Below are 57,671 nucleotides of genomic sequence, written 5' to 3'. Positions count from 1 at the left end.
GGATGTGCTTCGCGAGCCCGTATTTGCCGACGACCCGCTTGAGGTACGCGTGGATGTCCGGCTGCAGCGAGTACCGCTTGGGCCAGTCCGGGTTCGGCTCGTACGAGAACGAGTACAACGGCGACGGGATGTCGCAGCCGGCGCCGGGGTAGGTGTTCTCGCGCCAGACGCCCCCGACCTCGGCCGCCTGCTCGAGGATCGTGAAGTCCGTGAAACCGGCGCGCCGCAGCTCGATCGCGGTGCCGATACCGCCGAAGCCGGACCCGACGATCAGGATCGATGGAGAAGCCATCCCCCGAAGCTACCCATCGGTCGCCCTCGCCGGAAGTGCCCCCGAGGCCACCGAATCGAGATTTCCGGCCACCGGCAGGCGCGGGGGTCGTGAGTGTTTTGGCCGGTTAGAACCGGCCGTGCCACTCACGACCCTGGGTCGGTGATGACTTGGACGGTGTGGGTTTCGGCTTGGGGCTCGGCCCAGCGGATGAGGCGGTCGGCGGCGCTTTCGAGGGCGGCCAGGTCGCGCTTGGGGAGCTTTTCGAAGGGGGTGAGGATGATCGTGGACTTCTTGGTCTCCCACCAGCCTTTGACTTGGCCGTTGGCGAGGAGCGCGCCTTTGACGAGGCCGTTCTGGGTGATCATGCGCTTGCGGTAGGGATCGCTGATGACCCTGGTGCGGTCGGCGTAGGAGAGCAGGGTCTGGTCGAACGGGCCGAGCAGGCGCGGGGGCGCCGGGGTGTCGGGATCGGGGACCGTGGCGTGCGGGAGGTCGAGCAGTTCGCGGCCGTCTTCGTCGCGGTACTTGCGCAGTTCGAGGGTTTCGGCGATCTCGCCGAGGCGGGTGATGCCTGCCCAGGTTTGGACGTCCATCACGGTCGCGGGGCCGAAGGCGGCCAGGTAGCGCAAGATCAGCTGGGCCGGCTTCGCCTGGGCATCGAGGGGGCGGCCCAGCCAGTCTTCGGCGGTGACGTACGTGGTCTGGCCGGATTTGCCCCAGATGCCGCGGGGAGGGATCTGGATCAGGGGGAGCAGGCCGCGGGAGCCATGCGTCAGCGAAGCCGGGACGCGGTCCGGCCAGTGGGTGGCCAGCGCGGCGCCCAGCTCGGTCGTGGAGTGGGGGCGCTCGGTGAGCAGGTCGCGGGCCGTCTTGGCCAGCTGGTCGTGGTCGATGTCCTTCAACTGCGACGCGTGCTGGGTATTGCGTTCGAGGTCGCGGTCGTAGATGCCTTGGAGCAGCGGGCGCCACGCCAGCGCGTCGGCCGCGGTGACCAGGTGGACCGTGCCACGCATCAACGCGATCCTGACGACCTCGCGGTCCAGCAGCAGCCGCGCGAGTTCCTCCTGCTTGAAGCCCTGGAGCCGGGTCCACAACGCGTAGTAGGGCGGGAAGGGTGCCTGGGCTTGCAGGCCGCCGAGGTGTTCGATGGCTTCGAGCGCGCTCATCTTGGCGCGGCGCAGCAGCAGTTGCCGCTCCAGCGTCGCCCGGTTGAGCGCGCGGCGGCTGAGTCGCTCAGTCACCCTTTCCTCCCTCAGGTCAGCTGGCTGAAGAACTTACGCATGTCTTCGACGAGCACGGCGGGCTGTTCCATCGCCGCGAAGTGACCGCCGCGCTCGAACTCCGACCAGTGGACGATGTTGTCGGTCTGCTCGGCCATGCGCCGGACCGGGTGCGCGATGTCGTGCTCGAAGGCGGCGACGCCGACCGGCACCTTCACGTGGATCGGCTGCCCGTAGGTCGGCACGGCCTCCTTGTAGATGCGCGAGGAGGACGCGGCGGTGTTGGTCAGCCAGTAGAGCATCACATTGGTGAGCATGCGATCGCGGTCGACGGCGTCCTCCGGGCGGTCCTGGGAGTCCGTCCAGTCCTTGAACCGCTCGACGATCCACGCGAGCTGCCCGACCGGCGAATCCGCCAGCCCGAAGCCATGCGTCTGCGGGCGCGTGGACTGCAGCTGCATGTACCCGGCGAGCTCGCGCGTGTAGCGCTCGTTCTTCGCCAGCGCCGCCTTTTCCTCTTCGGACTCGGGTTTCCCGAAGCTGAAGAGCATGTTGACGTGCACGCCGATGACGTTCTCCGGCGCCAGCGCGCCGAGCGCGCGGGAGATGCCGGAACCCCAGTCGCCGCCCTGCGCCGCGTACCGCTCGTAGCCGAGGCGGCGCATCAGCTCCGCCCACGCCCGCGCGATGCGGGGGACGCCCCAGCCGGTTTCGGTGGTCGGCCCGGAGAAGCCGAAGCCGGGGATCGACGGGATCACCAGGTGGAACGCCTGCCCGGACTCCGGCTCGGTCAGCGGCTCGATGATGTCGAGGAACTCGACGATCGAGCCGGGCCAGCCGTGCGTGAGGATCAGCGGCATGGCGTTCTCGTCCGGCGACCTGACGTGCAGGAAGTGCACGTTCTGCCCGTCGATCGTGGTGGTGAACTGGGGAAAGCGGTTGAGCAGCTCTTCGGCTGCGCGCCAGTCGTAGGACGTGCGCCAGTACTCGGCGAGCTCCTTGACATAGCTCACCGGGATGCCATAGCTCCAGCCGACACCGGGCAGCTCGTCCGGCCAGCGGGTCTTGGCCAGTCGATCGTTCAGGTCGTCGAGCTCGGACTGCGGGATGTCGATGCGGAACGGGCGGATGGCTTCGCTCATGGTCCCCACGGTACGGAGGGGGACCGACAGTTTTGGCGAGTTCGGGCGGCGCGATCCATAATTCAGCCATGGCTGAAATCGCCGTGCCCGCGGTCCGTGACTGGGACTTTCCCCGGAGCGCGGCGAGCATTCTGCTGATCAGCCAGTTCGCGGCCGAGCGGGGCATGGGGCCCGACGAGGTGCTGCGGGGTACCGCGCTCACGCCGGCGCAGCTGCTCGATCCGGCGGTGCAGGTCGACGCGCGGCAGGAGCTGGCCGTCATCCGGAACGTGGCGGGGCGGCTCGGCGACGAGGACACGGTCGCGCTCGCGCTCGGGCGGCGGTATCACGTGACGACGTTCGGGATCTTCGGGTTCGCGTGCATCAGCAGCCCGACCTTGCGGGACGCGATGGCGTTCGCGTTGCGGTACCTCGACCTCAGTTTCACCTTCTGTATCCCGCATGTCGCCGTCGACGGCGAGACGATCTCGTTGACGCTCAACGACGAACGCGTGCCGGGCGATGTCGCGCGGTTCCTCGCGCTGAGGGATCTTTCGGCCATCTACACCGTCATGCGGGACCTGCTGCCCAGCGTGAAGCTGCGAACTCTCAGCTGGCGGCACGGTGCACCCGGGACCGTGGAGTCCTATGTGGACGTATTCGGGGTCGGGCCGCGGTTCGGGGCCGACGCGAACATGGCCACTTTGGACCTGGCGTATCTCGATCATCCGCTGCCGCAGGCCAATGAGCACACGGTCGCGATCTGCGAGGCGCAGTGCCGCGAACTCGTCGCGCGCAAGCGGGAGCGGACCGGTGTCTCCCAGGACGTGCGGGAACGGCTGATCAGGGTCGGGGGAGCGGACGCGGGCATGGACACCGTCGCGCGCGAGCTCAACCTGAGCGCGCGGACGTTACGGCGCAGGCTGACCGAGGCCGGGACCAGCTATCGGGCGCTGGTCGACGAGGTGCGCCAAACGCTCGCCGAGGAGATGCTCGGCACCGGCGCGCTCAGCGTCGAAGATGTCGCCATCCGGCTCGGGTACGCGGAAGCGTCGAGCTTCATTTACGCGTTCAAGCGCTGGAAGGGCGTCACTCCGGCCGCGTACGTGCGGCGGTTCGCTGGTCGAGGACGGCAGGGTAGGTGACCTTCAGCAGGTGCAGGAGCGAGCTGAGCAGGAAGGTACGAAGCGCGTCGCGGTCCAGGGTGCCGCGGATAAGCCACTCGCGTGACGCCGCGCGGAGCATGCTGCCGAAGGAACGGATCATCGCGCGCAGCTGCTCGCGGCACTCGGTGATCTCGTGCATCAGCGCGGCTTCGAGCACGTGGTCGGCGGCGATCTCGTCCGCCTCCAGCATGATCCGCTCGATGTCGGGGTCATGCCCGATCGCCTCGGGGCCGATCGCGGTCAGCCAGGTGCGCTTGTTGCGCTCGACCACGTCGAGCCAGCGGTCGACGCTGATCTCCAGCCGGTGTTCCATGGTGGTCTTCGGCAGGCTCTCGGTGACCGGCGCGGGCACCACCATGATCTGCCGGAGCACCTCCAGGTACAGCTCGCGCTTGCCGCCGAAGTAGTGGTTGATCAGCGGCCGCGCCACGCCCGCCGCCTTCGCGATGTCCGAAGTGGACACCGACGCGTAGGTGCCGGCGTCGAACAGCTTGCGGGCGGCGGCGAGTATCTCGGCCCGCCGTGCTTCCGGCTCCAGCCTGCGCCGCCTCGTCACCGTGGTCATGGTTCCAGCGTCGTGATCCGTCGGCGGTCTGTCAACAAGCTATTGACGGAATGTCAAAAGCAGTGATAGAAAAGTGCTCTCTTTCTCTCACGGGAGGCACGGCATGGACGTCGGAATCACCCGTAAACCACTCGGTCCCGGTTCGGTCGCCTGGCGGATCGGCGGCGAGCGCCGCGCGCTGCTTGCCGGGGGCTACGGACTGCTGCTGCAGGTGGGACACCCCGTCGTCGGCGCCGGAGTGCTCGAGCACTCGAACTTCAAAGCCGAGCCGTGGGAGCGTCTCGACCGCACCATGACCTCGCTGCTCACCACCATCTACGGCGGGCAGGCCGCGCTCGACGAGGCTGCCAGGCTGCGAGAACTCCACAAGTCGATCAAGGGTGTGGACAACCGGGGCAGGCGCTATCACGCGCTCTCGCAGGAGGCGTACTGGTGGGTCCACGCCACCCTGTTCCAGGGTTTCGTCGACCTGGAACGCCACTTCGGCGTCCCGCTCGGCGACGCCGACCAGCGCACGCTCTACCGCGAATGGCGTCAGCTCGGGGAAGTGCTGGGCATCAAGGCCGACCGCATGCCCGAGACGGTCGAAGGCTTCCGCGAGTACTTCGACGACGTGGTCGAGAACCGCTTGGAGGACAACCAAAGCGTGCGCGATGTCCTGCACGCGCTGTCCATGGCCGACGTCGGGCCGCCGCACCGGTTGGTCCCTTCGCCGGTGTGGAACCTGGTCAAGCCACTCGGCGGCTCGGTCCAGCGCACCGCCACGGTCGGCCTGCTGCCGGTGGCGCTCCGGGAACGGTGGGGCCTGAGCTGGACGGTCACGGACCAGAACCGGTTCGACCGCCTGGCGAAGGCCGTGCGCGTGGTCGGGCCACGGGTGCCTGGCCGGATCGGGTTGTACCGCATCGCCTACGACGCCAAACGCCGTGCGAGGCTGGCCGGGTGACCTTGCTCCAGCGGATCCTGCGCGCGGTACCGGACGACGCCGACCACGGCCGGATCCTCGACGGCGCGCTGGCCGCGTTCCTGGACTTCGGCATCCGGCGTACCAGCATGAACGAGGTCGCCAAGCGGTCGAGCCTGAGCCCGGCCACGCTGTATCGCCGCTTCGCGCAGAAGAGCCAGCTCGTCGAGGCGGTCGCCATCCGTGAGGCGCGGCGGTTCGTCGAGGCCGTCGACCGCAGTGTCGACCACGACGCGAGCGCGGTCGAGCAGGTCGTCGAGGGCTTCGTCGCGTTCGCGGACGGATTGACGCGTAACCGGCTGCTGGCTCGGCTGCTCGCCACCGAGCCCGAGGTGACGCTGCCGCTCCTGACGACCCAGGCAGGCCCGTTTCTGGCGCTCGGGCGCGACTATCTGGCCGAAACGATCACCAGGCTCCAGCGGCAGGGGAAGGTGGCGGCGTTCGACCCCGAGCCGCCCGCCGAAATCCTCGCGCGGCTCGCGTTGTCGCTGGCACTGACGCCACAGGGGATCATCCCCGTGAACGAACCGGCCGCGGCACGGGATTTCGCCCGTGAGTTCATAACTCCGCTGCTCAGGCTGGATCCAGGGGCGTTATAGAACCGGTACAACTCGTGAGTAACCTCCAGACTCCTCCGCGCGACGACACGTTCGAGCCGTCTTGGCGCGCCTTGGGGTAGGAACAGATGAATGATTCCGGTGACGAGGCCGGGCAGCGGCGCGAGCGCTGGGTGTCGGTCACCTTGCAGCATCGCAAGGTATGCCTCGACGCGACCGGCGACGAGCTGACTTACGCCGGTGTCCTCATCACGAACTACGACCATGGCGTGAAGGTCTGCGAAACCTGGCTGCCGCTGGGCGTCGACCCGTCCGAGGCCGACGACGAGGAACTCATCCTCCGGCTCCGCGAAGCCTTGCTGTGGCAGGCGCGGCAGCCGCCTCAGGCCGACGCGGGCTGAGTGGGCAACCACTAAGACGGCAGGCGCAGGCCGTCGAAGGCGATCTTGCTGACCGCGTCGGCGAGTTCGGCCGGCGAGGAGCCACGGCGCGGCCGGTACCACTCGGTGAGCGAGTTGACCATGCCGAACAGCAGCCTGCTGGTCACCGCGGGGTCGATGTCCGGGCGCACGTCGCCCTCGGTCTCGGCCTGCTTGACCAGCTCGGTGACGATCCGGTCGAACTCGCGCCGCCTGGCCAGCGCGGCGCGCTCGACCTTGGTGTTGCCGCGCACGCGCAGCAGCAGCGTCACGAACGGCAGTTGCTCGACGAGCACCAGCACGCTGCCGCGGACCAGATGTTCCAGCCGGTCGATCGCCCTGCCCTCGATGTTCTCGGTCTCCTGCGCGACCGCGAACAGGCCCCCGAGCGCGCGGTCCACGGCGAGCCGCAGCAGCTCCTGCTTGCTCGGAACATGGTGGTAGATCGCGGATTTCGTGATACCGAGCTTGCGGGAGAGGTCCTCCATGCTGGTGCCGTCGTACCCGCGCTCGTTGAACAGCCTGACGGCCACCTGGAGCAGTGATTCGAGGTCGTAACCCGGCCTGCCGCGCCGGGCCGGTGAACCTGGTGTGGTCGTCATCTGCCTTCCCGCTGGTCCAGCACACGGCGCATCTTGCCGAGCGAGCGTTCGAGCGTCTCGGGATCGAAGACCTCGACCTCGACGGTGACGCCGACACCGTCCTTTACGCCCGCGATCAGTTCCGCCGCCGCCGCGGCGCGCCGGTCGGCCGAGGTGTCCGAGCGGGCCTCGACGTGGACGGTCAGGTGGTCCATCCGGCCGCGCGTGGTGCGGACCAGCTGGAAATGCGGGGCCAGTCCTTCGGTGCGCAGCACGATCTCCTCGATCTGTGTGGGGAAGACGTTGACACCGCGCAGGATGATCATGTCGTCGGTGCGGCCGGTGACCTTTTCCATCCGGCGGAACGACGGCCGCGCCGTGCCCGGCAGCAGCCGCGTCAGGTCGCGGGTGCGGTAGCGGATGATCGGCAGCGCCTCCTTGGTCAGCGAGGTGAACAGCAGCTCGCCGCTCTCCCCACTGGCCTGGACCTGCTCGGTGAACGGGTCGATCACCTCGGGGTAGAAGTGGTCCTCCCAGATGTGCAGCCCGTCCTTGGTCTCGACGCATTCCTGCGCGACACCGGGGCCCATCACCTCGGACAGCCCGTAGATGTCGACGGCGTCGATGCCGGCGCGTTCCTCGATCTCGGCGCGCATCTGCTCGGTCCACGGCTCCGCGCCGAAGATGCCGACCTTGAGCGAGCTCGCGCGCGGGTCGATGCCCTGGCGCTCGAACTCGTCGAGCAGTGTCAGCATGTACGTCGGGGTGACCATGATGATCTCCGGCGCGAAGTCCGTGATGATCTGCACCTGGCGGCTGGTCATCCCGCCGGACGCGGGGATCACCGTGCAGCCGAGCTTTTCCGCGCCGTAGTGCGCGCCGAGCCCGCCGGTGAACAGGCCGTACCCGTACGCGACGTGCACCTTGTGCCCCGGTCGCCCGCCCGCCGCGCGGATCGACCTGGCGACGACCGTCGCCCAGGTGTCGATGTCCTGCTCGGTGTAGCCGACGACGGTCGGCTTGCCGGTCGTGCCGCTGGAGGCGTGGATGCGGCGGACCTGGTCCTGGGGCACGGCGAACATGCCGAACGGGTAATTGTCACGCAGGTCGTGCTTCGTGGTGAACGGGAACTTCGCCAGGTCTTCGAGCGCGCGGCAGTCCTCGGGACGCACGCCCGCTTCGTCGAACTTCTTGGTGTAGAAGGGAACGTTCGCGTACGCGTGCCGCAGCGTCCACTGTAGACGCGTGAGCTGCAGCGCGCGGAGCTCGTCCGGATTCAGCTTCTCGGCGGTGTCGGTCATTTTTCGTCCTCTTGACGGCCGATGGCGCGGCTGCGGCCGCGGAATTCCGCGATCACGGTGTCCCCGCGGCGCACCGTGACGTCGTAGATGCCGTTGCGGCCGAAGCGGGTGCGCTCCTCGGCCGTCGCGATCAGCTCGTCGCCTGCCTTGGCCGCGGCGATGAAGGAGATCTCGGCGCCTGCCGCGACGGTGACCGGGCCCCGGCTGTTGCACGCGTAGGCGAACGCGGTGTCGGCCAGCAGGAAGACATAGCCGCCGTGCGCGATGGCGTGTCCGTTGACCATCGGGTCGGTCACGCGCATCCTGGCGACGGCGTGGCCGTCGCCGAATTCGAGGAGTTCGATGCCGAGCGATCGGGTCGCGGCGTCGTCGCCGAACATCGTTTCGGCGGCGTTGCTGGACATGGGCGCTCCACTGCGTTCGCGCTTGAACTGACTGACCGAATGGACGGTTGATAAAGGTGTCGCTCAGTAAAGGCAGTGACCAGGCCGGTGTCAAGACGGTCGACGTCTTCGATCCACGGGTGTTTTCCCGAGGCGTGCCGCACGAGGCGTTCCGGCTGCTGCGCGACCGGGCGCCGGTGGCCTGGCAGGACGAGCACGAGGTGGACGACTGGCCTGCCGGACCCGGATTCTGGGCGGTCACCAGGCATGCCGACGTGAAGCACGTGCTGCGCAGTCCCGAGCTGTTCTCGTCCTCGCTCGGCGCGACCCAGATCCGCGATCCCGAGCCGGACGACCTCGCGTTCATCCGCCGGATGATTCTCAACATGGATCCGCCGGAACACAACCGTTTGCGCAAGCTGGTCTCGGCGGTGTTCACCCGGCGCAGGCTGGAACGCTCGGCCAGGCAGATCGCCGAGCGGGCCCGCGCGCTCATCGGCGCCGTCGCGGACCGCGGCGCGTGCGACCTCCCCGCCGAGGTGACCGACGACTTCCCGCTGCTGAATCTGGCCGATTTGCTGGGCGTTCCCATCGAGGATCGCGCGTTGCTGCTGAAGTGGACCAACCGGGTCATCGGCTACCAGGACCCCGAGCACGCCGAGACTCTCCGTGACGCCGACGGCAAGCCGGTCAACCCGCGCTCGCCCGCCGCGTTGCGGGACATGTTCGCCTATGCCCAGGAACTCGCTGCGGCCAAACGGGTGAAGCCCGCGGATGACCTGATGACCGCGCTCGTCCAGGCGTCGGTCGACGGGCGTGCGCTCGACGACGCCGAGCTGGAGATGTTCTTCTTCCTGGTCGTGATCGCGGGCAATGACACCGTGCGTAGCGCTCTGCCCGGCGGCGTGCTCGCGCTGGTCGAAAATCCTGGCGAATACCGGCGGTTACGCGAGGATCCTTCTTTGCTGGATACGGCTGTGGAGGAGATGTTGCGGTGGCATCCGCCGGTGCTGAGCTTCCGGCGTACGGCGACGAGGGACGTCGAGCTGGCCGGGCAGCGGATCGCGGCGGGGGACAAGGTGGTCGTCTATCACGTGTCCGCGCATTTCGACGAGCGCGTGTTCGAGGATCCGTTCCGGTTCGACGTGGGCAGGTCGCCGAACGAGCATCTGGCGTTCGGGCAGGGGCCGCATCTGTGCCTCGGCGCCCATTTCGGGCGGCTGCAGCTGCGGATCTTCTTCCGCGAGTTCCTGCGGATGCTGCCACAGGCCGAGCTGGACGGGACCCCGCGACGGCTGACGTCCAACTTCATCAACGGCGTCACGCACCTGCCCCTGCGCTGGAGGTCGTGAGTGGTACGGCCGGTTAGAACCGGCCGTACCACTCACGAGTCCTTATCGACATGAGCGCAGCGCGAAGCTAAGATGCGAATTACTGAACGAACGGTTGGTTAATCCAGGAGAGGGCGAACCCCGATGGCCTTGCTGCGCAGTTACGTGTCCGGCGAGTGGCACACCTCGGCCGAAGAGGGTGTCCCGCTGCACGACGCCACCACGGGCGAAGAGGTCGCCCGTGTCTCGTCGGCGGGTGTGGACATGGCCGCGGCGCTGGACTACGGGCGCCGCGTCGGCGGGCCCGCGCTGCGTGAGCTGACCTTCCACCAGCGTGCCGCGTTGCTGAAGGCGCTCGCCTCGTACCTGCGTGAGCACCGCGACGAGCTGTACGCGCTCTCGGCCAAGACCGGCGCGACGCTGGGCGACTCGAAGTTCGACGTCGACGGCGGCATCGGCGTGCTTTTCACCTATGGCAGCAAGGGGAGGCGCGAGCTGCCGAACTCGACGGTCTACGTCGACGGCGCGGTCGAGCCGCTGAGCAAGGGCGGCACCTTCGTCGCGCAGCACATCGCGACTCCGCTGCGGGGCGTCGCGATCCAGATCAACGCGTTCAACTTCCCCGTCTGGGGTCCGCTGGAGAAGTTCGCGCCCGCGTTCCTCGCCGGGGTGCCGAGCCTCGTCAAGCCGGCCAGCCAGACCGCGTACCTGACCGCGCGGCTGGTCGAGCTGATCATCGAATCCGGGATACTCCCCGAGGGCTCGCTGCAGTTCATCGCGGGCAGCGTCGGCGACCTGCTCGACCACGTCACCGCGCAGGACCTGGTGAGCTTCACCGGCTCCGCGTCGACCGCGCAGAAGCTGCGCGCGCACCCGGCGATCATCCGCAACGCGGTCCGGTTCAACGCCGAGGCCGACTCGCTGAACCTCTCGATCCTCGGCCCCGACGCCAAGCCGGGCACCGTCGAGTTCGACCTGTTCGTCAAGCAGCTGACCAGCGAGATGACCGTCAAGGCCGGTCAGAAGTGCACCGCGATCCGGCGCGCGTTCGTGCCTGCCGAGCTGCTCGACGCGGTCGCCGAGGCCGCCAGCGCGCGGCTCGCCAAGGTCACCGTCGGCAACCCGGCCGCCGAGGGCGTCCGGATGGGCGCGCTCGCCAGCCTGGAGCAGCGCGAAGAGGTCCGCCGCTCGCTCAAGGCGCTGCTCGACGCGGGCAGTATCGTCTTCGGGGACCCCGACAACGTCGAGGTCGTCGGCGCCGACGCCGAGCGTGGCGCGTTCATCTCGCCGGTGCTGCTCAAAGCTGACCCCGAGCGCGCCGAGCCGCATGAGGTCGAGGCGTTCGGCCCGGTGTCGACGCTGCTGCCGTACACCTCGACCGAGCAGCTCATCGACTACGCCGCGCGCGGCGAGGGCAGCCTGGCGGGCTCGATCGTCACCGCCGACACCGAGTTCGCCCGCGAGATCGTGCTCGGCGTCGCGCCGTGGCACGGCCGCCTGCTGGTGCTCGACGCCGACGACGCGAAGGAGTCGACCGGGCACGGCTCGCCGATGCCGCAGCTCGTGCACGGTGGCCCCGGCCGCGCCGGTGGCGGCGAGGAGATGGGCGGCATCCGCGGCGTCATGCATCACCTGCAGCGCACGGCCGTCCAGGGCACGCCGAAGCTGCTCAGCGCGGTCACCGGCCAGTGGGTCACCGGCGCGCCGCGCACGATCTCGGACGAGCACCCGTTCCGGAAGTCCTTGGCGGAGCTGAAGATCGGCGACGCCGTCGTCGCCGGGCCGCGTCAGGTCACCCAGGCCGACATCGACCACTTCACCGAGTTCACCGGTGACAGTTTCTACGCGCACACCGACCCCGAGGCGGCCGCCGCGAACCCGCTGTTCGGCGGCATCGTCGCGCACGGCTACCTGGTCGTCTCCTTCGCGGCGGGCCTGTTCGTCTCGCCGGAGCCGGGCCCGGTGCTCGCGAACTACGGCCTGGAGAACCTGCGCTTCCTGACCCCGGTCAAGGTGGACGACACGCTCACCGTCACCCTGACCGCCAAGCAGATCACCCCGCGCGTCGACCAGGAGTACGGCGAGGTCCGCTGGGACGCCGACGTGACCAACCAGAACGACGAGTCGGTCGCGAAGTACGACGTGCTCACCCTGGTGGCAAAGGAAAAGGCATGACAGCCGAACTCGAAGCTCAGTTCGAGCAGACGATCGCGCGCGACCAGCGCATCGAGCCACGCGACTGGGTGCCGGACGGGTACCGCAAGACGATGATCCGGCAGATCGCGCAGCACGCGCACTCCGAGATCATCGGCATGCAGCCGGAGGGCAACTGGATCACCCGCGCGCCTTCGTTGCGGCGTAAGGCGATCCTGCTCGCGAAGGTCCAGGACGAGGCCGGGCACGGGCTCTACCTGTACTCGGCGGCGGCCACGCTCGGCGCCGACCGGGCCGACCTGACCGACAAGCTGATCACCGGCAGGCAGAAGTACTCGTCGATCTTCAACTACCCGACGCTGACCTTCGCCGACGTCGGCGTGATCGGCTGGCTGGTCGACGGCGCCGCGATCTGCAACCAGGTCCCGCTGTGCCGCAGCTCGTACGGGCCGTACGCGCGGGCGATGATCCGGATCTGCAAGGAGGAGTCGTTCCATCAGCGGCAGGGTTTCGAGCTGCTGATGACGATGATGCGGGGCACCGAAGGCCAGCGCGAGATGGTGCAGGAGGCCGTCGACCGCTGGTGGTGGCCGTCGCTGATGATGTTCGGCCCGCCGGACGCCGACTCGCCGAACACCGCGCAGTCGATGGCGTGGAAGGTCAAGCGGCACACCAACGACGAGCTGCGCCAGCGGTTCGTCGACATGTCGGTGCCGCAGGCCGCGGCGCTCGGCGTCACCCTGCCGGACCCGGACCTGAAGTGGAACGCCGAGCGCGGGCACCACGACTTCGGGGCCGTCGACTGGGACGAGTTCAAGAACATCCTCAAGGGCAACGGCCCGTGCAACGCCCAGCGCATCGCGCACCGGCGCCGCGCGCAGGACGAGGGCGCGTGGGTGCGCGAAGCCGCCGTCGCCCACGCGGAGAAGAAGAAAGCCGAGGCAGCAGCGTGAAGCATGATTGGCCGCTCTATGAGGTCTTCGTCCGTGGCAAGCGCGGGCTGAACCATGTCCACGTCGGCTCGCTGCACGCGGCGGACGACGAGATGGCGCTGCATCACGCGCGCGACCTGTACACCCGCCGCAACGAGGGGGTGTCCATCTGGGTCGTCAAGGCCGAGGACATCACCGCGTCGAGCCCTGACGAGAAGGACCCGTTCTTCGCGCCCAGCGGCGACAAGGTGTACCGGCACCCGACCTTCTACGACATTCCCGAGAATGTGCCGCACATATGAGTTTCGACAACGCTTACGAAGCGATCACCGAGGAGAACGACGCGCGATGGGCGTTCGGCACCGGCTTCGACGACCCGCTGTCCGGGGTCGACACCTCGGTGCCGTCCGGTGTGGACGGTCAGGCGCTCGCCGCGTACTGCCTGATGCTCGGTGACGACGCGCTGGTCTTCTCGCACCGGCTGCAGGAGTGGTGCACCAACGCGCCCGAGCTCGAGGACGAGGTCGCCATCGCGAACATCGGCCTCGACCTGCTCGGCCAGGCGCGGCTGCTGCTCGCCAGGGTCGGCAAGGCCGACGGCACCGGGCGCGGCGAGGACGAGCTGGCGTTCTTCCGGTCGGACCGGGAGTTCCGCAACGTCCGGCTCGCCGAACTCGGCGGCGGGCACTTCGGGCATCTGATCGCGCGGCTGTTCGTGTTCTCGACCTGGCGGCTCGCGTTGCTCCAGCGGCTGGTGTCCTCGGCCGACCCTGTCCTCGCGGCGATCGCGGCCAAGGGCGTCAAAGAGCTTGCCTACCACCGCGACTACGCCGCGCAGTGGATGGTCCGGCTCGGCGATGGCACCGAACTCTCGCACGAGCGGATGCAGGAGGGACTTGACGCGGTCTGGCCGTATGTCGGGGAGCTTTTCCTGACGCACCCGACCGAACTGGTCGACGCCGCGTCGCTGCGCGAGGAGTTCGACGACGTGCTCGCGCAGGTTCTCGCGGCTTCGACGCTGACGAAGCCCGAAGTGGGTGCGTTGGCAGGCGTGTCCGGCAAGACCGGACGCGACGGGGTGCACACGGAGCAGCTGGGCTTCCTGCTGGCGGAGATGCAAAGCGTGGCGCGAGCGCATCCGGACGCGACGTGGTGAGCGCGGCGGCCGTCGCGGCCACGGTCACCGACCCCGAGCTGCCGATGCTCACGCTGGCGGATCTCGGCGTGCTGCGCGAGGTCGACGAGACCGACGGCCGCGTGGTCGTGTCGATCACGCCGACGTACACCGGCTGCCCTGCCATGGACACCATGCGCGACGACCTGGAGCACGCGCTGCTCGGCGCCGGTTTCGCCCAGGTCGAGGTGCGTACCGTGCTGCAGCCGGCGTGGTCGACCGACTGGATCAGCGAGAACGGCAAGCGCAAGCTCGCCGAGGCGGGTATCGCGCCGCCGGGGCAGGCGCCGCGGCGATCCGGGCCGATCCCGCTCATGCTGAGCGCGCCGGTGTCCCGAGTCCGGTGCCCGCGGTGCGACTCCGCGGACACCGAAGAGCTTTCCCGGTTCAGCGCGACCGCGTGCAAGGCCTTGCGCCGCTGCCGTAGTTGCCTCGAGCCTTTCGAACACGTCAAGGAGATCTGAGTGGCCGCGTTCCGCACTCTCACCGTGGCAGGCGTCGAGCGGCTGTGCGACGACGCCGTCGCCGTGACCTTCGACGTGCCGCCGGACTTCGACGCCGAGTACCGCTTCCTGCCGGGGCAGTCGCTGACGCTGCGGCGGGTCGTCGACGGCCGTGACGAACGGCGGTCGTACTCGATCTGCGCGCCCGCGGGCGCGCGACCCCGTGTCGGCGTGCGCGAGGTGCCGGGCGGGTTGTTCTCGTCGTGGCTGGTCAACGAGGTCAAGCCGGGCGACGAGATCGAGGTGGCCGCGCCGACGGGCAAGTTCACCCCCGACCTGGCCACGGCCGCGCACCACGTGCTGATCGCGGCGGGCTCGGGTATCACGCCCGTGCTGTCGATCGCGTCCTCGCTGCTCGCGAACCCGGACATCACCGTCACCGTGCTGTACGGCAACCGCCGGACCGACACGGTCATGTTCGCCGACGAACTCGCGGACCTGAAGGATCGCTATCCGTCAAGGCTGGAACTCGTGCATGTGCTTTCGCGCGAACCACGTGAGGCGGAATTGTTCACCGGCAGGCTCGATGTCGATAAATTACGAAAATTGTTCGACGTTTTGGTGCCGGTCGAAGAGGTCGCGCACTGGTGGCTGTGCGGCCCGTTCGAAATGGTGACCGGTGCGCAAGGCCTGCTCACGGAGCTGGGCGTGCCCGAGGAACGGGTGCACCAGGAGCTGTTCTATGTGGACGATCTGCCGCCGGAGCCCGTCCATCACGCGGATCCCACGGTCACCGGCGCGTCCAGTGAAGTGACGCTCGTGCTCGACGGCCGGGCGACCACGATGACATTGTCTCGTGACACTTCGGTGCTGGACGGGGCGCAGCGGTTCCGCCCCGATCTGCCGTTCGCGTGCAAAGGCGGGGTATGCGGCACGTGCCGCGCGAAGGTGACCGCCGGAAAAGTGGACATGCGACGCAATTTCGCGTTGGAAAAGGCCGAAGTCGAAGCGGGCTTCGTCCTCACATGTCAATCTCTGCCCGTTTCGGACACCCTGACGGTCGACTTCGATTCTTAGGTTTAAGCTGTCCCCCTTTCCTTGTCTAGGGGGACAGCTGAATGAGAACGTGCGCTGCCGGGCTGGCCGCCGCGCCCGATTACCTCGAACTCAGCGCCAGGCCACTGCAGCCGCCCGCGACCGCGACCCGGCTGGACGCGGTGAGCGGCGCGTTGGTCGGCCCGCATTTCAGCCTGGGGTTCAGCGCGATCGAGGTCCGCTCCGACCTGCCGCCGGAACTCGGCGGCAAGCACGCGGCCGACGGCTACGAATTCCTCATCGCCTACGGCACCAGGGAACCGGCGTTCGAGCCGGTCCCCGTGCCGGGGCCGTCGATGACGGCCATGCCCGCGGTCCGCGTCGGTGAGCTGCGCAGACTGCTGCCACGCCAGGCGAACAGCGGCGACTCGGTGCTCGTGAGTGTCCGAAAAGGACAGTCGGCGCTGCTGGAGGTGCTCGACGCGGGCCGGTCGCTGACCTACAACCTGCGCACCGGAATCCGCGGTCCCGAGAACCCGGCGGGGTTCTACCGCCCGCGCGTCGTCGAAATGGGCGACGCGCGCACTGCCGGCAAAGGCACGGTCGCCTCCGGAGATGTGGAAGTCGGCATCGACTTCGGAAAACGGAGCTGCTACCTGCAACCCTGGACGGCCGCGACCGGCTGGGCGGCCGACCACCGGATCTTCCTGGAGTGCACGGATCTTCGCGTGACCGTCGACGGGCCTGGGAGGCCTGGCACGGTCAGCCAGCCGGAGACGTTCTCGCTCGAACTGCCCGGCGGAGTCAAGGTTCCGGCCAGGACGGGCGCGGCGCACGTGGTGCTCTTCGAGCTTCCCGACGACTTCGCGGGAGCCGAGCTGACCGTGGACCCGGCGGGCGTGCGGCTCGGCGACGACGCGGGTGCGTGGATCACCCCGCCGCCACCGAAGAAGGTCGCACTGTTCATTCGGGCCTGATCCGCGCAATGCGTCAGATGACGCATACTCCATGTCGCATCGCTGCCAGCATCGCGGAGTGTCCGAGATCAGAACGCCACTCGCCGTGCACCGGACCATTCTCGCCGTCGACGTGCGGGGATTCGGGGATCGCCGCAGGACCACGCCGCACCAGGTGGCCGTCCGCGACGGGATGTACCGCGCGGTCAAGCGGGCGTTCCGGGTGGCGGGCCTGTCGTGGGGAGACTGCCACCGCGAGGACCGTGGTGACGGCTTGGTCGTGCTCGCGCCAGCGGAGACGCCGAAAGGGCCGTTCGCCGAGACGTTGCCGCTCGCGGTGGTCGCGGAATTGCGTGAGCACAACGCGACACATCCGCCCGAGGAGCAGATCCGGCTGCTGGACGCGCCCGCGTTGAAGAAGGCGCTGGCCTCCTCGCCCGGTGTGCTGTCGCTGATCGCCTCGGGATGGTTCTTCGACGAGGTCGTCCGCAACAGCCCGGTGCTCGACGCGGCGACGTTCCGGCCGGTGCGGGTCGCGGTCAAGGAGACCAGCACCGTCGCGTGGATCTCCCTGCCCGATCATCCCTACCCGGCGGCGGCCGAGGCTGTGCCGGAGGAAGAAGCGGCGCGGGGCCCGGCGATCACGATGACCGCGACCAGCTCGGACAACGGCCGGGTCTATCAGGCCGCGCGGGACCAGCACATCACCGAGCGGTGAAGCGATGGATCCCAGCGACCCGCCCACGACTCCGTTACCCCGGATCCACCTGGAGGCACACGCTTCCGGTGACAGCCGTATCCAGCTGGCAGGCCGGGATCAGCACATCTACTACCGCGACGGCGTCCGGATGCGGCGCCGCACGGTCGCGGGGAACCCCGTGCGGGAGTGTCCTTATCCGGGGCTGGCGGCGTTCGGTCCGGAGCAGGCCGAGTGGTTTTTCGGACGGGACGGGCTCGTCTCGGAACTGATCGACCGTCTCGACCGGAGGCTGCTGAGCGGCGGTGTCCAGGTGGTGCTGGCGCCGTCGGGAGCGGGGAAGTCTTCGCTGCTGAGGGCCGGGCTGCTGCCCGCACTCGACCGCGCCGTGTTGCCAGGCTCGGACCGGTGGCCGAAGCTGGTGCTGACGCCGACCACCGACCCGTTGTGGGTGCTGGCCGCCAATCTCGCCGCGCTGACCGGCGGCGACGTGGTCGCGACCGTCGAGGAACTCGCCACCGACCCGCGCCGGTGCGTGCCGATGCTGACACGGGCGTTGCGCGGACCCAGCGGTGACCCGGACGCCAGGGTCGTGGTGGTGGTCGACCAGTTCGAGGAACTGTTCACGCTGTGCGCCGACGACCGGCAGCGGCGCGTGTTCATCGACCTGCTCGTCCACCTGGCCGACGCTTCGCTCGGGCTGGTCGTGGTGGGCGTGCGCGCCGACTTCTACCCGGCCTGCGCGGACCGGCCGCGGTTGCGGGCCGCGCTGCAGGACGCGCCGCTGGTGGTCGGGCCGATGTCCGATCCTGAGCTGCGCGAGGCGATCCTCTACCCGGCCGAGGCGGTCGGACTGGAGGTCGAACCGGGTCTGGTCGAGCTGCTGCTGCGTGATCTCGGCGCCACGACGAACGCCGGCGCGGACCGGGAGGCGGGCTACGAGGCGGGCCGGTTGCCGTTGCTGGCGCACGCTTTGCGGGTCTGCTGGCAGCAGCGCAACGGCGCGACCCTCACCGTGCGCGGCTACCAGGACGCGGGCGGCATCCAGCACGCGATCGCCACCACGGCCGACCGGGTGTACGACGGCCTGGACGACACCGGCCGCCGGGTCGCGCGTGCGCTGTTCCTCAGGCTGATCAGGATCGGCGAAGGAGCCGAGGATGTCCGCCGCAGCGTCTCACGTGCCGGGCTGCTGGCGGCGAGCGCTGATCCGGCCATGACGTCGGCGGTCTTGGCCGTGTTCACCCAGGCGCGGCTGCTCACCCAGCGCGAGGACACCGTCGAAGTCACCCATGAGGCGTTGCTGACCAGCTGGCCCCGCCTGCGGGAGTGGATCGGCGCCGACCGCGACTGGCTGCGCGCGCACCAGCAGATCGCGGACGACACCGCGTCGTGGCGGCGCGCCGGCCGCGATGTCTCCTTGCTGTACCGGGGAACCCGGCTGGCGGTCGCGCGGCAATGGCTGCCCGCGCACGCCGGTGAACTGAACGAGGCCGAGCGCGACTACCTCGACCGCGCGTACGCGCACCAGCGCACCCAGGCCCGCAGGCGGCGGGCGCTGCGCTCCGGGCTGGTGCTCGTGCTCGTGGTGGCCATGGTCTTCAGCGCGCTTTATGTTTACACGCAACAACAACGCGACCAGGCCCAGGTGCTCGCAGACTCACGGGCGCTGGCGCAGGCGTCGCAGGACACCGCGACAGCCGACCCGGCGTTGTCGGTGATGACCGCTCTCGCGGCTTATCAAACGGAGCCGACACAGGAGGCCCGCAATCAGCTGTTGCGGGAGTACATCAAGCATTCGGGTGCCACTCGTGTCCTTTCCGGACTGTCGGGCAAGCTCGCGGTGTCGCACACGAGCCGGGACGGCGAAGTGGTGTTCGCCAGCACCGACCTGGGACGCCCGATGCTGTTCACCCACGCCGCCACCGGGACGGTGCGCGCCGAGCCGGTGGCAGCCGGGCACGTGACCTACACGATGGTCACCCCGGACGGGAAGCGCGCCGGTTTCGTCGACGACAGGGGTGCGCCCGGCTGGTTCGAGGTGGGCGCCGACGGGCACGCCGGGCCTGTGCACCGGTTACCGAAGGTCACCGGATTCAAGGTGTACTACAACGGACCGCAGGACGCCGCGACGATCTCGCCGGATGGCAGCCTGCTCGCGGTCACCACGGGCGAACGCCTCATCTGGTGGAAGCTGGACACTGGGGCCAAGACCGAACTCACCGCACCCGCCGGTGCCGTGAATGGGATCTGGATCGGCGCGGACAACCGGACGCTGCTGGTGAAAACCGTTCCCTCGATCGGGAGCTACGGTCTCGTCGCGGTCGATCTGGCCACAGGTCAGTCGCGAACCGTACTGGAACCGTTGAAGGGACAGGAATTCCTGGTGACCGGCGACCGCACGGCCGTCGCGGTCGGCCGCCGTCAGGGTGATGAGCAGTCCGTCTACCAGCTCGTGCGGATCTCTGACGGCGCCGCGCTGGGGAGCCCCTATCCGGTCAAGTCGTTCACCTACGGACTCGTCGGTGTGGACGTGACCGGCCGACGGATTCTGCTGAAGGAAGAAAGCGGGAGCCTCGTGGATTTGGTGCTGGGCACCAAACTCTCTTCCGGTACCCAGCTTTCCGCCGACACCTCGCCGGTCACCGACCTGATCTCGTCAGGGGACAAGCTGCTACTCGCCTCACGGGCGACCGCGCAGATCACCTACACCGAGCTGCCACTCGGCCTGCGGACGCTGCCCGTCGTCACGCAAGTGCTCACCCGCGACGGAACCAAGACGATCAGCCTGCTGAAAGACGGCTCGCTTCAGCTGCGGCCCGCCCCCAACAAGGATGACCGGCTACTCGCCGAGGCGCCCGCCCCGCAGCCCCGTTGGGACCCCGCCAACAACATCATCCGGTTCAGCAGGGACGGCACGCTGTTCGCCAATCGTGAGGCCTCGAACGTGGTGGTGATCCGTGAAACCGAGAGCCTGCGCGCGATCGCACGGGTCACCACCGCGCCCCCGAGCAGCCCGCGGGAGACGACGGTCGGCGACTACCTCCTCACCGGGCGCAAGGAACCGGACAACAACTTCAGCTACAACTTCGGCGACGCCGGGAATCTGCTGACCGTCTCCGACACCCAGGTGCAATCGTGGGACTCGCGAACCGGGAACCGGATCGCGAGCTGGGACGCCCGCGCCGTGCTCCCACCCGGCGGCGAAGGCGTCGCGGTCGGCCCGTATCGGACGGCGAACCAGGCCTCGGTGATCGTTTACGGCGACCCGGTCGTCCGGATCGTCGACCTGACCACCGGGCGCACGGAGACGACGATCGAGACCACTCCCGACATCATCGGTATCCAGTTCGACTCCAGCGGTCGCTACCTCGGGCTGCTGCGCCAAGCGTCCGTCGTCGAACTCTGGCGTCGCGATCCGCCACGCCGGGAGCTAGGTCCGTTTCACAGCCTGACCGGTATCACGTCCGCGCCGTGGGTCGCCCGGTTCGTCGACGGCGAAGGCCAGTACGTGATCGCGGCCAACAACTCCATCCGCATCTACCGGATCGGGGAGCCCGCCCCTGTCGACACCTACGAGTTCGGGCACCCCAACGGCAGCAAGCGGGAGAATCCGTACAACTTCATCGACCTCTCCTCGAACGGCAAGACCCTGCTCTACACAGACGAGAAGGGCATCGGCGGCACGCTTTCGCTCGATCCGGCTCGGTGGGTACGCGAGCTGTGCGGCGTCATCGGGTACCGGGACTTCACGCCGGACGAACGGGCGGCGCTGCCCGCTTTCGTTCCGGCGCGGCAGATCTGCGCGCCTGCGGGGTAAGGGGGCGTCCCAAGGCCGGGGTTCGGGCCTGAGGGGCGGGCTTCGGCGGGGGAGGCCTCGCGACCGTGCGCCACCGTTGACCTTCGCGTCGATGGATGCCTCCAAGGTGCCGAACGACGCATTGGGGTCTGTGGCGAGCTTTCTCCGGCTGAGATATAGGAAGCTGCTCTGGGTTTGGGTCTGCCTGGGTTGGATCCAGGGCGGTCCCGTATGAACATTTCTGTCAAGCCCCGGGGTTTCGTGGAGACTGGATTAGTTGGTTTCCAGGGTTGCGGTGATCGGGTGGGGCATCGCGTGTAGTGCCTCGTGCTCGGCGGGTGGGAGGTGTCCGAGTTCGCCGTGCAGGCGCCGGTTGTTGTACCAGTCGATGTACTCGACGGTCGCGATTTCCAGGTCGTCGAGACCGCGCCAGGGGCCGCGGTTGCGGACGAGTTCGGCCTTGTAGAGCGAGTTGAACGCTTCGGCCATCGCGTTGTCATAGCTGTCGCCGCGGGACCCTACCGAGGCGACAGCGTCGGCCTCGGAAAGGCGTTGGGTGTAACGGATCGCTCGATATTGCACTCCGCGGTCGCTGTGGTGGACCAACCCGGTCAGGTCGGCGCGGCAGGCCTGGCGGCGCCAGATCGCCACCTGCAGCGCGTCCAGGGCGAGATCGGTGTAGAGGTTGGTGGCGGCCTGCCAGCCGACGATCAGGCGGGAGAACACGTCCAGCACGAACGCGGCGTAGACCCAGCCCGCGGTGGTGCGCACGTAGGTGATGTCCGCGACCCACAACTCGTTCACCCGCGTCGCCGTGAAGTCACGTTCCACCAGGTCAATCGGCCTGCCGGTCTCCGGCGCCGGCCGGATCGTGCGAGGAGACTTGTCGCGCAGCAGGCCGCGTAACCCGGCCTCGCGCATGAGCCGCTCGACCGTGCACCGCGCCACCTCGACACCGCGGCGGTTCAGCTCAGCCCAGACCTTGCGGGCCCCGCAGACGCTGTAGTTCGCCTCATGCACCCGCTTGATCTTCTCGGTCAGTACCCGATCGGATACCGCGCGAGCGGATTCAGGACGGGTCTTGGCCGCACAGTAGGTCGACGGTGTGATCTGGGCAGGCGTGCCCTCAAGCACCTGCAGGACCGGCTGGACACCGTGCTCCTTTCGTTGGGAGTCAACGAAATCGACCTTCATCGCGAGGGACGGTCCAGCTCCGCCGCGAAGAAAGACGCCGCTGATTTCAGGATCTGGTTCGCCCGCCGCAGCTCACACACCTCACGCTCCAGCCTGCTTCACCCACATCCGCAACGTTTCAGGATGCACACCCAACTGGTCGGCGATCCGCTTGATCGCCCCGGCCGCTGATACCGGATCCCGCCTGGCCTCCACCGCCAGACGCGTGGCCCGCTCACGCAACTCATCAGGGTACTTCCGTGGTGCCGCCATGACCGTGAATCCTCCGGGTATTCGATGTCTCCATCAAACCCGGGGCGGGACAGTTTTCGCTGCTTGGGGCGGGTTGGGTGGTGGGTCGCTGCGGAAATGTCCATACGGACCGGGGGCACGTTGTCGCGACCGTGTTGTGGCTCGCCAGGGCCCGGACCGGGGTTCTGGTCCTGCCTGGGGTGGTGGGTCGGGCTGCCTCGGTGGCGGTCGCGTGGTGGCGGTGTCAGGTTCGGCTGGTGTGGAGGGTGTTGCGGCGGGGCGTGCGTGCGGGGTCGATGAAGGCTGGTGGGATGAATTCGGGGTAGCCGTCGGTGGCGATGCGGACTTCCCAGTCGCTGCTGTGGATGAGGCGGTGGTGTCTGCCGCAGAGCAGCACGAGGTTGTCGATCTGGGTTTCTCCGTGGTGTGCCCAGAAAATGATGTGGTGTGCGGTGCAGCGTTGGGGTGGGGCGTCGCATCCGGGGAAGGCGCAGCCGCCGTCGCGGATGGCGAGTGCGAGGCGTTGTGCTGGGGTGGCGAGGCGTTGGGTGCGGCCGACATCCAGCGGTGCACCTTTAGCGTTCAAGGTGACGGGGATGATTTTGCAGTCACACGCCAAGATCCGGGCCTCGGTCGCGCTGATGTCCCCGACCAGATCCAGGCAAGCGCGCCCGATCCCGGTCTTGAGTTCCTCGAGCCCGATGGTCACCACGACGTGGACGCTGTCCCCGGCTTGGGTGGGGATCTTGGGGTTGGTCATGCCGAGGGCGACGAATTCGGCGAACGCGTCACCGAGGCGTTCCCACTGCGATCGGGTGTCGCGGCCTTCCTCTTCGGTGGCGGGGCGCGGTTTCGCGAGTGGGTCAAGGGTGGCTTTCAGGCGGGCGATGGTTTCGGCGTCGGTTTTGATCTTCACGCCGTGGGTCCCGTCGCGGTGGGTCACGAACCCGAGTTCATGCCGCGGGGCGGTGGGGTCGGGGTCTTTGGGTTCGCGTCCGTCGGGGTCGAGCCGGTCCCGCAGGTTCATGGCGGCCTGGGTGATCTGGCGTGGCCCGGCAGTACGGGCGAGATCGACGAGGATCTGCTCCCCGGTTTCCCGTTCCTCGGCTGATACCCAGGCGGGCAGGGCGGCGAGTCCGGCGATGATCGGGTCCAGTTGCGCTGCACCCAAGTCACCGTCCAGCGCGGCGGCTGCGGCATAGGGTGCCAGCGCGGGAATCCTCATGCCGCCGTCCTGACGCGGGTTCAGCGCCCGAGCGCGATCGACACGGGCTTTGGCTTCGGCGGGTTTGATCTGGACCCAATCGACCAACGCCTGTGATAGCACCGCGTATCCGGTCACGTCTTTCACGCCGCGGGATTCGATCTCGGCGAGGATCTGGCCTTGCTCGGCGTCGAGGCGGCGTTTTTCTCGTTCGCGGGCGAGGTAGTTCATGAGCAGCGCGTCCTTCTCGCAGCGCCACCACTCGGGCGGTGCTGCGACATCGGGACTTTCGGTACTGACCATGACTCCATCTTACCTGCGCCCAGAGTCATATGACACTAGACATTTCGGGTTTCTCGTTTTTCGGCACGCGGACTTCGGGGCAGGCCGACCCATCACCAAGGCGGACGTCAAGTCTCGGGTGGGGTTTTCGGTGAGCCACAAAGGATTGTGGACAACGTGCCCTCGGTCCGTATGGATATTTCCGCGGCGACCCACCACGACACCCGACCCAAGCAGCGGAAATGTTCATGCGGGACCGCCCTGGATCCACCCCAAACAGACCCAAATCACGGCCTCCCCGCGAGTGTCAAAGGTCCACAAGGGACTAAGCCGCGCGACTCCGCCAGTGTGGACTGTCCTTTGTGTTGCCCGATGGGACGGTCGTAACGGTTGCACCCGGCTGTGCACTTTGGACTGTTCAGCCCCGTCTCCGTACCGAGCATTCTCGGTGACGGGCGCAGCAATGGGCTGTTCCGCCTGGGGGTTTCACATCATCAGTACAGGGGAATTTCAATGGCTGATCCGGTAGGTCCGCTGTATGCCGCTGGCATCTCACCGATCACGAAGAGCGGCTACACCATCAACTTCCTGCCTGACGCGCACAACTACGAGCTGCAGGCCGAGGGGAAGGCGCCGGTCTACTACTACCTGCCGAACGAGGTCCGCCTCGCCAGGCGTAACGGGGACACGGGCGACTACATCTTCTCGATGATCCACTTCGTCGGGGTGCGGGGCGACAGCACGCATGTCGGTGTGCCGGGCAAGGAAGAGGTCACGGGTGGTCTGCTCGGGTTCTCGACCACGTCGGCGCCTCCCGGGAACCTGATGAAGGAGGCGCAGCAGCAGATCATCGACATGTACCGCGGCAACTCCAACCGCTGGTGGGGCTGGCGGAACCAGGTCCAGCCGGTGTTCCGGCCGGTGCCGGTGGTCAGCAACACCACCACCGTGACCAACCTTTCGCCGAACCCGGACGGCTCGGTCCCGGTCGTCACTCCTCCTCCCGGCGCCCCCGCCGCGACCCGCGGACTGCCGCCCGCCATCCAGTCCGCGTCCGGTGTCGTCTCGCGCAAGTCGCCGCGTTCCGTGCCGCGTGACGGTGAACTGCGGGCCAGCAACCTCGACCCGTGGTACGTCCACATGCAGGGGCAGGGGGCCGGCTCGGTCACGCCGGAGGCGCACAACGCCTACTCCGGCCTGATGGGCAGCCTGCCGGCCGCGCTGGTGTGGACCTCGTTCCACGGTGGCACCGGTGCCTTCAGCGTGTGGCAGAACCTGAAGCTGCGCGTGGTCAGCCCGGTGATCACCCTCGACATCGTGGGTGACTGGGACCGCATCCAGGATCACTTCTCCGCGGCCGCGCACGGTGGCGGCTGGTTCTGGTCGGCCGACATCAAGGCCGCCTTCAACAACATGCGCCAGGACGGCACGATCACCGTCAACTGCTTCGTCGACACGACGCTGCCGGACGCCGCGAAACTGACCGAGCAGATCGAGAAGCGCGGCGACCTGGTGTTCCAGAAGTTCATGGAGCAGGCGCAGAAGGTCATCTTCGACCCGCCCGCCTTCAACGAAGAGCCCGCCAAGGCCAGCGGCGGCTTCCTCGGCCTCGGTGGCGGCGCCGCGTTCAAGCTGCGCCGCGACAAGACGCACCTGCACCTGGAGTACCACGAAAAGCGCGAAATCGCCTACTTCCAGGACTTCCCGATCAGCGGCCAGCTGCAGGGTCTCTACGACGAGATCAAGGCGGACCCTGCCAACGAGAAGAAGTACTTCACCACGCTGTACCTGTCCGACTGGGAGCGGAAGGTCTCGCGCACCGTCGTGCCGATCGTGAACTGGCCAGACGCCGCCCGCAAGTGGGTCGGCCAGCCGTGCGCGATGCTGTCGGCGCAGATCGGGTACCCGAACACCGCGGGTGTCGTGCAGTGGGACGGGCACCTGTTCCAGCGCACCGACGACCCGGCCAAGGCCAACTGGTCGACCGCGGTCGAGATGAAGAGCGCCGCGGACGTGACGAACGCGCCGGCGGGCTGGACCCCTGACAAGACCTTCGTCAAGCGCAAGGTCCACTTCACCGAGCCGCCGAGCCCGCTGGAGAACCCGTACGTCCGCGTCGACATCGAGAAGAACGTCGTCGACCTCGACCCCGGTGAGCTGGGCACGCTGACCAACGAGATCAACCTCGAGGTCCGCGTCGACGAGGTGGGCGGGCTCGCCGTCGGGCCGATCGGGCTCAACGTCGACCTGGAGACCCCGAAGCAGTTCGTCGAGGTCACCTTCCAGGCGCTGGGCAAGAAGGCGGACGGCACCGAGCGCGCGCCGGTCAAGTTCAGCTGGGCGTACGGCGACCAGTACGAACCCCGCGTGTGGATGCTCTTCACCGGGCAGCCCGACTTCATGCCGCGGTTCAAGTACCAGGTCAAGGTGATCGTCAAGGGCAGCATCTTCACCAAGGGCATGGAGTGGACCGGCCCGTGGCAGGACTCCGCGGCCAGCGGCCCGCTGATGGTGACCGTGCCGACGCCCGAGGACGAAGGGGTCACCACGAAGAGCCTGGTCGCGCGCAGCGAGATGCCCGCGCTCAAGCCCGCCTCGGACCGGCCCGCGTTCCCGGCCAACCCGGAGCTGCCGGTCAGCGAGGCCAACGGCGCCGAGCCCGACGGCAACGGCTGGCACTCTCCTACGGCCGCACCTTCGCCGGCGGCCGACGCTCCCGTGGCCGACGAGGCCGAGGAGTCGGTGTTCGAGTCCTACTCCCCGGCGGGGGCGTGAGCGCCACCGCCATCGGCAGTGCACCCCGGGTTCGCCGGGACGGCGACGGCAGGCCGGTCTTCGGCCTGACCGTGGCGCTGTCCCGGCGGCCCCGGCCGGACGAGACCTCCGTCCGGCACCTGGTCGAGCACGGCCAGTGCGGGTTCGAGCTGTCGGTGGCTGACGCGGCCACCTCCTTCCGCACGGTCGACGCCGTGCTCGCCGACGGGGACACCGAGCTCGCGAAGGTGTCCGGCGCCGGTGCCGACCCGGTGCTCGCACTGAGCACGATCCTCGACGCGCCAAGGACTTTGGCGATCCTCGACGCGCTGGACGGCAAACCGGGCCCGCTCGCCATCGCCGTGCGCGGCACATACGGCACGGCGGGCGCCAAGCGTTCGGTCCGCCTGCGCGGCAAGTGGCTCGACGTCCACCGGCGGCTGGCGAACATGGCCGACACCGACGGCAAGCTGCGCCACGCCCAGGTGTACGCCGTGCTCACCTACCTGCTCGGCGACGGCACCGTGCTGGTGTCGATCGACGGCACCGATCTCCCGGGCGGGGTGCCGGAGGACGCGAAGGACGCGGTCGCCGCCGCCTGGCTGCGTGCCATGTCCTTCCTGGTCAAACGCGAGACCCCGGAGCTGCCCGCCACCGATCCGGCGAACCGCTACTCGCTCAAGGCGGCACCGAGCGCCGGGTTCCCGATGGACGTCACGGTCACCACGACCGTGCCGGGCAGCGCGGAACTCGCCTGGCGCACCCCGCTTTCCGACGTGCTCGGCGGATTGCTCACCGGGCTCGGCGAGGACCGCTACGTCCGGTACGTGGTGCTCGGTGAGGACGAGCCGGAACCGGCGGCGCGCGCGACGCGGCGCCCGGTCGGCCCACCGCCGCCACCGCCGGCTCCCCAGCTGCCGCTGGCGTGGGACGGGCTTTACCCGCGTGACGCGGCACGGTCGAATGTCCGTTGGTACCAGCCACAATTCCGGCTGCTGCCGACCTCCGCGGACAGCCCGCGTGACGGCGCCGGGTTCCTGTTCGCCTTCGCGCAGCGCGCCGGTGGCGGGCTGACCGGCAAGGTCACCTTCCGGCTGAGCCAGTCCACCGCCGAAGAGGCGGCGGCCGCGTGTGGCGCCCCGCTCGCCAACATGCGGTCGCTGTTGAGCGGCTCGCCGTCGATGACGCTGTACATCCCGTACAAGGACGCGTCCACCGGGCAGACCAGCACCCAGCCGTTCGGCGCCAGGATCAGCGCGGTGGGCGACATCTGGACCGCGGAGGTCGACCTGCTCGACGACTGGGTCCGGCTGGCGTACGGCGCGCTTTCCTCACCAGGCTTCCAAAGCAGGCCCGCGGAGTTCGTCGTCTCGTATTCGTACAGTTCGGCCTACAAGGGCGAGGCTGGGTTCCGGGCAGCGTCGACGAGCCGGGCCGTCGAAGCGGTGGACGGTCATGGGCCGAGCATCGCGATGCAGGACGGCGGTGACCCGCCGCCGATCTGGGTCGATCCCAGCCAGCGGTGGAATGTGACCACCGAAGAGGTCAGGCAGAGCAGCACCACGCTTTTCCCGTGCAGCACCTACAAAGGCCGCTACCGGCAGCAGTTCGCCGACGGCGAGCGGATCATCGGCTGCCAGGACGCGCTGCGCCTCGGCGAGGTGAACCTGCAGCAGTACGCCGAGCTGACCGATCTCGCCGCCGACTTCGGCACGCACTGCAAGGTCTTCCGCTCGCTGCAGCAGCCGAGCCAGTTCCTCGTGGTGCCCGCCCGGTACCGGATCACCCGGTTTCCCGCCGACGATCCGAACGGCAGGGCGTTCCGGCCGGACGTGGTCGTCTACGCGGTGCTCGGCACCAAGCCGGAGGACAGCCGGTATCACCTCACCGCCTCGCTGCAGCCGGACCTCGCCTCCGATGTGCGGCGTGACCTCGAATATCGGCTGATTTCCTATGCCGTGCCAGGGGTTCCGCCACGCCTGGTGTTCCCGACGGACGCCACGGTCAACGCGGCCGTCGGCTACCGCTGGGCCGACACCGGGCGTCCGGAGCGGCCGGAGGTCCAGCCGCAGGCGTGGGACAACCTGCGGGTCGAACTGGCCAGCGGCGCCGAGAACACCTTGCTGATACTCGAAATGATCGGCAAGAACGGCTACTCGGGCACGGCCACGTTCACATTGCCGGACGGCATGGCCGTGGCTTCGCAGCTGCTGCTCGACTCGTACGTGGCCGGGCCGCCCGCCACCGGGCCGGTGCCGTCGACCGTCACCGGCACGACCGCGACGCTCACCAACCGGATCGAGCGCGCGGTGACCGTGCCGGAACTGCTGACCTTCACCGGGGCCGGTGTGCGCGGCACTGTCGCGTCGGGACAGAGCATCGCGCCAGGGGCGGCGCTGCAGGTCACGGTGCCCGCCGGGGTCGCCAAGGTCTGGCCGCGGTGCGTACCCGCCGGTGGCCCGCTGGCGGTCGAAGAGCTGCGCGTGTTCGTCCGTGACGTGCAGACCGACCTCGTGGTGGTCGACCTGATCGATCACGCGGCACGTGGCATCAAGCGGCTGCACGTCGGCGCGCGGGTGCACGCGGCCGACCCGGTCGAGGTCGGCGGTGACTTCCCGGACACCCGCGAGGTCCGGCTGCGGCTGACGCTGCCGGTCACCGACTACCTGCGGGCCAACAGCGTCGGGCTGCGTTTCACCAGGGAGATGACCGACGGCACCACGGTGACCGGCCCATGGCTGCCATGGGACACCGCCCGCAAGGGCAACGTGGTCTCGGTCGACTGGGACCTGCTTTCCAAGACATAGGAGAAAACCATGGCACTACTGGACTCGCTGGAGGCCGCGAATCCGTTGCGCGCCACGGCGGCTGCCGCGGCCGGCATGTACGGCTTCTGCTCGATCGAGACCTTCGCCGGCACGAGCGGCCTGCGCTACACCCATGAGGACGCGCAGGGCTTCCACGATTACGTCGCCCAGTTCACCACGCCGAACTTCTGGTTCAAGGACCAGAACGTCACGCCGTGGGTGTGGGACAAGAACTACGACAACTACCAGGACCAGTTCGGCTTCGACGCGTCCTGTGTCTCCTACCATTCCGGGCACGGGGACATGGACAAGAACACCGGCGTCTACCGCGCGCCGATGGGCGCGGCGTGGAACGGCGCCGACTGGATCTACTCCGACGCGATGCGCCTCGGCGACAACAACGCCCGCTACTTGTTCTTCTCCACCTGTCTTTCGCTGCGGGTGCACGACGGCATGACGCCGGTGAAGACCTGGCACGGCGCGAACGGCGGCTTCCGCATGCTGTTCGGGTTCGAGACCGAGAGCATCGACGATCCCAACTACGGCAAGTACTTCTGGGAGGAGTGGAACAAGAACAAGGCGTTCTCCAAGGCCTGGATGGACGCGAGCTGGCGGATCGACCGCAACCAGGCGCCGTCGGTGATGGCGTGCGGCGCGACCGATGCCGAGGCGCGCAACCGGCTCGACAACGAGCGGCAGTTCGACCGGACGGCCGCGACGCCGTCGTTCTACACCTGGCGCTGGTTCGACCCGGAGCCGCGCGGCGCGCGCCGGTCGCCCAACGCCGAACTGCCCGACCGGCTGGCGGTCGCGCGGCTGCACCCGTCGGCCCCGGTCGAGCGTGGCGCGGTGGGTGAGCGGTTCGGCCTCTCGACGCGGTCGGCGTCGCTGGACGCGCACGTGTCCGTCGGCGAACACGGTTTCTGGGAGGCGCGGCTCGCGCACCCGGCCGAGCCGGGCGCCGACCCCGGCGTGCGCACCGTGCGGCTGGCCGCCGAGCGCGCGGTCGACCGGTACGGTCTCGCCGACGCCGTCGACCTCGTTTTCGACGAGGTGCGCTACGAGCACGTGGCCTCGGCGGGCACCGACGGCACCGGCACCGAGGCTCAGGTGCGCGAAGCGGTGGTCACCTTCCGCCAGGTGATCAACGGGATCCCGGTGACGTCGCCCGGTTACGGCGAGGTCCGGATCCGCGTGGACTCCGGCGGCACGGTGACCTCGGTCAGCGACACTTCGCGGCCGGTCGCCGACCTGATCGAGCGCGCACGCGCCGACGCGGGCCCCGACCGGGAGTCCGCCGACGGCGTCGAGAGCGCGGTGAACGAGGCGGTCCGCCGTCGCGTCCGCTCGGTCACCGGCGAGGCCGACGACGCCGAGACGGTTCCGGGTTCGGCCGAGGTGGGCTACGACCTGAGCGGTTCGTACGGTGACGTCGTCGCGTCGCGCACGGTCCGCGTCGACTGCGGCGAAGGACTGGTCAAGCGGTACCGCGTACAGGTTCCCGTTACGGCATAAGGGAGTCGTGAGTGGTATGGCCGGTTCTAACCGGCCATACCACTCACGAGCCCTAGCCTTCGAGATCGCCTTCGATGCTCAGGTAGACCTCGCGCATCTGGTCGAGCAGGTCCTGATCCGGCTCGGCCCAGAGGCCTCGGTCGGCGGCTTCGGTGAGCCGCTCGATGATCCCGCGCAAGGCCCACGGGTTCGCCTTGCGCATGAACTCCTGGTTCTCGGCGTCGAGCACATAGGACTCGGTCAGCTTTTCGTACATCCAGTCGCCGACCACGCCCGCGGTCGCGTCGAAGCCGAACAGGTAGTCCACAGTGGCGGCGAGTTCGAACGCGCCCTTGTAACCGTGCTTGCGCATCGCGGTCAGCCAGCGCGGGTTGACCACGCGGGCGCGGAACACGCGCGCGGTCTCTTCGCCGAGCGTGCGCGTGCGGACCGCGTCCGGGGTCGTGCTGTCGCCGACGTAGGACACGGGCGCGGTGCCCGTGAGCGCCTGGACGGTCGCGATCATGCCGCCGTGGTACTGGAAGTAGTCGTCGGAGTCGGCGATGTCGTGCTCGCGGGTGTCGGTGTTCTTGGCCGCGACCACGATCCGCTTGTACGAGTTCTCCATGTCCTCGCGGGCGGGCCTGCCGTCGAGGCCGCGGCCGTAGGCGAAGCCGCCCCAGACCGCGTAGACCTCGGCGAGGTCGGCGTTGTCGCGCCAGTTGCCGGAGTCCATCAGCGGCAACAGCCCGGCGCCGTAGGCACCCGGCTTCGAGCCGAAGATCCGGGTGGTGGCGCGGCGGGTGTCGCCGTGCGCGGCGAGATCGGCGCGGGTGTGCGCGCGGACGTAGTTGTCGTCGTCGGACTCGTCGAGGCCGGAAACGAGCTGGACGGCGTCGTCGAGCATGTTGATGACGTGCGGGAACGCGTCGCGGAAGAAACCGCTGATGCGTACGGTCACGTCAACGCGCGGCCTGCCGAGCTCGGCCAGCGGGATCGCTTCGATCCCGGTCACCCGGCGCGACGCCTCGTCCCAGATCGGCTGGACTCCCAGCAGCGCCAGCACCTCCGCCGCGTCGTCGCCGGAGGTGCGCATCGCCGACGTGCCCCAGACGGACAGGCCGACCGAACGCGGCCAGTCGCCGTTGTCCTCGCGGTAGCGGGTAAGCAGTGAGTCCGCGAGCCGCTGCCCGGTCTCCCAGGCCAGCCTGCTCGGGATGGCCTTCGGGTCGACCGTGTAGAAGTTCCGGCCGGTCGGGAGCACGTTGATCAGGCCACGCAGCGGCGAGCCGCTGGGCCCTGCCGCGATGTAACCGCCGTCGAGCGCGTGCAGCACGGCGTCGATCTCGCCGTCGGTACCCGCCAGCCGCGGCACGATCTCGGTCGCCGCGAAGCGGAGCACCCGTTCGACCTGCTCGTCGGGGTGATCGAGCACTTCGGCGGCCGCGTCGGGCGCCCAGCCGCGTTCCTCCATCGCGAGGACCAGCGCGCGTGCCTTCTGCTCGATAGCGTCCACTTCGGACAGTGGGGCGTCGGAGTTCTCCTTCAGCCCCAACGCGGAGCGCAGGCCGGGTACGGCGCCTTGCTGCCCGCCCCACATCTGCTGGGCGCGCAGCATGGCCAGCACCAGGTTGACGCGCGCCTCGCCCGTGGGCGCCTCGCCGAGGATGTGCAGCCCGTCGCGGATCTGCGCGTCCTTGACCTCGCACAGCCAGCCGTCGATGTGCAGCAGGAAGTCGTCGAACTCGGCGTCGTGCGGGCGCTGCTCGACACCGAGGTCGTGGTCGAGCTTGGCGGCCTGGATGAGCGTCCAGATCTGGGCGCGGACCGCGGGCAGTTTCGCCGGGTCCATCGCGGCGATGTTGGCGTGCTCGTCGAGCAGCTGCTCCAGGCGCGCCATGTCGCCGTAGCTCTCGGCGCGGGCCATCGGCGGGATGAGGTGGTCGATGATCGTGGCGTGCGCGCGGCGCTTGGCCTGCGCGCCCTCGCCGGGGTCGTTGATCAGGAACGGGTAGATCAGCGGCAGGCTGCCGAGCACGGCGTCCGGTGCGCACGAGGCCGAGAGCCCGGCCGTCTTGCCCGGCAACCACTCCAGCGAACCGTGCTTGCCCAGGTGGACGACGGCGTGCGCGCCGAACTCCTCCTCGAGCCAGCGGTACGCGGCGAGGTAATGATGACTCGGCGGCAGGTCGGGATTGTGGTAGATCGCCACCGGGTTCTCGCCGAATCCGCGTGGTGGCTGGATCATCAGGATGACGTTGCCGGACTGCAGCGACGCCAGCACGATGTCGCCGTTGTCGACGTAGAGCTCACCTGGCGCGGGACCCCAGTGCTCTTCCATCCCCTCGCGCAGATCAGAGGGCAGCTTGTCGAACCACTCCTGGTACCGCGCGGCCGGCACCCGGATCGGGTTGCCTGCCAGCTGTTCCTCGGTGAGCCACTCGGGATCCTGGCCGCCGGCCGCGATGAGCGCGTGGATGAGCGCGTCGCCGTCCGGCTGCTCGGTGCCGGTCGGTTCGACACCGGGGAACGGCTCGTCGCCCAGGTCGTAGCCGAGCTCGCGCATCCGGCGCAGCAGCTTGATGGCGGACGCGGGCGTGTCGAGGCCGACGGCGTTGCCCACCCGCGAGTGCTTCGTCGGATAGGCCGACAGCATCAGCGCGATCTTGCGCTCGGGCGCCGGGGTGTGGCGCAGCCTGGCGTGCGCCAGCGCGATACGCGCGACCCGGGACGCGCGCTCGGCGTCCGGGACGTAGCGGGGCAGGCCGTCCTCGTCGATCTCCTTGAACGAGAACGGGACCGTGATCAGCCTGCCGTCGAACTCCGGCACGGCCATCTGGTTGCCGGCGTCGAGCGGGGAGAGGCCCTCGTCGCTGGCTTCCCAGGTCTCGTGGTCGCTGGTCAGGCACAACGCCTGCAGGATCGGGATGTCGAGCGCGGCCATCTCGGCCACGTCCCACGCCTCGTCGTCGCCACCGGCGCCGACCTCGGACGGCCGGGTGCCACCGGCGGCGAGCACGGTGACCAGCAGCGCGTCGGCCTTGGCCAGCTCGGTCATCATCTCCGGCTCGCGGGTGCGCAGCGACGCGCAGTGGATCGGCAGCGCGCGCCCGCCCGCCGCCTCGATCGCGTCGGCGAGGCTGTGCACGAAAGCGGTGTTCCCGGACAGGTGATGCGCCCGGTAGTAGAGGATCGCGATGACCGGGCCGGTTCCTGAGGAAGACGGCCGGTCGAGCACGCCCCAGAGCGGCTGCTGAGCGGGCGGTTCGAAGCCGTCACCGGTGAGCAGGAGCGTGTCCGAAAGGAACCGGTGCAACTGCGTCAGGTTTTCGGGGCCACCCTGCGCGAGGTACGCGTGCGCCTCGGCGGCGATACCCGCCGGAACCGTCGACAGCTTCATGAGCTGGGCGTCCGGGGTCTGCTCGCCGCCGAGCACGACCACATGCGCGCCGCTCGCGCGGACCGTGTCGAGGCCATCCTGCCACTCGCGCTCGGAGCCGAGGATGCGGACGACCGCGATCTTCACGCCGTCGAGCAGCGCGGGCAGGTCCGCCAGGTCGAGCCTGGCCGGGTTGGCGAGCCGCCACTCGGTTTCGCCGGATCGGGCGCTGAGCAGGTCGGTGTCCGATGTGGACAGCAGCAGGATCACAGCGTGGAGCTCCTCTCGGGGTGTCCTCGCCCCGGGTAGTCGAACGCGTCCGCCGGAGTTCCTGGCTTCCGGAGAGGTCTCCGGTCACAGTGGCGGGACCGCCCCGGGCTCACACCGGGTTCCTCCACCTGCCGACGCGTGGGTGCGCCGCTCACTCTCCGGGCCGACGCACCCCGCCGTCAAGGTGACATGGCCTAGGGGTGATCGCAGTGTTCTTACTCTCGTTGACTTCCCCTAGATATCCGTTCACCCACCCCTATGCGCTGGCTCGCTTCTTGTCCGGGCGCGGGCAATCCGTACAGTCACCATCATGGACACCCCTGCCCGTGTGCGCGCCGACGTGTGTCCTGGTGTTTTCGCACCACACGACGCCGCCGACGGCGCGCTGGCGCGGGTCCGGCTACCCGGCGGAGTCGTGACGAGTGAGCAGCTTCACGTTCTCGCGGAGTGTGCCGACGGCTTCGCGGACGGCGAGATCCACCTGACTTCACGGGGGAATCTGCAGCTGCGTGGACTCGACCGGACGGCCACCCGTTTGGCCCAGCGGCTGACCGAGGCGGGTTTGCTGCCGTCGGCTTCGCATGAGCGGGTCCGGAACATACTGGCGTCTCCTCGCAGCGAGACGGCGCGAGCGCTGGCGGCCGATCTGGATGTCGCGTTGTGTGCCCGTCCGGAACTCGCCGCGTTGCCGGGACGGTTCCTGTTCGCTTTCGACGATGGCAGCGGGGACGTCGCCGGTGAAGGCGCGGACCTCTGCTGGCGTGACGGCGCTGTGTTGCTGGCCGGTGTCGACACCGGTAAACGCGTGAAGGCGGACCAGGCCGTCGAAGCTCTGCTTCAGGTCGCCTCGGCGTTTCTCAAGGCGCGCGAAGGCGAGTGGCGGATTTCCGAACTGCATGACGCTTCGGCGTTGGCCGCCGCGTTGCCGGGGACCACGGTCACGCCGGTCGACCTGCCGGTGCGCCCTGGGATACCGATCGGTTTACTCGACGACGGCGCCGCGGTCGCCCCCGAGTTCGGGGTGCTGACGTCGGCGCGGCTGCGGCTGTTCGCCTCGCTGGCGCCGTTCGCGGTCGTCACGCCATGGCGTTCGGTCTTCCTGCCCGGCGTGCGTGACGCCGAGCCGCTGGCGGGAATGCTGACCGAACGCGGGGTCACCGCGTGCATCGGCAGGCCCGGTTGCGCGAAGTCGCGGGCCGATGTGCGGGCCGACGCCCGGCGCGTGTCCGGCGTGCGCGCCCATTTCGCCGGTTGTGAGCGCCGGTGCGGAAAACCTGCCGCCGGGCACGTCGACGTGCTCGCGGAAGAGGACGGCTACCGCGTCGACGGCACCTGGGTGCCCGTCGCCGCGCTGGCGGATTTCCTGCTGGGAAAAGGAGCGCAGTGATCGACTACATCCGCGACGGCGCGGAGATCTACCGGCATTCGTTCGCCACCATCCGCGCGGAGGCCGATCTCGCGATACTGCCGGAGGACGTGGCCGTGGTGGCCGTCCGGATGATCCACGCGTGCGGCATGGTCGATCTCGTCGACGACCTCAAGTACTCGCTCGACGTCGTCGAATCCGGCCGCGCGGCGCTGCGCGCCGGCGCACCGGTGCTGTGTGACGCGCAGATGATCGCCAGCGGTGTCACCAGGAAACGCCTGCCGGCGGACAACGAGGTCCTCTGCACCCTGTCCGACCCGTCCGTCCCGTCGCTCGCCGAACGGATGGGCACCACGCGGTCCGCCGCCGCACTCGAACTCTGGCGCGACAAGCTGCCCGGCTCCGTCGTCGCCATAGGGAACGCGCCGACGGCGTTGTTCCGGCTGCTGGAACTGCTCGAGGAAGGCGTGGGCGCGCCCGCGGCCGTCATCGGCGTTCCGGTGGGGTTCATCGGCGCCGCTGAGTCCAAAGTGGAGCTGGTGAAGCGCGCGCCCGCGCCGTATCTGGTGGTGCACGGGCGGCGCGGTGGCAGTGCGATGGCGGTGGCTGCGGTCAATGCGTTGGCGACGGAGGAAGAATGAGCGGCGATTCGGGGAAACTGTGGGGTGTCGGGCTCGGGCCGGGTGACCCCGAGCTGGTGACGGTCAAGGCCGCCAGGCTGATCGGCGAGGCCGATGTCGTGGCCTATCACAGCGCCCGGCACGGCCGGAGCATCGCGCGTTCGGTCGCCGAGCCGTATCTGCGTGAGGGTCAGCTCGAAGAGGCGCTGGTGTATCCGGTGACCACCGAGACGACCGATCACCCCGGCGGGTATGAGGGCGCGATCGCCGACTTCTACGCCGAGAGCGCGGAACGGCTCGCCGTCCACCTCGACGCGGGGCGGAACGTCGTCGTGCTGTGCGAGGGTGACCCGTTCTTCTATGGCTCGTACATGTACATGCACGAGCGGCTCGCCGACCGGTACGAAGCGGAGGCGGTGCCCGGTGTGACGTCGGTGAGCGCGGCGTCCGCGGTGCTCGGGCGGCCGCTGGTCCAGCGCGACGAGGTGCTCACCGTATTGCCGGGAACGCTGTCGCAGCCCGAGCTGGCGCGACGACTGGCGGACACGGATTCGGCCGCGGTGTTGAAGCTCGGGCGGACGTTCGGCGCGGTGCGGCAGGCACTCGGCGAGGCGGGCAAACTCGACCAGGCGCTGTACATCGAGCGCGCGACCTGGGGCAAGCAGCGCATCGAGCCCCTTGCCAGCGTCGACCCCGACTCGGTGCCGTACTTCTCGCTGGCGCTGCTGCCGAGCCCGGCTTACTCGGCACGGGTCTCAGGCGTCGAAGCGACTCCGGCCGAACCGGTTCCGGCGCCCGACGGTGGCGAGGTCGTGGTCGTCGGACTCGGGCCAGCCGGTCCGCAATGGCTGACGCCCGAGGCCGAGGTCGAGCTCGCTGCCGGGACACACTTGGTGGGCTATGGCCCTTATCTGGCGAGGGTTCCGGTGAAGGCGGGCCAGCAACGGCTCGCGTCGGGCAACCGTGTCGAAGCCGAACGGGCCGTCGAAGCGCTGGAGCTGGCAGCTGCGGGGAACCGGGTAGTGGTCGTGTCTTCGGGCGACCCCGGCGTGTTCGCGATGGCGTCGGCGGTGCTCGAACAGGTCGAAGATCCGCGCTGGAAGGACGTTTCGGTCCGGGTCGTGCCTGGCGTGACCGCCGCGCAGGCGGCGGCGTCCCGCGTCGGCGCGCCACTCGGCCACGACTACTGCGTGCTCTCGCTGTCGGATCGCCTGAAGTCGTGGGAGGTCATCGAACGCCGTCTCGAAGCGGCGGGTGTCTCGGATCTGGTGCTGGCGCTGTACAACCCGGCCTCGTTCAGCCGTACGACCCAGCTTTCGCGCGCGCAGGAAGTCCTGCTCAAGCACCGCGCCCCGGAAACGCCCGTGGTCATCGCCCGTGACGTCGGCGGCGACTCCGAATCGGTCCGCGTGGTCACCCTCGGCGAGCTGGACACGGCCTTCGTGGACATGCGCTGCCTGGTCATCGTCGGCTCGTCCAGGACCCGGGTCGCGCCCCGGCCCGACGGCACCTCGATGGTCTGGACACCCCGGCGCTACCACTAAAGGGCTCGTGAGTGGTATGGCCGGTTAGAACCGGCCGTACCACTCACGAGCATTAGCGGGTCGGATTGGTGCCATTGGGCTGCTGAGGCCCCGGTCCGGGGGACCACCACCCGGGCACGGTCTTCTTGCCTCTGACGATCGTGGGTGGCGCGCCTTCGGAGTACGGCTCGACCTGCAGGAGCTTGCCCCACGACTGGAACGGCTGGCCGACCAGGTAACTCGGGACCTCCGGCTGGTCGGCCAGCTCCTCGAGCCAGCCGATCGGGCCGCCGGTAGCGCTGCTCGACCACTTCGCCTCGTCCGCGACCGTGCCCGCCGTGATGCGGTACGCGGGCACCTGCGAGATGCCGTCGTGCGAGAACGCGGGCTGCGCGCAGGGGTAGACGAACGACGCGGGCCAGTCCATGTACACCGGCTTCTTGCCGATCTTGTCCGTCAACGTCGTGAACGACGGGACGCGGGGCGCGGTCGCGGCGACCCAGCCGTCTTCGGTGAGGTCGTTGTCGATGGCGGTCACCCGGACCGCGGCCGTTTCCGGTGGCAGGTCACGCATGTTGACGCGGACGTCGTTCCACTGGCCGTTGCCGACACCGGCGGGCAGCAGCGTCTGGCCCTTGAGGACCTTGAACCCGTCCGGCGTGCGTGCGCCGTACTCGAGGCTGACCGTGGCCGCCTTGCCCGCCGCGCCCGCGACGGCGACCACCACCTGGCCGGATGGCGGTTTTTCGGTCAGCTCATACCAATCCGAGCGCAGGCGTCCGGCACGCGTCTCCTTCTCCTGGTAGCTGCTCCACATCGACACCTTGTCCTCGGTGAAGCCGTGTGGCGGCTCGGAGAGCGGGTCCTTGTCGTCGACCGTGTGGGTGTGGAAGCCGGTCTGTGTCCGGCCGATCTCCTGATCCGGCGGCGGAAGCGGGTTCTCGGTCGACAACGGCGTCGGAGTGACGGTCTTCTGCTGGGCTTCCGGCAGCGGGGCGAGCATGCTGGCGATGGCGTCTCGCTCGACCATCACGTGGTCGGACAGCCCGCAGCTCTGGCCGAGCAGATGACCGACGTTCGCCGAGCCGAGGCTGTAGCTGCCAGCCTGCGCGTGGATGGCCATGCCCATCGAGATCACCTCGCTGGCCACCACCGCGCCGCACACCGCGACCAGCGAGATCGAGCCGAGTTTCAGCGCGCGGCCACGGCGTTCCGGTCCCTCGGTCTCGTGGCCGGGCCGGTGCGCGCGGACGTTTTCGGCGAACGCGATGATCGCCGACACCGCCGCGCCCGCCAGGAAGATGGTCGACAGCGAGATCGGCCCCCATTTCGGGGCCGAGGCGAACCACGGCACACCGAGTTTGGACACGAACCAGAACGCGTTCGGCCCGGTCGCCGCCCAAGCCGCGATGATCAGCAACCCGGCCAGGAACGCCGCCCGGTTGCGTTTCGACCGCAGCACGCCGGAACTCGTCGCGAGCGCGGTCAGCGCCGCCATCGACGCGCCGACCGCCGCGAACGCGCCGAAGTGGTGCGTCCACTTGGTCGGGGTCAGCGCCAGCAGCAGGAAGAACAACGCCGTCGTCCCGATCAGACGGCGGCTCGGTCCCAGCGCCGCGCCGGGGATCCGGCCGCGACGCAACAGCACGACCAAGCAGGTCCCGGTGCACAAAAGCACCAGCAGCACCGGGAACCGGCGAGTCGCGGACCCGTCCGGCAGGTTTTCGAACAGCAGCTGGTAGCGCGAAAATTCTTGGAACCATGAGAGATTCGGGCCGACCTGCGTCCGGATCCGGGTGGCCTCCTGGATGGTCGCGAAGGTCTGGTCGGCGAAGACGACCGTCAGCACCAGCAGCCCGGCGCCGAGGATCGGCGCGAGCACCGGCAGCCAGCCGTCGACCGCGCGCTGCTTCAGTATCTTCGACAACGGACGCGCGGCGACCAGGAACGGCGCCACCGCGATCAGGCCGGTCGGGGTCGCGGCCAACGTCAACGCGGCGGCCAGCAGGCCGAGGCAGATCGGCAAGAGGCGGCGTGTGACCAGCGCGCGTTCGACCGCGCAGATGGCCAGCAGCGAGCCGACAGCCGCGACCGGCTCCGGCCGTACGCCGTTGTTGAACGGCATCCACCAGACCAGAAAGACCGCCGCGGCCGCCCAGCCGGCCGCCCGGCTCACCCGGACCTGCGGGCCGAGTCTCGGCATCACCTCGCGGCTGATCAGCAGCCAGCTGAGCAGGCCCAGCAGGAACGACGGCAGCCTGATCCACGGCGGCACCGTGCTGACGTGCGCCATCAGCTCGTACACGTGGTAGAACCAGCCGAACGGCGCCTCGGCCACCCCGAACCAGCGGTGATAGTTCGGCAGGTAGCCGGTCTGCTCGGTGACCCTGGCCATGGTCAGGATGTAGCCGTCGTCCGAGGTGACCGGGCCGATGAAGACCCAGGCCCCGAGCACCGCGAACACGGTCACGTCGCGGCCGGTGAGCCGCCACCAGCCCGCGGGCGCCCAGCGAGGCGCGCGCCGCGCGAAGCCGGAGTCGAGCTTCCCGACCGCGATCAGGCAGCCGATGAGCGAAAGGATCGCCAGCACGCCGACGCCGACCTTCCAGCCCGTCGGCGACGACTGGTACCGGGTGTCGGTGACGATCGAGACCCGCAGCCCGTCGATGGGGTCCTTGGCGCTGCTGATCGAGGAGTAGATGCCGATCACGCGCGGCCGGTCGTCGCCGCTGAACTCGAAGATCGGGGTGTTGGCCGCGCTGAGCGTGGTGTGGTTGCCGTCGGAGCGGAACCGGACATCGCAGTTCTCCGGCGGCAGCGGCTGCCTGGTGATCTGCTGCCCGCGCAGCGACGCCAGCAGCAGGCCGTTGTCGATGCGCAGCTGCATGCCCGCGCCGTTCTCGGTCCGTGCCTCGGGCACGGTCGAGAAGAGCAGCGCGGGGCCGTCCGAGCGCGCGTCGACGGAGCGGATCGTCCGACACGGGAGAGTGACGCTGAGGTCTTGCGCCCAGTAGCCGGTCAGCGGCGAGTTGACCTGGCGGGTGTCGTTGCCGGTCGGCCAGGTGATCTCCGCGGTGTCCTGCACGACAGGCAGGAACGGGAAGGCGAACGCGCAGAGCGCGGACAGCAACCCGAGCGTGACGGCGAACAGACGCATCGGCGCAACGCTAACGGGTCGCGTCCGAACGGGTGATGCAGGGGCGGAAGGTCTCGCGGTGGACGGCGGCTTCGAGCGGGCGGCGGCTGCGCCAGCCGTGCCGTTCCAAATCGGGCACGGTGGCCAGTTCGGACACTTCGCCCACGCAGAGCCAGGCGACCGGGCGGATCCCGTCGGGCAGCCCGACCAGCTCGGCGAGGAACGGCTCCCGGTAAAAGCTCACCCAGCCGACACCGACGCCTTCGACGGTCGCCGCGAGCCACAGGTTCTGGATCGCCAGGCAGACCGAGTAGAGCCCGGCGTCCGCGATGGCGTGCCTGCCGAGCACGTCCGGCGAGCCACGGCCGGCGTCGTAGGTGACGACGATGCCGAGCCCGGATTCCATGATCCCTTCGATCTTGATCCGGTCGAAGGTCGCCGCGCGCTCCTCGGGCAGCGAGTCGGCGAAGATGGCACGCTCGGCCTGGACGTGATCGGCGAACTTCCGCCGCGTGCCGACGCTTTCGACCAGCACGAAGTCCCACGGCTGGGTCAGGCCGACGCTCGGCGCGCTGTGCGCGGCGCCGAGCATGCGGTCGAGCGCCTCGGGGCTCGGCGGCGCGCCGGTGAACTCGGCGCGGACGTCGCGGCGGCGGGTGAGCAACTCGTAGAACTCGTTCATGGGAGCACCCAATCGACGGCTTGGCCGGGTTCGCTGACAGTGGGGACATCCGGGCGGGGTGGCCGCCGGACGACCACCACGGGCACGCGGAGGTTCCTGGCGGCGGTGAGCTTGGCCGAGGTCATCGAACCGCCGCTGTCCTTGGTGACCAGCACGTCGATCCGGTGCTCTCGGAGCAGCCGGGTCTCACCGTCGACGGTGTACGGGCCGCGGTCGAGCAGGATCTCGATCCGCCGGGGCAGCGGCGGCTCGGGCGGGTCGACGCAGCGGGCCAGGAACCACTGGTCGTTGCCCGCGAAGGCGGCGAGGCCCTGGCGTCCGCTGGTGAGGAACACGCGGTCGCCCGGCAGGTTCGCGGCCGCCTCGTCGAGCGAATCGACCCAGCGCCAGTCGTCGCCTGGGCTCTCCGACCAGCCTGGTCGTTGCAGCCTGAGCAGGCGGACCTGCGCGGTCGCGGCGGCTTCGAACGCCGAGGCCCCGATGCGTTCGGCGAACGGATGGGTCGCGTCGACGACGGCGTCGATGTGGTTTTCGCGAAGCCACTCCGCGAGACCTGCCGGGCCACCGAAGCCGCCGACGCGGACCTCGCCGACAGGCAGCTTGGGGTTCGCCACCCGGCCGGCGAGCGACGAGATGATCGGGACACCTCGTGCGGTCAGCGCTTCGGCGAGCGCGCGGGCCTCGCCGGTCCCGCCCAGGATGAGGACCTTCACGGGGTGCGGACCGCCGCGCCCCAGCGCTCGAGTGTCCGAATGTTGGCCACCGTGTCCTGCCAGGTCACCAACGGCGACTGGCGTGCGGCCAGGTGTTCCGCGACGTGGTCGGCCTCGCGGGCGAAGAGGCCCTTCGTGGCCTCGACCTCGATCTCCTCCGGCTTGCCGCCGGTCGGGGTGAGCACGATCGTCGACGTCCGCGGTCGCCGCATGCCGAACGTCCAGGACGGCTTGCCGATGAAGAGCTGGCCTCGGGTGCCGTAGACGCGGATGTGGTCGTCCTGCGCGAGCCGGAAGCCACAGGAGATCTGCGCGATGATGCCGCCGGGCAGCCGCAGCAGTCCCATGGCGATCTCGTCGACACCATTTTCGTCCAGCTTCGCCATACCGATCACGTCGGTCGGTTCGACCGCTTCGATACCGGTCGCGGCCTGCGAGACCAGCCTGGCGACCGACACGCAGTAGCACCCGACGTCGAGAATTCCGCCACCGCCGAGCGCCGGGTCGGCGATGCGGTCACGCTCGGAGCCGGTCGTGTCGTAGCTGAAGGTCACGTCGACCGCGCGAACCTCACCGATCGCACCGGAAGTGATGAGTTCGGTCAGTTTCCGCGTCTGCGGGTGCAGCCGGTACATGAACGCCTCCATCAGGAAGACGTCATTGCGCCGTGCGGCCTCGATGACCCGCTCGGCGTCTTCGACTGACACCGTCAGCGGCTTTTCGCACAGCACGTGCTTGCCTGCTTCGGCCGCCTTGATCGCCCATTCGGCGTGCATCGGATGCGGCGTCGACACGTAGACGGCGTCGACATCGGGGTCGGCGAGCAGCGCGTCGTAGCCGCCGTAGCTGCGCGGGATCTCGTGGCGGGCAGCGAATTCGGCGGCCCGGTCGGCCGAACGGGCCGCGACGGCCGCCAGCGTGCCGTGCTCGCTTTCGCGGATGGCGGCGGCGAACTCTTCGGCGATCGAACCGGCGGCCAGCAGGCCCCAGCGCAGTGTCATAACGACTCCGGTTGGCTTTGGCGATCACGGGTGGTCGAGTAGAGGAAGCTGTCGGGGAACCCTTCGGCGGCGAGCACCTTCCCGACGAAGATCATCGCCGCCCTGGTGACCCCGGCCGCGCTGACCTGCTCGGAAATCGTGGTCAGCGTGCCGCGCAGGATGACCTCGCCGGGCTGGCTGGCCAGTGCGACGACGGCGACCGGGCAGTCGGGACCGTAGTGCGGGACCAGTTCTTCGACGAGGTGGTCGAGCCGGTTGATCGCCAGGTGCAGCGCGAGCGTGGTGCCGGTGCGCGCGAAGGTGGCCAGATCTTCGCCAGCGGGCATCGCGGTCGAGCGGGCCTGCGCGCGGGTGATGACCAGGCTCTGGCCGACCTCGGGCACGGTCAGCTCCCGCTTGAGCACCGCCGCCGCGGCCGCGAACGCGGGGACACCGGGGATGACCTCGTAGGGCACCCCGGCCGCGTCGAGGCGCCGCATCTGCTCGGCGACCGCGCTGTAGAGCGACGGGTCGCCGGAACACAGTCGCGCGACGTCGGTCTCGGCGTTGATGAGGATCTCGGCGATCTGGTCGAGATTCAGCCCGGCCGTGTCCGTGAGCATCGCTTGAGGAGAGCAGTGCTCCAGAAGGTCGGTCGGCGTCATGCTGCCGGGGTAAAGGACGAGCCCGCAGGCGGCCAGCCGGTCGCGGCCACGAATCGTGATCAGATCGGCGGCGCCGGGTCCGGCGCCGATGAAGTAGACGGTCACCGGTTCACACTCCATTGCGTGACGGTCCGGCTGGGCGACCAGCCGGTGAAGCCGCCGAGCGGGGCGGCCTGCTCGACGGAGATCCGGATCAGCTCGCCGCCATGATCTTGATAAGCCTTGGCCAGCGTCTGCTCGGATTCGAGGGTCACGCCGTGCGCGACCACTCGGCAGTTCTGCGCGAGGCAGGCGTCGAGGACGCCAGGCACGGTCAGCCCGCCGCCGATGAAGATCGCGTCGGGTTTCGGCAGGTCACGCAGTGCTTCGGGAGCCGGGCCGACGACGACTTGGAGTTCGGGAACGCCGAGGGTGGCCGAATTCCGGCCAATGCGTTCGGCTCTTTTCTGGTCGCGTTCGATGGCGATCGCCCGGTTCAGCGGGTGGGTTCGCGACCACTCGATCGCGACGCTGCCCGCACCCGCGCCGACGTCCCACAGCAGCTCGCCGGGCATCGGCGCGAGGCGGGCGAGCGCGCTGGCGCGGAGGTCGCGCTTGGTGAGCTGGCCGTCGTGCTCGAACGCGTCGTCGGGCAGCCCGCCGACAAGCGACAAGCCGGAGCCGCGGCAGTCGATCGCGACAACGGTCAGCGGTCCGGTGCGTTCGGTCCACCCGTCGACCACCCGCTCGGCCGGACCGCCGAGTTCTTCGAGCGCGATCAGGTCGCTTTCGCCGAAGCCGCGGGCGCGCAGGAGTTCGCCGACGTCGGCCGGGTCGGTGCCGAGCACGAGTACCTTGCGGCCGGGCGCGAGCACGCGGTTGAGGCGGTGGAGGCTCCGGCCGACGACGGTGACCACTTCGGTCGTTTCGGCGGACCAGCGCAGCCGCGCGCGGGCCAGCGTCACCGACGAGAGCGTGGGCAGGATCTCGATGTTCTCGAACCGGGCGGCCAGCGTGGTGCCGATGCCGGACAGGAGCGGGTCGCCGCTGGCCAGCACGCAGACACGGCGGCCTTCGTGCGCGGCGAACAGCGCGTCGAGGCCGGGCAGGAGCGGGCTCGGCAGCGGCACCTTCACTGGGCCGTCCGCGCCGCCGGGCAGGTAGGCGAGGTGGCGCGTGCCGCCGATGACGACGTCGGCGCTGGTGACCGCCGCGCGGGCGGTTTCGCTCAGCCCGGCGAGGCCGTCGGCCCCGATGCCGACGACGGTCAGTGGTGATTTTTCGCGCACTCGCGGCACGCTAGCCGACGCTTTTCCTGTGCGATGATCGGCCGGGCCACCGCCGTCGAACCGGGAGTCAGAGCTTGAAGCCTTACCCGTTCACCGCCGTTGTCGGGATGCAGGATCTGCGGCTGGCGCTGGTGCTTTCGGCGATCTCGCCCGCGATCGGCGGAGTGCTGGTGCGTGGCGAGAAGGGCACCGCGAAGTCGACCATGGTGCGTGCGCTGGCCGGTTTGCTGCCCCGCGTCGACGTCGTCGAGGATTGCCGGTTTTCGTGTGATCCCGCGAGCCCAGACCCCGGCTGCCCCGACGGCCCGCACGACGGCACGTCGAAGCGGCGGCCCGCGCGGCTGGTCGAACTCCCGGTCGGCGCGGCCGAAGACCGCGTGGTCGGCTCGCTCAACCTCGAACGCGCGCTCGGCGAAGGCGTCACCGACTACCAGCCGGGTTTGCTGGCCGCGGCGCATCGCGGGCTGCTCTACGTCGACGAAGTGAACCTGTTGCACGACCATCTCGTCGACACGCTGCTCGACGCCGCCGCCATGGGCCGCGCGACGGTCGAGCGCGAGGGTGTTTCGGTGTCGCACGCGGCGCGGTTCGTGCTGATCGGCACCATGAACCCGGAGGAGGGCGAGCTGCGCCCGCAGCTGCTCGACCGGTTCGGGCTGACCGTCGAGGTCGCGTCCAGCCGCGATCCCGAGCAGCGGGTCCAGGTGGTCCGGCGGCGGCTCGCGTACGAGGCCGACCCGGACGGTTTCGCCGACCAATACGCCGAGGACGACGCCAAGCTCGCGGCGGAAATCGAAGCGGCACAGACACTTCTGCCCGCCGTGCGGCTCGGCGACGACGCGCTGCGGCAGATCGCCGAGGTCTGTGCGTCGTTCGAGGTCGACGGGATGCGCGCGGACATCGTCACGGCGCGAACGGCCGTCGCGCACGCCGCGTGGTCCGGCCGCGAAGACGTGACCACCGACGACATCCGCGTCGCCGCTCGGCTCGCGTTGCCGCACCGGCGCAGGCGGAACCCGTTCGACGCGCCGGGTATCGAGGAAGAGCAGCTCGAGCAGGCGCTGCGCGACGCCGAGCCGCCGCAGGGCCCGGACGACGATGGCCCTGGCTCAGGCTCCGAGCCACCCGCCGAGCAAGAACCGCCTTCCGGAAGCTCGGACGACCAGCCCGGTGAAGGGCAGGGGACCCAAGGCGGCCAGCAGACGGTCGGCTCGGGGAAACCGTTCAAGGCCAGGCTGTTCACCCTCGACGGCACGGGGGAGGGCGCGCACGGCCGCCGGTCGCGGGCGATCACCGACACCGGGCGGACGATCGGCGTGAAGCCGACGAGCGTGCGCGAAGGGCATCCGCACCTGCTCGCGACGATCCGGGCGGCGGCGCCGCATCAGCGCGCGCGCGGGCGTGACGGCGCCGGGCTCGAACTACGTGGTCAGGATCTGCGGTTCGCCTTGCGGGAAGGGCGCGAGGGGAACCTCGTGCTGTTCTGTGTGGACGCGTCGGGCTCGATGGGCGCCAAATCGCGCATGCGTGAGGTCAAATCGGCCGTGCTTTCGCTGCTGTTGGACGCTTATCAGCGCCGGGACAAGGTCGGGCTGGTGACGTTCCGCGCGGCCGAGGCCGAACTCGCGTTGCCGCCGACGATCAGTGTCGACGCGGCCGCGTCCCGCCTGGAGGGTTTGCCGACCGGTGGGCGCACTCCGCTGGCGGAGGGACTTTTGAAGGCCGCCAACGTGTTGCGGCTCGAAGCGATCCGGGACCCGAGGCGCCGGCCGCTGCTGGTCGTGGTGACCGACGGCCGCGCGACCAGTGGCGCCGACGCCGTCGCACGCTCACGGCAGGCGGCCGATCTGCTGGCCGGTACCGGCGTCGCGGCCGTCGTGATGGACTGCGAGAGCGGGAAAATGCGCCTCGGGCTCGCTGCGGAACTCGCGACGCGGCTCGGCGCCGAGCACGTGCCGCTGGCCGAGGTGGCCGCCGAATCGCTCGCGGGCGCGGTGCGCGCCAGGACCGGGAGGGCCGCGTAATGCCGCAGGGCAAACCGGAAGTCGTGCCCGAGGACGGGCTCACCACGCGGCAGCGCCGCAACCGGCCGCTGCTCGCCGTGCACACCGGCGCGATGAAGGGCAAGTCGACCGCGGCGTTCGGGATGGCGCTGCGCGCGTGGAACCAGGGCTGGTCGATCGGCGTGTTCCAGTTCGTGAAGTCGGCGAAGTGGAAGGTCGGCGAGGAGACCGCGTTCCGCGCGCTCGGCCAGGTGCACGAGGACACCGGGCAGGGCGGTCCGGTCGAGTGGCACAAGATGGGCGAGGGCTGGAGCTGGGCGCGCAAGTCCGGCACCGACGAGGACCACGCCGCCAACGCCCGCGACTGCTGGACCGAGATCAAGCGACGGCTGGTGGCCGAGCAGCACGACTTCTATGTCCTCGACGAGTTCAGCTATCTGCTGCACTGGGGCTGGATCGACGTCGACGACGTGGTCGAGGCGTTGACCTCGCGCCCTGGGCACCAGCATGTCGTGATCACCGGCCGCAACGCGCCCGCGAAGCTCATCGAGGCCGCCGACCTGGTCGTCGAGATGACCAAGATCAAGCACCCGATGGACGCGGGGCAAAAGGGCCAGCGGGGCATCGAGTGGTAGCGCGGGTGGTCATCGCCGCGCCCGGATCCGGGCACGGCAAGACCACGATCGCCGCGGGCCTGATGGCGGCGTTGCGCGCCCGCGGGCACGTCGTCTCCGGCCACAAGGTCGGCCCCGACTTCATCGACCCGAGCTACCACGCGCTCGCCACCGGCAGGCCGGCCCGCAACCTCGACCCGTTCCTGCAGGGCGAGGACCGGCTGGTCCCGTTGCTGCGGCACGGTTCGGCGGGCGCGGACATCGCCGTGATCGAGGGCGTGATGGGCCTGTTCGACGGCGCGCTCGGCACCGAGGGCTACGCCTCGACCGCGCACGTCGCGAGGCTGCTCGGCGCACCCGTCGTGCTCGTGGTCGACGCCAGCGCGGCCAGCCGCAGCGTCGCCGCGCTCGTGCTGGGCTTCGCCAACTACGACCCGCGCGTGCGGCTCGCCGGCGTCATCCTCAACAAGCTCGGCTCGCAGCGCCACGAGGACGAGATCGTCACCGCGCTCGAGGCGACCGGCGTGCCCTTGCTGGGCGCGTTGCGGCGCAGCGACGACATCCACGCGCCGAGCCGTCACCTCGGCCTGGTGCCCGCCGCCGAGCGCTCCGCGGAATCCCAGCGCCTGCTGCCGGAACTCGCCGACTGGGTCGCCAGTGGCGTCGACCTCGAGGCGGTGGTCCGGGTCGCCCGCTCGGCCGCGCCGCTGACCGGCAAGGCTTGGCAGCCCGAGCTCACGCACGAGGGCCCGCGCGCCGTGGTCGCCGCCGCGGCCGGGGCCGCGTTCACCTTCCGCTACACCGAGACGGTCGAGCTGCTCGCCGCCGCCGGTGTCGACGTGGTCGACCTCGATCCGTTGCGCGACACCGAACTTCCCGAGCGCTGCGCAGGCCTGTACTTCGGCGGCGGCTTCCCCGAGGTACACGCGGCCGAGCTCTCGGCCAACGTCCCGCTACGCCAGGCGGTCGCCGCCGCGGCCGGGCACGGCATGCCCGTGGTCGCCGAATGCGCCGGGCTGCTCTACCTCAGCCGCGACATCGACGGCATCCCGATGACCGGCGTCCTCGACGCCGCCGCGAAGATGACCAAGCGCGGCAAGCTCGGCTACCGCAAGGCGGTCGCGCTCGCCGACAACCTCGTCGCGACCGCTGGCCAGCGTGTCACCGGTCACGAGTTCCACCGCACCGAGCTGGAACCCGGCCACGGGCCGAACCCGGCCTGGGGCTGGGATCGCACACCCGACGGCTTCGCCTCGGCGACCTTGCACGCCTCGTACCTGCACGTCCACTGGGCCGGTTATCCCGAGCTCGCCCGACGCTTCGCCACGGCCGTGCACGCCCGCCACCTGGTAGCACCCGGTGGCTGACGAGCCCGGCGCTCACGCTGCCGATCAGCGGGATGCCGACCAGCACGACATCCATCATCACGGCGACCGTGAGGTCGGCGAAGGCCTGGTGGATCTCGCGGTCAACGTCCGCCTGCCCGCTCCGCCGGACTGGCTGCGCGCCGAACTCGCCGCCGCACTCGACGACCTCGCCGCTTACCCTGACGTCACCGCGGCCACGGAAGCCTTGGCAGCAAGGCACTCTCGCCCTTCGTATGAAGTTTTGCCGACGGCCGGAGCCGCCGAAGCGTTCACCCTGATAGCTACCTCCTTCCGTCCGCGTAAGGCTGTTGTGGTGCATCCGCAGTTCACCGAGCCCGAGGCCGCTCTACTGGCCGCCGGTCACGCTGTGCACCGCGTTGCGCTCTCTCCGGACAACGGCTTCCGGCTCACCGAAGTTCCCGAAGACGCCGATCTCGTGTTCGTGGGCAATCCGACCAACCCGACTTCAGTTCTACACCCGGCCACCGACATTTTGGCGCTCGGCAAGCCCGGCAGGCTGGTCGTCGTCGACGAGGCCTTCCTCGACGCGGTGCCCGGCGAGTCGGAAAGCCTTGCGGGACAGTCAATCCCCGGTTTCGCGGTGCTCCGCAGTCTCACCAAGACCTGGGGCATCGCCGGACTCCGCGCGGGCTACGTACTCGCCGAAAAGTCCATTGTGGACAGGCTGCGCGCGGTGCAGCCACCGTGGTCGGTGTCGTCACTGGCCGCCGTCGCGATGATCGCGTGCAGCCGCCCGTCCGCTTTGGAGGAAGCCGAAAAGCTCGCCATCGCCGCGGAACACGACCGCGACTATCTGATCTCGGGGCTTCACGAACTCGGCGTCGAAGTGCTCGGCGAACCGAGGGGACCGTTCGTGCTGGTCCGTTTGCCGCACGCCGACCGAATTCGCTTGACCTTGCGCGAGGCCGGATTCGCGGTCAGGCGCGGCGACACCTTTCCCGGGCTGAGCAAGGAATACCTGCGTATCGCGGTGCGTGACCGTGAAACGACCGACGCCTTCCTGCGTGCCCTGCTTTCGGCGGGTATTCGCTGACCGGAAGCGCGATTAGGGTGGGCTCCCATGCGTCGCTGCCTGCTGCTCGCCGTCATGTTGATCGCCGCCTTGGCCACTCCCGCGTACGCCGCGGGCGCGCCGGGTGCCCCCGGCATAGCGTCGGCGTGGACCAGTGGTGCCAAAGAAGGAGTCGGCACTTCGACGACCACGACCTCCAAGCTCTGGTACACACTCGGCCAGGGCATCGTGAACGAGGTCTACTACCCGCAGGCCGACACGCCCGACGTGCAGGACCTGCAGTACATGGTCAGCGACGGCACGAGTTTCACCGACGAGGAAAAGGCCGCCACCACTCACCAGGTGAGCCTCGCCGACCCGAATTCCCTGACGTACCAGCAGGTCAACACCGCGACCAACGGTCGGTACCGGATCACCAAGACCTACGTCACCGATCCCGCGCGGGCGACACTGCTCATCCGCACCCGCTTCCAGGTGCTGACCGGCGGCGCGCTGAAACTCTTCGCGCTCTACAACCCCTCGCTCGGCAATTCCGGCATGGGCGACACCGGCGCGACCGCGAACGGGCAACTCCAAGCCAGCGACGGCAACGTCGCGAGCGCACTCGCCAGCTCGACCGGCTTCACCGCGCTGAGCAGCGGCTACTCCGGCTCGTCGAGCGACGGCTGGCAGGACCTGACCCAGCATCGCGCTCTGACGAACCAGTACACCAGCGCTGACACACCGGGAAACCTCGTCCAGACCGCGCAGATCCCGGTCGGCACGGACACGACGTTCACGCTCGCACTCGGCTTCGGAACGAGCCGCGCGGAAGCGTCGAGCACCGCGACGGCCTCGCTCACCAGCGGCTGGGCGGCGGTTTCGTCGAGCTACCAGGCAGGCTGGCACAACTACCTCAACTCGGTCGCCGCGCCGCCGTCGAGCACCACCGGGATCACCCAGCAGTACAAGACAGCGGTGATGACCATCAAGGCGCACGAGGACAAGACCTACCGCGGCGCCTTCGTCGCGTCGCTGAGCATTCCCTGGGGCGACGCGCAGAACGCCGATTCCTGTTGCGCGGCCGGATATCACGCGGTCTGGGCCCGCGACCTCTATCAGATGGCGACCGCCGAAATCGCGGTCGGTGACTCCGCCGCGGCCAACCGCGCGCTCGACTACCTGTTCAACGTCCAGCTCCGCCCCGACGGTTCGTATCCGCAGAACACCCGGCTCGACGGCACCCCCGTCTTCGGGAGTCTGCAGATGGACGAGGTGTCGTTCCCGATCATCCTCGCCTGGCAACTCGGCCGCCGCGACGCCGCGACCTACGCGAAAATCAAGCCGTCCGCCGAATTCGTGTCGCACCACGGCCCGTCGACCCCGCAGGAACGCTGGGAAGAAGCGGGCGGTTTCTCCCCGTCCACACTGGCCGCGGAGATCGCCGCGCTCGTCTGCGCCGCCGACCTCGCGACCGCCAACAACGACCCCGGCGCCGCGTCGTATTACCTCCAGGTCGCCGATTCCTGGCGCGCGCAGGTCGACAACTGGACCTATACGACGACGGGATCGCTCGCGTCGCACGGGTATTACGAGCGCATCGACGACAACGGCAACCCCAATGACGGCCACAACCTCGGCATCGCCAACGGCGGCGGCAACCGGGACGAGCGCACGGTCGTCGACATGGGCTTCCTCGACCTGGTCCGGCTGGGCGTCAAGCGTGCCGACGATCCGCACATCACCGACTCGCTCAAGGTCGTCGACGCCAAGATCCGCGTCACCACGCCCGCCGGCGACATCTGGTACCGCTACAACCACGACGGTTACGGCGAAACCGCCGACGGCAGGCCGTACACCGGTGTCGGCGTCGGCCGCCTGTGGCCGGTGCTCACGGGTGAACGCGGCGAGTACGCGCTCGCGACCGGCGCGCTCGGCACCGGCTATCTGCGCACGATGGCCGCGACGGCCAACGCGGGCGGGCAGATCCCCGAGCAGGTCTGGGACCGTGGCACCGCCATCGGCACCGGCACCGGTTCCGCGACGCCCTTGGCGTGGGCGCAGGCTCAGTTCGTGCGGCTCGCCGTGTCGTTGAGCGCTGGCAAGAATGTCGAGACGCCGTCGGTTGTCGCGCAGCGCTATCAGGGGTCGTGAGTGGTAAGGCCGGTTCTAACCGGCCGTACCACTCACGACCTCAAGCCGCCAGAAACACGAGCGTGGTGGCCACTGTGGCCTCGACGCACGCGCCGAGCACGTCGCCGGTGACGCCGCCGAGCCGTTGACGGCAGCGGGCGAGCAGCAGCGCCGCGACGCCATAACCGGCCACGATGGCGAGCGATCCGTTCCACCAGTGCAAACCGGGGGAGATGCTCGACAAACTCGCTGCCGCCAGCAAGACGCCCAAGGCCGCATACCGGGGGACCGACTCGGCGACCGTCGCGCCGAGTCCGGATGGCCGCGCCGACGGAATGCCGCGCATGCAGCAGAGCGAGAGCACGCATCGACCGGCGACTACGGCGATGACCACGGCGACGATCCCGTGTCCACGAAGGATCGCGCCGGTCAACGCTCCACATTGGACCAGGAGCACCAGCACCAGTGTCGCCACGCCGGTCGGGCCGGAATCGCCGCGCCGCATGACTTCCAGCGCTCGCTCGCGGTCATACGACGCGCCGAGCCCGTCGGCCGTGTCGGCCAGACCGTCCAAATGCAACCCTCGGCTGCCGAGCGCGACCGCGCCCAACGCCAGCGCCGCCGTCGCGAGCGGGAACAGTCCAGCCGCGTCGCCGCCCCAGACGATCAGCGCGGCCACGGCGGCGAGCGGGATCGAAGCCAGCGGGGCGAGCAGCATCGCGCCACCGGCGACGCGCTTGTCGATGACCGTGGGCGCGGGCACCGGAATCGTGGTGAGCGTGCCCACGGCCATGCGCAAGGAGTTCAGCAAGACTTACGAGCCCAAGTCGGCGAGCAAGCCCATGTCGGCGAGGATCGCACGGGCGGCGCGCAGTGTCGGCACGGCTTGGACGGCGCCGCTGCCTTCGCCCAGGCGCAGGCCGAGATCGAGGATCGGTTCCAGGCCCAGCGCCTTCAACGCGAACGCCTGCGACGGCTCGGTCGAGCGATGCCCGGCCAGCCACCAGCGCTCCGCGCCCGGCGCGATCTCCCGCGCGACCACGGCCGCCGCTCCGGAGAACACCCCGTCCAGCAGCACGGGAATCCCGCGCACGGCGCCCTGCACGAGGAAACCGGCCGTCGCGGCGGCGCAGGCGCTGCCCAGCGCGGTCAGCAACGCGAACGGGTCCTGAACCGCTCCGGCGCGAGCCACCGCGGCCGAAACCACCGCCACCTTGCGTTGCCTGCCCGCCTCGTCGATGCCGGTCCCGGTGCCGACCACTTCGTCGACCGGTACCCCGAGCTGCGCCGCGACCAGCGCGGCCGCGACCGCGGTGTTGCCGATGCCCATGTCGCCGGGGATCAGCAGGTCCGCGCCCGCGTCGATCTCCTCGTCGGCGATCGCCCGCCCGGCTTCGAAGGCACGCAACGCCTCGCCGGGCGCCAGCGCGTCCTCGACGTCGATCGAGCCGGAGCCTCGCCGGATCTTGTGCGCCAGAACCTCGGCGGGCACGCCTTCGAGCTCGTCGTCGACGGCGATGTCCACCACCCGGACCCGCGCGCCGACGAGCCCGGCGAGCACGCTGACCCCGCTCTTCCCGGCCAGGAACACCCGCACCATCGCCGCGGTGACCTCGCGCGGATACGCCGAGCAGCCGCTGACGCCGTGGTCACCGGCGAAGACGACCACCCGCACGTCACGCAGCTCGCGCGGCGGCACGCTGCCGTGCGCGGCGCTGAGCCACGCGGCCAGGTCCTCCAGCCTGCCGAGCGCGCCCAGCGGCTTGACCAGCCCGTCGAGGCGGGTGCGGGCGGCGGCGTACGCCGTTTCGTCGGGAAGCGGGATGTCCAAGTTCACGTTCGCTCCTAGTGCAGGTCGAGGACACGCCCCGCGACGACGAGCCGGACCCGATCGGATTCGGCGGCCACGCGGCTGTTCAAGGTGCCCAGCACATCACGGAAAAGCCTGCCGGAGAACGTCGCGGGCACCACACCGCTGCCGACCTCGTTGCTGACCGCGACGATCGGCACGACGGCGCTCGCCCACGCGGCGAGGAAGTCCTCGAGCCGGTCGTCGAGGCGGCGTTCCCAGCCCTTGCGCTGGTCCCATGCGCCGACCTCGTCGAGCACGCGGCTGAGCCAGGTGCCGAGGCAGTCGATCAGCAGCGGGCTGCGCGCGCTGCGCAACACCGACGTCAGGTCGCCGGTCTCGACCGTCCGCCAGGTCGACGGCCTGCGCGCGCGGTGCGCGGCGACCCGCGCGGCCCATTCGGGGTCGTCATCGGTGGGCGGCAGCCCGGCGGCCACGTACACGACGTTGCCGTGGCGGGTCATCAGGTCCTCGGCGTGCCGTGACTTGCCCGATCTGACCCCGCCGAGGACCAGCACCTTGCCGTCTTCGCGCCCGTAGGAGCGCAGGGTGCGCGCCGCGGTCTCCAAAAGCGCCGCGAGCCGGAGCGTCAGCTTGGTCATAACCCCGCATTCTGGTGTAAACGCTACTGTTCGCCACGTGCCACGCTGTAGATCTTCACAAGCGGCCGGACTTGTCGCAGGGTACGCGGCTGACGTCGTCTTCGGTGACCCCCGCACAGGCCATCCTGTCGCGGCCTTCGGCAAAGCGGCCAGTGCGCTCGAACAGCGGCTCTGGTCGGACTCCCGGTTCGCCGGGATGGCCTACACCGGGATCTGTGCCGGGACGGTGACCGGCGCGGGTGTACTCGTCCAGCGTTTCACACGAAATCGTCCGTTCGCCCGGTTTGTGGCGACCGCGGTCGCCACCTGGGTCGTTCTCGGCGGCAAGGGGCTCGCGCACGAGGGCACGGTGATGGCCGGCTTCCTCGACGACGCGGACCTGCCGTCCGCGCGGCAACGGCTCTCGCACCTCTGCGCGCGCGACGCCACCGGCCTCGAAGCACCCGAACTGGCACGCGCGGCGACCGAGTCGATCGCCGAGAACACGTCGGACGCCGTCATCGCGCCCCTGCTCTGGGGCGGTGTCGCCGGGATTCCCGGCCTGCTCGGCTACCGCGCCTTGAACACGCTCGACGCCATGGTCGGCTACCGGTCGCAGCGTTATGAGAAGTTCGGCTGGGCGTCCGCGCGCGCCGACGATGTCGCGAACCTCGTGCCGTCACGGATCGGGGCGCTGCTGACGGTGCTGTGCGCGGGCAAGTCGGCCGGGCGGGCCTGGCGGATCTGGCGACGCGACGGCGCGCACCACCCCAGCCCGAACGCGGGCCAGGTCGAGTCGGCGTTCGCGGGTGCGCTCGGCGTGCGGCTGGGCGGCGTCAACTCCTACGGCGGCCGTAGCGAGGACCGGGGCACGCTCGGCGACGGGCCCACACCGACCGCCGCCGACCTCCGGCGGTCGGTCGGCTTGTCGCGAATGGTCGGGTTCGCCGCGCTCGCCGTCGCCGTGGCGGTCGCCCGATGAGGGGCCTGCTCGTCGCGGGCACGACATCCGACGCGGGAAAGAGCCTGGTCACCGCCGGGATCTGCCGCTGGCTCGCCCGCCAGGGCCTGCGTGTCGCGCCGTTCAAGGCGCAGAACATGTCCAACAACTCGATGGTCTGCGCGGACGGCGCCGAGATCGGCCGCGCCCAATGGGTCCAGGCGCGCGCGGCGATGGTCGAGCCGGAGGCCGCGATGAACCCGGTGCTGCTGAAACCGGGCAGCGATAGGCGCAGTCACGTCATCGCGCTCGGCAAACCGTTCGGCACGCTGGAGGCGGGGGAGTACGCGACCGGCCGGGCGGGACTCGCCGAGATCGCCTTCGACACCTTCGCTTCGCTGCGCGCCCGCTTCGACGTCGTCGTCTGCGAAGGCGCCGGCAGCCCGGCCGAGATCAACCTCCGCGCGGGCGACTACGTGAACATGGGCCTGGCTCGCCGGTTCGGCCTGCCGGTGGTGGTGGTCGGCGACATCGACCGCGGCGGGGTGATGGCGTCGATGTTCGGGACGCTCGCGCTGCTCAGCGCGGAGGACCAGGCGCTCATTTCCGGCTGGATCGTCAACAAGTTCCGCGGCGACGTCGGCCTGCTCCGGCCTGGGCTGGACACGCTGGACCGGCTCACCGGGCGTCCGGTGCTCGGCGTCATCCCGTGGCTGCACGACGTGTGGATCGACTCCGAAGACGCGCTCGCCGCCGCGGGCTGGGGTGCTTCGGGTGGCACGCTGCGGGTCGCGGTCGTCCGGTTCCCTCGCGCTTCGAACGCGACCGATGTCGACGCGCTTGCCGCGGAACCGGGGGTTTCGGTCAGCCTGACGGCCGATCCGGACGCGGTCGCGTCGGCGGACATCGTGGTGCTGCCGGGATCTCGCGCGACCGTCGACGACCTGCGGTGGCTGCGGGAGCGCGGGCTCGCCGATGCCGTTGTTCGGCGGCCGGGGCCGGTGCTGGGGATTTGCGGCGGCTACCAAATGCTGGGTTCGGAGATCGAGGACGACCTCGAGTCCGGTGCCGGGCTGGTGAACGGGCTCGGGTTGTTGCCTACGCGGGTCGTCTTTTCGGGCTCGAAGGTGCTCGCGCGGCCTCAAGGTACTTGGCGCGGCCATCGGGTCGAGGCCTACGAGATCCACCACGGGATCGCGGAACCGACGGCTTCGGCCGAGGGTTTTCTCGACGGGTTCCGGTCGGGCAACGTCTGGGGAACCATGTGGCACGGCGCTTTCGAGAACGACGCCTTCCGCCGCGCCTGGCTCACCGAAGCCGCCGCGCAGGCGGGCGTCGCGTGGTCGCCCGCCGAGGGCGCGCCGGGCTTCGGCGCGCTGCGCGAGTCCATGCTCGACCGCCTCGCCGACGCGGTCGCGCAGAACCTCGACACCGACGCCTTGCTACGCCTCGCCGAGCACGGCGCGCCCGGCGCCCTGCCCTTCATCCCGCCCGGCGCCTAGGGGTCGTGAGTGGTACGGCCGGTTAGAACC

The 57,671-nt window shown here is 69.5% G+C and carries 45 protein-coding genes, 1 pseudogene and 1 riboswitch (1 of these 47 running past the window's edge); of the genes and pseudogenes, 27 read left to right on the top strand and 19 right to left on the bottom strand.

Annotated elements, in window-relative coordinates; genetic code table 11:
- The 3 genes from ACFV15_RS07955 to ACFV15_RS07945 form a co-directional block, all read right to left on the bottom strand.
- Positions 1–292, bottom strand: the start of a protein-coding gene (locus ACFV15_RS07955; RefSeq protein ID WP_378349446.1) for a flavin-containing monooxygenase. The gene continues 1,160 nt to the left of window position 1, outside the view; 292 of the gene's 1,452 nt are visible here — the first part of the coding sequence; it begins with the start codon at positions 290–292; its stop codon lies beyond the left edge, outside the window.
- Between the two features lie 125 nt (positions 293–417).
- The gene (locus ACFV15_RS07950; RefSeq protein WP_378349445.1) at positions 418–1,515 is read right to left on the bottom strand and encodes a winged helix DNA-binding domain-containing protein; all 1,098 of its coding nucleotides are present in this window, start codon (positions 1,513–1,515) and stop codon (positions 418–420) included.
- A gap of 11 nt (positions 1,516–1,526) precedes the next feature.
- A complete protein-coding gene (locus tag ACFV15_RS07945; protein WP_378349444.1) occupies positions 1,527–2,636 on the bottom strand; it encodes an epoxide hydrolase family protein in 1,110 nt (369 codons plus the stop codon).
- Between the two features lie 68 nt (positions 2,637–2,704).
- Here ACFV15_RS07945 and ACFV15_RS07940 point away from each other — a divergent pair, with 68 nt between their 5' ends.
- Positions 2,705–3,760, top strand: a complete 1,056-nt coding sequence (locus tag ACFV15_RS07940; RefSeq protein ID WP_378349443.1) for an AraC family transcriptional regulator — start codon at positions 2,705–2,707, stop codon at positions 3,758–3,760.
- Here the strand turns inward: ACFV15_RS07940 and ACFV15_RS07935 are convergent.
- Entirely contained in the window at positions 3,705–4,346 is a 642-nt protein-coding gene (locus ACFV15_RS07935) for a TetR/AcrR family transcriptional regulator (protein WP_378349442.1), read from the bottom strand. The two genes, ACFV15_RS07940 and ACFV15_RS07935, sit on opposite strands and share 56 nt — an antisense overlap.
- 103 nt (positions 4,347–4,449) lie before the next feature.
- On the opposite strand from ACFV15_RS07935, the gene ACFV15_RS07930 reads away from it, so the two are divergent.
- The 3 genes from ACFV15_RS07930 to ACFV15_RS07920 all read left to right on the top strand — a co-directional run bounded on the left by ACFV15_RS07930 (position 4,450) and on the right by ACFV15_RS07920 (position 6,268).
- The gene (locus ACFV15_RS07930; RefSeq protein ID WP_378349441.1) at positions 4,450–5,292 is read left to right on the top strand and encodes an oxygenase MpaB family protein; all 843 of its coding nucleotides are present in this window, start codon (positions 4,450–4,452) and stop codon (positions 5,290–5,292) included.
- A complete protein-coding gene (locus tag ACFV15_RS07925; RefSeq protein ID WP_378349440.1) occupies positions 5,289–5,909 on the top strand; it encodes a TetR/AcrR family transcriptional regulator in 621 nt (206 codons plus the stop codon). The genes ACFV15_RS07930 and ACFV15_RS07925 overlap by 4 nt, the downstream gene beginning before the upstream one ends.
- An 86-nt stretch (positions 5,910–5,995) precedes the next feature.
- Entirely contained in the window at positions 5,996–6,268 is a 273-nt protein-coding gene (locus ACFV15_RS07920) for a hypothetical protein (protein WP_378349439.1), read from the top strand.
- Between the two features lie 11 nt (positions 6,269–6,279).
- Here the strand turns inward: ACFV15_RS07920 and ACFV15_RS07915 are convergent, their stop codons facing one another.
- From ACFV15_RS07915 to paaI, 3 genes are read right to left on the bottom strand one after another with little or no spacing between them, the layout of a single operon-like run.
- A complete protein-coding gene (locus tag ACFV15_RS07915) occupies positions 6,280–6,888 on the bottom strand; it encodes a TetR/AcrR family transcriptional regulator (protein ID WP_378349438.1) in 609 nt (202 codons plus the stop codon).
- Positions 6,885–8,168, bottom strand: a complete 1,284-nt coding sequence (gene paaK / locus ACFV15_RS07910; RefSeq protein WP_378349437.1) for a phenylacetate--CoA ligase PaaK — start codon at positions 8,166–8,168, stop codon at positions 6,885–6,887. Before paaK ends, ACFV15_RS07915 begins: the two co-directional genes overlap by 4 nt.
- Complete coding sequence (paaI, locus tag ACFV15_RS07905; protein ID WP_378349511.1) at positions 8,165–8,548, bottom strand: hydroxyphenylacetyl-CoA thioesterase PaaI; 384 nt, start codon at positions 8,546–8,548, stop codon at positions 8,165–8,167. The genes paaK and paaI overlap by 4 nt, the downstream gene beginning before the upstream one ends.
- Positions 8,549–8,628: 80 nt before the next feature.
- Here paaI and ACFV15_RS07900 point away from each other — a divergent pair, with 80 nt between their 5' ends.
- The 10 genes from ACFV15_RS07900 to ACFV15_RS07855 all read left to right on the top strand — a co-directional run bounded on the left by ACFV15_RS07900 (position 8,629) and on the right by ACFV15_RS07855 (position 21,093).
- The gene (locus ACFV15_RS07900; RefSeq protein ID WP_378349436.1) at positions 8,629–9,903 is read left to right on the top strand and encodes a cytochrome P450; all 1,275 of its coding nucleotides are present in this window, start codon (positions 8,629–8,631) and stop codon (positions 9,901–9,903) included.
- Positions 9,904–10,026: 123 nt separating this feature from the next.
- A complete protein-coding gene (gene paaZ, locus ACFV15_RS07895; RefSeq protein WP_378349435.1) occupies positions 10,027–12,057 on the top strand; it encodes a phenylacetic acid degradation bifunctional protein PaaZ in 2,031 nt (676 codons plus the stop codon).
- Entirely contained in the window at positions 12,054–12,989 is a 936-nt protein-coding gene (gene paaA, locus ACFV15_RS07890) for a 1,2-phenylacetyl-CoA epoxidase subunit PaaA (RefSeq protein WP_378349434.1), read from the top strand. Before paaZ ends, paaA begins: the two co-directional genes overlap by 4 nt.
- Positions 12,986–13,270, top strand: a complete 285-nt coding sequence (gene paaB / locus ACFV15_RS07885; protein WP_091294580.1) for a 1,2-phenylacetyl-CoA epoxidase subunit PaaB — start codon at positions 12,986–12,988, stop codon at positions 13,268–13,270. The genes paaA and paaB overlap by 4 nt, the downstream gene beginning before the upstream one ends.
- Positions 13,267–14,124, top strand: a complete 858-nt coding sequence (paaC, locus tag ACFV15_RS07880) for a 1,2-phenylacetyl-CoA epoxidase subunit PaaC (protein WP_378349433.1) — start codon at positions 13,267–13,269, stop codon at positions 14,122–14,124. Before paaB ends, paaC begins: the two co-directional genes overlap by 4 nt.
- A complete protein-coding gene (gene paaD / locus ACFV15_RS07875) occupies positions 14,118–14,606 on the top strand; it encodes a 1,2-phenylacetyl-CoA epoxidase subunit PaaD (RefSeq protein WP_378349432.1) in 489 nt (162 codons plus the stop codon). Before paaC ends, paaD begins: the two co-directional genes overlap by 7 nt.
- Positions 14,607–15,662, top strand: a complete 1,056-nt coding sequence (gene paaE, locus ACFV15_RS07870; RefSeq protein WP_378349431.1) for a 1,2-phenylacetyl-CoA epoxidase subunit PaaE — start codon at positions 14,607–14,609, stop codon at positions 15,660–15,662. It begins immediately after the preceding gene.
- 41 nt (positions 15,663–15,703) lie between these two features.
- Complete coding sequence (locus ACFV15_RS07865) at positions 15,704–16,597, top strand: hypothetical protein (protein WP_378349430.1); 894 nt, start codon at positions 15,704–15,706, stop codon at positions 16,595–16,597.
- A gap of 58 nt (positions 16,598–16,655) precedes the next feature.
- Positions 16,656–17,294 carry a hypothetical protein gene (locus tag ACFV15_RS07860; RefSeq protein ID WP_378349429.1) on the top strand — a complete coding sequence of 213 codons (639 nt, stop codon included), beginning with the start codon at positions 16,656–16,658 and terminating at the stop codon, positions 17,292–17,294.
- Positions 17,295–17,298: 4 nt separating this feature from the next.
- Positions 17,299–21,093, top strand: a complete 3,795-nt coding sequence (locus ACFV15_RS07855; RefSeq protein WP_378349428.1) for a hypothetical protein — start codon at positions 17,299–17,301, stop codon at positions 21,091–21,093.
- A 252-nt stretch (positions 21,094–21,345) separates the two neighbouring features.
- Here ACFV15_RS07855 and ACFV15_RS07850 read toward each other — a convergent pair.
- A pseudogene (locus ACFV15_RS07850) lies at positions 21,346–22,518 on the bottom strand (IS3 family transposase).
- A gap of 223 nt (positions 22,519–22,741) precedes the next feature.
- The gene (locus tag ACFV15_RS07845; RefSeq protein WP_378349427.1) at positions 22,742–23,932 is read right to left on the bottom strand and encodes a DUF222 domain-containing protein; all 1,191 of its coding nucleotides are present in this window, start codon (positions 23,930–23,932) and stop codon (positions 22,742–22,744) included.
- Between the two features lie 564 nt (positions 23,933–24,496).
- Here ACFV15_RS07845 and ACFV15_RS07840 point away from each other — a divergent pair.
- The 3 genes from ACFV15_RS07840 to ACFV15_RS07830 are packed head-to-tail and all read left to right on the top strand — an operon-like array spanning position 24,497 to position 31,059.
- Positions 24,497–26,758, top strand: a complete 2,262-nt coding sequence (locus tag ACFV15_RS07840; RefSeq protein ID WP_378349426.1) for a hypothetical protein — start codon at positions 24,497–24,499, stop codon at positions 26,756–26,758.
- Entirely contained in the window at positions 26,755–29,544 is a 2,790-nt protein-coding gene (locus ACFV15_RS07835; protein ID WP_378349425.1) for a hypothetical protein, read from the top strand. The genes ACFV15_RS07840 and ACFV15_RS07835 overlap by 4 nt, the downstream gene beginning before the upstream one ends.
- 9 nt (positions 29,545–29,553) lie before the next feature.
- Positions 29,554–31,059 carry a DUF6345 domain-containing protein gene (locus tag ACFV15_RS07830; RefSeq protein ID WP_378349424.1) on the top strand — a complete coding sequence of 502 codons (1,506 nt, stop codon included), beginning with the start codon at positions 29,554–29,556 and terminating at the stop codon, positions 31,057–31,059.
- 52 nt (positions 31,060–31,111) lie between these two features.
- On the opposite strand, the gene cobN is transcribed toward ACFV15_RS07830, so the two are convergent.
- On the bottom strand, positions 31,112–34,687 hold the full coding sequence (cobN, locus tag ACFV15_RS07825; RefSeq protein WP_378349423.1) for a cobaltochelatase subunit CobN: 3,576 nt from the start codon (positions 34,685–34,687) through the stop codon (positions 31,112–31,114).
- 55 nt (positions 34,688–34,742) lie between these two features.
- Positions 34,743–34,812, bottom strand: a riboswitch (cobalamin riboswitch).
- Between the two features lie 185 nt (positions 34,813–34,997).
- Between cobN and ACFV15_RS07820 the strand changes: the two genes are divergently transcribed.
- From ACFV15_RS07820 to ACFV15_RS07810, 3 genes are read left to right on the top strand one after another with little or no spacing between them, the layout of a single operon-like run.
- On the top strand, positions 34,998–36,074 hold the full coding sequence (locus tag ACFV15_RS07820) for a precorrin-3B synthase (RefSeq protein WP_378349422.1): 1,077 nt from the start codon (positions 34,998–35,000) through the stop codon (positions 36,072–36,074).
- Positions 36,071–36,694: a precorrin-8X methylmutase gene (locus tag ACFV15_RS07815; protein ID WP_378349421.1), complete on the top strand. Its 624-nt coding sequence runs from the start codon at positions 36,071–36,073 to the stop codon at positions 36,692–36,694. Before ACFV15_RS07820 ends, ACFV15_RS07815 begins: the two co-directional genes overlap by 4 nt.
- Positions 36,691–38,217 (top strand): precorrin-2 C(20)-methyltransferase, encoded by a 1,527-nt coding sequence (locus tag ACFV15_RS07810; RefSeq protein ID WP_378349420.1) that lies wholly within the window; start codon positions 36,691–36,693, stop codon positions 38,215–38,217. Before ACFV15_RS07815 ends, ACFV15_RS07810 begins: the two co-directional genes overlap by 4 nt.
- 52 nt (positions 38,218–38,269) lie before the next feature.
- Here ACFV15_RS07810 and ACFV15_RS07805 read toward each other — a convergent pair whose 3' ends face one another.
- Genes ACFV15_RS07805 through cbiE form a run of 6 tightly spaced genes read right to left on the bottom strand, consistent with a single transcriptional unit; the run spans position 38,270 to position 45,649 of the window.
- Positions 38,270–41,353, bottom strand: coding sequence for an arabinosyltransferase domain-containing protein (locus ACFV15_RS07805; RefSeq protein WP_378349419.1), 3,084 nt, complete (start codon positions 41,351–41,353; stop codon positions 38,270–38,272).
- 10 nt (positions 41,354–41,363) lie between these two features.
- Positions 41,364–42,014 carry a 5,6-dimethylbenzimidazole synthase gene (gene bluB / locus ACFV15_RS07800; protein ID WP_378349418.1) on the bottom strand — a complete coding sequence of 217 codons (651 nt, stop codon included), beginning with the start codon at positions 42,012–42,014 and terminating at the stop codon, positions 41,364–41,366.
- Entirely contained in the window at positions 42,011–42,727 is a 717-nt protein-coding gene (locus ACFV15_RS07795) for a cobalt-precorrin-6A reductase (protein WP_378349417.1), read from the bottom strand. The genes bluB and ACFV15_RS07795 overlap by 4 nt, the downstream gene beginning before the upstream one ends.
- Positions 42,724–43,728, bottom strand: coding sequence for a Gfo/Idh/MocA family protein (locus tag ACFV15_RS07790; protein ID WP_378349416.1), 1,005 nt, complete (start codon positions 43,726–43,728; stop codon positions 42,724–42,726). Before ACFV15_RS07790 ends, ACFV15_RS07795 begins: the two co-directional genes overlap by 4 nt.
- On the bottom strand, positions 43,725–44,477 hold the full coding sequence (gene cobM / locus ACFV15_RS07785; RefSeq protein ID WP_378349415.1) for a precorrin-4 C(11)-methyltransferase: 753 nt from the start codon (positions 44,475–44,477) through the stop codon (positions 43,725–43,727). Before cobM ends, ACFV15_RS07790 begins: the two co-directional genes overlap by 4 nt.
- Entirely contained in the window at positions 44,474–45,649 is a 1,176-nt protein-coding gene (gene cbiE, locus ACFV15_RS07780; RefSeq protein WP_378349414.1) for a precorrin-6y C5,15-methyltransferase (decarboxylating) subunit CbiE, read from the bottom strand. Before cbiE ends, cobM begins: the two co-directional genes overlap by 4 nt.
- A 65-nt stretch (positions 45,650–45,714) precedes the next feature.
- Here cbiE and ACFV15_RS07775 point away from each other — a divergent pair, with 65 nt between their 5' ends.
- Genes ACFV15_RS07775 through ACFV15_RS07755 form a run of 5 tightly spaced genes read left to right on the top strand, consistent with a single transcriptional unit; the run spans position 45,715 to position 52,790 of the window.
- Complete coding sequence (locus tag ACFV15_RS07775; protein ID WP_378349413.1) at positions 45,715–47,664, top strand: putative cobaltochelatase; 1,950 nt, start codon at positions 45,715–45,717, stop codon at positions 47,662–47,664.
- Positions 47,664–48,278: a cob(I)yrinic acid a,c-diamide adenosyltransferase gene (gene cobO, locus ACFV15_RS07770; RefSeq protein WP_378349412.1), complete on the top strand. Its 615-nt coding sequence runs from the start codon at positions 47,664–47,666 to the stop codon at positions 48,276–48,278. Before ACFV15_RS07775 ends, cobO begins: the two co-directional genes overlap by 1 nt.
- Positions 48,272–49,624 (top strand): cobyrinate a,c-diamide synthase, encoded by a 1,353-nt coding sequence (locus ACFV15_RS07765; RefSeq protein WP_378349411.1) that lies wholly within the window; start codon positions 48,272–48,274, stop codon positions 49,622–49,624. Before cobO ends, ACFV15_RS07765 begins: the two co-directional genes overlap by 7 nt.
- Positions 49,617–50,678 carry an Rv2231c family pyridoxal phosphate-dependent protein CobC gene (gene cobC, locus ACFV15_RS07760; protein ID WP_378349410.1) on the top strand — a complete coding sequence of 354 codons (1,062 nt, stop codon included), beginning with the start codon at positions 49,617–49,619 and terminating at the stop codon, positions 50,676–50,678. The genes ACFV15_RS07765 and cobC overlap by 8 nt, the downstream gene beginning before the upstream one ends.
- A gap of 27 nt (positions 50,679–50,705) precedes the next feature.
- On the top strand, positions 50,706–52,790 hold the full coding sequence (locus ACFV15_RS07755; RefSeq protein WP_378349409.1) for a glucan 1,4-alpha-glucosidase: 2,085 nt from the start codon (positions 50,706–50,708) through the stop codon (positions 52,788–52,790).
- A 40-nt stretch (positions 52,791–52,830) separates the two neighbouring features.
- On the opposite strand, the gene ACFV15_RS07750 is transcribed toward ACFV15_RS07755, so the two are convergent.
- The 3 genes from ACFV15_RS07750 to ACFV15_RS07740 are packed head-to-tail and all read right to left on the bottom strand — an operon-like array spanning position 52,831 to position 55,220.
- The gene (locus ACFV15_RS07750; RefSeq protein WP_378349408.1) at positions 52,831–53,562 is read right to left on the bottom strand and encodes an adenosylcobinamide-GDP ribazoletransferase; all 732 of its coding nucleotides are present in this window, start codon (positions 53,560–53,562) and stop codon (positions 52,831–52,833) included.
- A 21-nt stretch (positions 53,563–53,583) separates the two neighbouring features.
- Entirely contained in the window at positions 53,584–54,600 is a 1,017-nt protein-coding gene (gene cobT / locus ACFV15_RS07745) for a nicotinate-nucleotide--dimethylbenzimidazole phosphoribosyltransferase (protein WP_378349510.1), read from the bottom strand.
- 14 nt (positions 54,601–54,614) lie between these two features.
- Positions 54,615–55,220, bottom strand: coding sequence for a bifunctional adenosylcobinamide kinase/adenosylcobinamide-phosphate guanylyltransferase (locus tag ACFV15_RS07740; protein WP_378349407.1), 606 nt, complete (start codon positions 55,218–55,220; stop codon positions 54,615–54,617).
- A 37-nt stretch (positions 55,221–55,257) separates the two neighbouring features.
- Between ACFV15_RS07740 and ACFV15_RS07735 the strand changes: the two genes are divergently transcribed.
- Together ACFV15_RS07735 and ACFV15_RS07730 are read left to right on the top strand one after the other, a co-directional pair.
- Positions 55,258–56,181, top strand: a complete 924-nt coding sequence (locus ACFV15_RS07735) for a cobalamin biosynthesis protein (RefSeq protein WP_378349406.1) — start codon at positions 55,258–55,260, stop codon at positions 56,179–56,181.
- The gene (locus ACFV15_RS07730; RefSeq protein ID WP_378349405.1) at positions 56,178–57,641 is read left to right on the top strand and encodes a cobyric acid synthase; all 1,464 of its coding nucleotides are present in this window, start codon (positions 56,178–56,180) and stop codon (positions 57,639–57,641) included. Before ACFV15_RS07735 ends, ACFV15_RS07730 begins: the two co-directional genes overlap by 4 nt.
- The last annotated feature ends 30 nt before the right edge of the window (positions 57,642–57,671 follow it).

Origin of the sequence: Amycolatopsis sp. NPDC059657 (genome assembly GCF_042734395.1) — a bacterium.
Lineage (GTDB): Bacteria > Actinomycetota > Actinomycetes > Mycobacteriales > Pseudonocardiaceae > Amycolatopsis.
This window is presented reverse-complemented; position numbering and strand designations above follow the sequence as displayed.

What these genes read in the sequence shown, in the direction of transcription:
- ACFV15_RS07920 (WP_378349439.1), top strand. Translation starts at nt 5,996, where the DNA reads ATGAATGATTCCGGTGACGAGGCCGGGCAGCGGCGCGAGCGCTGGGTG.
- ACFV15_RS07730 (WP_378349405.1), top strand. Translation starts at nt 56,178, where the DNA reads ATGAGGGGCCTGCTCGTCGCGGGCACGACATCCGACGCGGGAAAGAGC.
- paaK (WP_378349437.1), bottom strand. Translation starts at nt 8,168, where the DNA reads ATGACCGACACCGCCGAGAAGCTGAATCCGGACGAGCTCCGCGCGCTG.
- ACFV15_RS07755 (WP_378349409.1), top strand. Translation starts at nt 50,706, where the DNA reads ATGCGTCGCTGCCTGCTGCTCGCCGTCATGTTGATCGCCGCCTTGGCC.
- ACFV15_RS07930 (WP_378349441.1), top strand. Translation starts at nt 4,450, where the DNA reads ATGGACGTCGGAATCACCCGTAAACCACTCGGTCCCGGTTCGGTCGCC.
- ACFV15_RS07840 (WP_378349426.1), top strand. Translation starts at nt 24,497, where the DNA reads ATGGCTGATCCGGTAGGTCCGCTGTATGCCGCTGGCATCTCACCGATC.
- ACFV15_RS07945 (WP_378349444.1), bottom strand. Translation starts at nt 2,636, where the DNA reads ATGAGCGAAGCCATCCGCCCGTTCCGCATCGACATCCCGCAGTCCGAG.
- cobO (WP_378349412.1), top strand. Translation starts at nt 47,664, where the DNA reads ATGCCGCAGGGCAAACCGGAAGTCGTGCCCGAGGACGGGCTCACCACG.
- ACFV15_RS07830 (WP_378349424.1), top strand. Translation starts at nt 29,554, where the DNA reads ATGGCACTACTGGACTCGCTGGAGGCCGCGAATCCGTTGCGCGCCACG.
- bluB (WP_378349418.1), bottom strand. Translation starts at nt 42,014, where the DNA reads ATGAACGAGTTCTACGAGTTGCTCACCCGCCGCCGCGACGTCCGCGCC.
- ACFV15_RS07865 (WP_378349430.1), top strand. Translation starts at nt 15,704, where the DNA reads ATGAGAACGTGCGCTGCCGGGCTGGCCGCCGCGCCCGATTACCTCGAA.
- ACFV15_RS07855 (WP_378349428.1), top strand. Translation starts at nt 17,299, where the DNA reads ATGGATCCCAGCGACCCGCCCACGACTCCGTTACCCCGGATCCACCTG.
- ACFV15_RS07915 (WP_378349438.1), bottom strand. Translation starts at nt 6,888, where the DNA reads ATGACGACCACACCAGGTTCACCGGCCCGGCGCGGCAGGCCGGGTTAC.
- paaA (WP_378349434.1), top strand. Translation starts at nt 12,054, where the DNA reads ATGACAGCCGAACTCGAAGCTCAGTTCGAGCAGACGATCGCGCGCGAC.
- ACFV15_RS07845 (WP_378349427.1), bottom strand. Translation starts at nt 23,932, where the DNA reads ATGAACTACCTCGCCCGCGAACGAGAAAAACGCCGCCTCGACGCCGAG.
- ACFV15_RS07805 (WP_378349419.1), bottom strand. Translation starts at nt 41,353, where the DNA reads ATGCGTCTGTTCGCCGTCACGCTCGGGTTGCTGTCCGCGCTCTGCGCG.
- paaZ (WP_378349435.1), top strand. Translation starts at nt 10,027, where the DNA reads ATGGCCTTGCTGCGCAGTTACGTGTCCGGCGAGTGGCACACCTCGGCC.
- ACFV15_RS07750 (WP_378349408.1), bottom strand. Translation starts at nt 53,562, where the DNA reads ATGGCCGTGGGCACGCTCACCACGATTCCGGTGCCCGCGCCCACGGTC.
- paaC (WP_378349433.1), top strand. Translation starts at nt 13,267, where the DNA reads ATGAGTTTCGACAACGCTTACGAAGCGATCACCGAGGAGAACGACGCG.
- ACFV15_RS07790 (WP_378349416.1), bottom strand. Translation starts at nt 43,728, where the DNA reads ATGACACTGCGCTGGGGCCTGCTGGCCGCCGGTTCGATCGCCGAAGAG.
- ACFV15_RS07820 (WP_378349422.1), top strand. Translation starts at nt 34,998, where the DNA reads ATGGACACCCCTGCCCGTGTGCGCGCCGACGTGTGTCCTGGTGTTTTC.
- paaI (WP_378349511.1), bottom strand. Translation starts at nt 8,548, where the DNA reads ATGTTCGGCGACGACGCCGCGACCCGATCGCTCGGCATCGAACTCCTC.
- ACFV15_RS07940 (WP_378349443.1), top strand. Translation starts at nt 2,705, where the DNA reads ATGGCTGAAATCGCCGTGCCCGCGGTCCGTGACTGGGACTTTCCCCGG.
- ACFV15_RS07935 (WP_378349442.1), bottom strand. Translation starts at nt 4,346, where the DNA reads ATGACCACGGTGACGAGGCGGCGCAGGCTGGAGCCGGAAGCACGGCGG.
- ACFV15_RS07740 (WP_378349407.1), bottom strand. Translation starts at nt 55,220, where the DNA reads ATGACCAAGCTGACGCTCCGGCTCGCGGCGCTTTTGGAGACCGCGGCG.
- ACFV15_RS07810 (WP_378349420.1), top strand. Translation starts at nt 36,691, where the DNA reads ATGAGCGGCGATTCGGGGAAACTGTGGGGTGTCGGGCTCGGGCCGGGT.